38 protein-coding genes, 2 tRNA genes and 1 pseudogene are annotated in these 49,160 nt (G+C 62.3%); 27 read left to right on the plus strand and 14 right to left on the minus strand.

The window, feature by feature from the left end; all coding sequences use genetic code 11:
• Window positions 1-200 precede the first annotated feature (200 nt).
• Window positions 201-1,271 (minus strand): DUF6352 family protein, encoded by a 1,071-nt coding sequence (locus ACK543_RS08020; protein WP_409942321.1) that lies wholly within the window; start codon window positions 1,269-1,271, stop codon window positions 201-203.
• A 251-nt stretch (window positions 1,272-1,522) separates the two neighbouring features.
• Between ACK543_RS08020 and ACK543_RS08025 the strand changes: the two genes are divergently transcribed.
• The 11 genes from ACK543_RS08025 (at window position 1,523) to ACK543_RS08075 (ending at window position 16,131) form a co-directional block, all read left to right on the plus strand.
• On the plus strand, window positions 1,523-2,428 hold the full coding sequence (locus tag ACK543_RS08025; protein WP_409942322.1) for a hypothetical protein: 906 nt from the start codon (window positions 1,523-1,525) through the stop codon (window positions 2,426-2,428).
• A gap of 454 nt (window positions 2,429-2,882) precedes the next feature.
• Complete coding sequence (locus ACK543_RS08030; RefSeq protein WP_409942323.1) at window positions 2,883-3,851, plus strand: TRAP transporter substrate-binding protein; 969 nt, start codon at window positions 2,883-2,885, stop codon at window positions 3,849-3,851.
• Between the two features lie 27 nt (window positions 3,852-3,878).
• Window positions 3,879-4,412, plus strand: a complete 534-nt coding sequence (locus ACK543_RS08035) for a TRAP transporter small permease (RefSeq protein WP_409942324.1) — start codon at window positions 3,879-3,881, stop codon at window positions 4,410-4,412.
• A gap of 96 nt (window positions 4,413-4,508) precedes the next feature.
• Entirely contained in the window at window positions 4,509-5,795 is a 1,287-nt protein-coding gene (locus tag ACK543_RS08040) for a TRAP transporter large permease (RefSeq protein WP_409942325.1), read from the plus strand.
• A gap of 44 nt (window positions 5,796-5,839) precedes the next feature.
• On the plus strand, window positions 5,840-7,117 hold the full coding sequence (locus ACK543_RS08045) for a glycerate kinase (protein ID WP_409942326.1): 1,278 nt from the start codon (window positions 5,840-5,842) through the stop codon (window positions 7,115-7,117).
• A gap of 9 nt (window positions 7,118-7,126) precedes the next feature.
• The gene (gene pyk, locus ACK543_RS08050; protein ID WP_409942327.1) at window positions 7,127-8,674 is read left to right on the plus strand and encodes a pyruvate kinase; all 1,548 of its coding nucleotides are present in this window, start codon (window positions 7,127-7,129) and stop codon (window positions 8,672-8,674) included.
• A gap of 30 nt (window positions 8,675-8,704) precedes the next feature.
• Window positions 8,705-10,153, plus strand: coding sequence for a methyl-accepting chemotaxis protein (locus ACK543_RS08055; protein WP_409942328.1), 1,449 nt, complete (start codon window positions 8,705-8,707; stop codon window positions 10,151-10,153).
• 87 nt (window positions 10,154-10,240) lie between these two features.
• Window positions 10,241-11,410 carry an ABC transporter substrate-binding protein gene (locus ACK543_RS08060; protein ID WP_409942329.1) on the plus strand — a complete coding sequence of 390 codons (1,170 nt, stop codon included), beginning with the start codon at window positions 10,241-10,243 and terminating at the stop codon, window positions 11,408-11,410.
• Window positions 11,411-11,430: 20 nt separating this feature from the next.
• Window positions 11,431-12,312 carry a LysR family transcriptional regulator gene (locus ACK543_RS08065; protein ID WP_409942330.1) on the plus strand — a complete coding sequence of 294 codons (882 nt, stop codon included), beginning with the start codon at window positions 11,431-11,433 and terminating at the stop codon, window positions 12,310-12,312.
• Window positions 12,313-12,378: 66 nt separating this feature from the next.
• Window positions 12,379-13,989, plus strand: a complete 1,611-nt coding sequence (locus ACK543_RS08070) for a methyl-accepting chemotaxis protein (RefSeq protein WP_409942331.1) — start codon at window positions 12,379-12,381, stop codon at window positions 13,987-13,989.
• Between the two features lie 126 nt (window positions 13,990-14,115).
• Window positions 14,116-16,131, plus strand: a complete 2,016-nt coding sequence (locus tag ACK543_RS08075) for a peptidase U32 family protein (RefSeq protein WP_409942332.1) — start codon at window positions 14,116-14,118, stop codon at window positions 16,129-16,131.
• Between the two features lie 485 nt (window positions 16,132-16,616).
• Here the strand turns inward: ACK543_RS08075 and ACK543_RS08080 are convergent, their stop codons facing one another.
• Both ACK543_RS08080 and purL read right to left on the minus strand, forming a co-directional pair.
• The gene (locus tag ACK543_RS08080; protein ID WP_409942333.1) at window positions 16,617-17,606 is read right to left on the minus strand and encodes a DUF808 domain-containing protein; all 990 of its coding nucleotides are present in this window, start codon (window positions 17,604-17,606) and stop codon (window positions 16,617-16,619) included.
• A 298-nt stretch (window positions 17,607-17,904) separates the two neighbouring features.
• Window positions 17,905-21,912 (minus strand): phosphoribosylformylglycinamidine synthase, encoded by a 4,008-nt coding sequence (gene purL / locus ACK543_RS08085; RefSeq protein ID WP_409942334.1) that lies wholly within the window; start codon window positions 21,910-21,912, stop codon window positions 17,905-17,907.
• A gap of 162 nt (window positions 21,913-22,074) precedes the next feature.
• On the opposite strand from purL, the gene map reads away from it, so the two are divergent.
• Both map and ACK543_RS08095 read left to right on the plus strand, forming a co-directional pair.
• Window positions 22,075-22,890 carry a type I methionyl aminopeptidase gene (gene map, locus ACK543_RS08090; protein WP_409942335.1) on the plus strand — a complete coding sequence of 272 codons (816 nt, stop codon included), beginning with the start codon at window positions 22,075-22,077 and terminating at the stop codon, window positions 22,888-22,890.
• Window positions 22,891-22,995: 105 nt separating this feature from the next.
• Window positions 22,996-25,596, plus strand: coding sequence for a [protein-PII] uridylyltransferase (locus ACK543_RS08095; protein WP_409942356.1), 2,601 nt, complete (start codon window positions 22,996-22,998; stop codon window positions 25,594-25,596).
• An 82-nt stretch (window positions 25,597-25,678) separates the two neighbouring features.
• Here ACK543_RS08095 and def read toward each other — a convergent pair whose 3' ends face one another.
• A complete protein-coding gene (def, locus tag ACK543_RS08100) occupies window positions 25,679-26,218 on the minus strand; it encodes a peptide deformylase (protein ID WP_409942336.1) in 540 nt (179 codons plus the stop codon).
• A 367-nt stretch (window positions 26,219-26,585) separates the two neighbouring features.
• Here def and ACK543_RS08105 point away from each other — a divergent pair.
• From ACK543_RS08105 to ACK543_RS08125, 5 genes are all read left to right on the plus strand, one after another.
• Window positions 26,586-26,661: transfer RNA gene (locus ACK543_RS08105), tRNA-Asn, on the plus strand.
• Window positions 26,662-26,722: 61 nt separating this feature from the next.
• Window positions 26,723-26,798: transfer RNA gene (locus ACK543_RS08110), tRNA-Asn, on the plus strand.
• Window positions 26,799-26,922: 124 nt separating this feature from the next.
• Complete coding sequence (gene aat / locus ACK543_RS08115) at window positions 26,923-27,678, plus strand: leucyl/phenylalanyl-tRNA--protein transferase (RefSeq protein WP_409942337.1); 756 nt, start codon at window positions 26,923-26,925, stop codon at window positions 27,676-27,678.
• The gene (locus tag ACK543_RS08120; RefSeq protein WP_409942338.1) at window positions 27,675-28,442 is read left to right on the plus strand and encodes an arginyltransferase; all 768 of its coding nucleotides are present in this window, start codon (window positions 27,675-27,677) and stop codon (window positions 28,440-28,442) included. Before aat ends, ACK543_RS08120 begins: the two co-directional genes overlap by 4 nt.
• Window positions 28,443-28,497: 55 nt before the next feature.
• On the plus strand, window positions 28,498-29,343 hold the full coding sequence (locus ACK543_RS08125; protein ID WP_409942339.1) for an IclR family transcriptional regulator: 846 nt from the start codon (window positions 28,498-28,500) through the stop codon (window positions 29,341-29,343).
• 217 nt (window positions 29,344-29,560) lie between these two features.
• Here the strand turns inward: ACK543_RS08125 and ACK543_RS08130 are convergent, their stop codons facing one another.
• From ACK543_RS08130 to ACK543_RS08155, 6 genes are all read right to left on the minus strand, one after another.
• Window positions 29,561-30,634 carry a serine hydrolase gene (locus ACK543_RS08130; protein WP_409942357.1) on the minus strand — a complete coding sequence of 358 codons (1,074 nt, stop codon included), beginning with the start codon at window positions 30,632-30,634 and terminating at the stop codon, window positions 29,561-29,563.
• Window positions 30,635-30,748: 114 nt separating this feature from the next.
• Window positions 30,749-32,287 carry a 2-isopropylmalate synthase gene (locus ACK543_RS08135; protein ID WP_409942340.1) on the minus strand — a complete coding sequence of 513 codons (1,539 nt, stop codon included), beginning with the start codon at window positions 32,285-32,287 and terminating at the stop codon, window positions 30,749-30,751.
• A 210-nt stretch (window positions 32,288-32,497) separates the two neighbouring features.
• Complete coding sequence (pssA, locus tag ACK543_RS08140) at window positions 32,498-33,331, minus strand: CDP-diacylglycerol--serine O-phosphatidyltransferase (protein ID WP_409942358.1); 834 nt, start codon at window positions 33,329-33,331, stop codon at window positions 32,498-32,500.
• Window positions 33,332-33,541: 210 nt separating this feature from the next.
• Entirely contained in the window at window positions 33,542-34,558 is a 1,017-nt protein-coding gene (gene ilvC / locus ACK543_RS08145; RefSeq protein ID WP_409942341.1) for a ketol-acid reductoisomerase, read from the minus strand.
• Window positions 34,559-34,613: 55 nt separating this feature from the next.
• The gene (gene ilvN / locus ACK543_RS08150; RefSeq protein ID WP_409942342.1) at window positions 34,614-35,105 is read right to left on the minus strand and encodes an acetolactate synthase small subunit; all 492 of its coding nucleotides are present in this window, start codon (window positions 35,103-35,105) and stop codon (window positions 34,614-34,616) included.
• A 191-nt stretch (window positions 35,106-35,296) separates the two neighbouring features.
• Window positions 35,297-37,090, minus strand: a complete 1,794-nt coding sequence (locus tag ACK543_RS08155) for an acetolactate synthase 3 catalytic subunit (RefSeq protein ID WP_409942343.1) — start codon at window positions 37,088-37,090, stop codon at window positions 35,297-35,299.
• Between the two features lie 292 nt (window positions 37,091-37,382).
• Here ACK543_RS08155 and ACK543_RS08160 point away from each other — a divergent pair, with 292 nt between their 5' ends.
• The 5 genes from ACK543_RS08160 to ACK543_RS08180 all read left to right on the plus strand — a co-directional run bounded on the left by ACK543_RS08160 (window position 37,383) and on the right by ACK543_RS08180 (window position 40,357).
• The gene (locus ACK543_RS08160; RefSeq protein ID WP_409942344.1) at window positions 37,383-37,952 is read left to right on the plus strand and encodes an RNA polymerase sigma factor; all 570 of its coding nucleotides are present in this window, start codon (window positions 37,383-37,385) and stop codon (window positions 37,950-37,952) included.
• Window positions 37,949-38,398: a DUF3619 family protein gene (locus ACK543_RS08165; protein ID WP_409942345.1), complete on the plus strand. Its 450-nt coding sequence runs from the start codon at window positions 37,949-37,951 to the stop codon at window positions 38,396-38,398. Before ACK543_RS08160 ends, ACK543_RS08165 begins: the two co-directional genes overlap by 4 nt.
• Before the next feature lie 55 nt (window positions 38,399-38,453).
• Window positions 38,454-39,317 (plus strand): DUF3106 domain-containing protein, encoded by an 864-nt coding sequence (locus ACK543_RS08170; protein WP_409942346.1) that lies wholly within the window; start codon window positions 38,454-38,456, stop codon window positions 39,315-39,317.
• Between the two features lie 20 nt (window positions 39,318-39,337).
• Window positions 39,338-39,883 (plus strand): RDD family protein, encoded by a 546-nt coding sequence (locus ACK543_RS08175; protein WP_409942347.1) that lies wholly within the window; start codon window positions 39,338-39,340, stop codon window positions 39,881-39,883.
• A gap of 63 nt (window positions 39,884-39,946) precedes the next feature.
• Window positions 39,947-40,357, plus strand: a complete 411-nt coding sequence (locus ACK543_RS08180; RefSeq protein ID WP_409942348.1) for a diacylglycerol kinase — start codon at window positions 39,947-39,949, stop codon at window positions 40,355-40,357.
• Between the two features lie 116 nt (window positions 40,358-40,473).
• Here ACK543_RS08180 and ACK543_RS08185 read toward each other — a convergent pair whose 3' ends face one another.
• Window positions 40,474-41,403, minus strand: a complete 930-nt coding sequence (locus ACK543_RS08185; protein WP_409942349.1) for an alpha/beta hydrolase family esterase — start codon at window positions 41,401-41,403, stop codon at window positions 40,474-40,476.
• Between the two features lie 8 nt (window positions 41,404-41,411).
• On the opposite strand from ACK543_RS08185, the gene ACK543_RS08190 reads away from it, so the two are divergent.
• On the plus strand, window positions 41,412-41,588 hold the full coding sequence (locus ACK543_RS08190) for a hypothetical protein (RefSeq protein WP_409942350.1): 177 nt from the start codon (window positions 41,412-41,414) through the stop codon (window positions 41,586-41,588).
• A 647-nt stretch (window positions 41,589-42,235) separates the two neighbouring features.
• On the opposite strand, the gene ACK543_RS08195 is transcribed toward ACK543_RS08190, so the two are convergent.
• Both ACK543_RS08195 and ACK543_RS08200 read right to left on the minus strand, forming a co-directional pair.
• On the minus strand, window positions 42,236-42,574 hold the full coding sequence (locus tag ACK543_RS08195) for a P-II family nitrogen regulator (protein ID WP_409942351.1): 339 nt from the start codon (window positions 42,572-42,574) through the stop codon (window positions 42,236-42,238).
• Window positions 42,575-42,625: 51 nt separating this feature from the next.
• Window positions 42,626-44,284, minus strand: a complete 1,659-nt coding sequence (locus ACK543_RS08200; protein WP_409942352.1) for an NAD+ synthase — start codon at window positions 44,282-44,284, stop codon at window positions 42,626-42,628.
• Window positions 44,285-44,364: 80 nt separating this feature from the next.
• Between ACK543_RS08200 and ACK543_RS08205 the strand changes: the two genes are divergently transcribed.
• Together ACK543_RS08205 and ACK543_RS08210 are read left to right on the plus strand one after the other, a co-directional pair.
• The gene (locus ACK543_RS08205) at window positions 44,365-45,615 is read left to right on the plus strand and encodes a GNAT family N-acetyltransferase (RefSeq protein WP_409942353.1); all 1,251 of its coding nucleotides are present in this window, start codon (window positions 44,365-44,367) and stop codon (window positions 45,613-45,615) included.
• Between the two features lie 247 nt (window positions 45,616-45,862).
• A complete protein-coding gene (locus ACK543_RS08210; protein WP_409942354.1) occupies window positions 45,863-46,678 on the plus strand; it encodes an esterase/lipase family protein in 816 nt (271 codons plus the stop codon).
• A gap of 118 nt (window positions 46,679-46,796) precedes the next feature.
• Here the strand turns inward: ACK543_RS08210 and ACK543_RS08215 are convergent, their stop codons facing one another.
• Complete coding sequence (locus ACK543_RS08215) at window positions 46,797-48,638, minus strand: methyl-accepting chemotaxis protein (RefSeq protein ID WP_409942355.1); 1,842 nt, start codon at window positions 48,636-48,638, stop codon at window positions 46,797-46,799.
• Window positions 48,639-49,060: 422 nt separating this feature from the next.
• Here ACK543_RS08215 and ACK543_RS08220 point away from each other — a divergent pair.
• Window positions 49,061-49,160, plus strand: a pseudogene (locus ACK543_RS08220) (IS1595 family transposase); the annotation flags it as partial.

Below are 49,160 nucleotides of genomic sequence, written 5' to 3' on the forward strand. Positions count from 1 at the left end.
GAGGTCAATAATGCGGTTTACGCATTGAACCACAGGCCTAGAAAGTGCTTGGGATACCGCACCCCTCATGAGGTGTTTTACGGCCTGGAGATCACCCCCATTAAACTGCCATCTGATGCACTTTGTCTGTGAATCCGCGGGTTAAAAAAGGCGGTTACGCCCGGCGCGTATGCCTTGGTTGCTATTTTTTCAATAGCATTTCAGGCGGGTCGAGACAGTGGCAGGTTGAGCAGCAGGTTCTGCGGCTTGATGCGCAGCACGCCGTCGGCCGTGGTTGCCAGCCCAAGGTAGACCCGCTTGCCCGCCAGGTCGGCACGCATTTCGGCCGGGTTGGCAAACGTCAGGGTAAACAGGCTCACCAGGCGCTGAAGGCGGCTGGCATCCACCGGGCGGTCCCCATACAGGTCGTTGAGGATGGCGGTGGACTCCGCATCCAGCCCCACATGCCAGCGCCAGGCGCTGTCCGTGATCTGCGGCACCGGCTCGATCTGCACCTGCACGCCCAGCAGGTGGGCCACCCAGCGCTCCAGCACCCGGGCCAGGCCCTTGAGCCCCGACCGCGCGCGGGTCATCTTGAACGTCAAGCCGTGGCTCAGGTCCTGCGTCAGCTCATGCGTCAGGTCAAGCAGAAAACGGTGGCGTTCGCTGTCCTGCCAGTACTGGGCCGCGTTGTCACTGCCCAGCACCTGCAGCTCGATGCGCGGCTGCAGCGCGCCACTTTCCAGCAGCAGGCGGCCCACGTCGCCCAGCCCCGCCGTCTCGTTGAACAGGTCCAGCGTGGCCCGGTCGCCCGCCAGCATGCGCCCGGCCTCAAGCGTCACCCGCTGCGGTCGAAACAGCATCTCAGCCGCCCGGGCTTCGATGGCGTCATGGCAGTCGTCCAACAGCAGGCGCAGCATGGCCTGCACCATGGCATCCATGAACACAGCCGGAATGTTGACCGCCCCGCTGCGCATGATTTGCAGGTAATACGCCTGCAGCGTTCCTGCAGCGCAAAGCCCGTCACGAAAGCGCAGGAAGACGCCATAGTTCTCGCGGGCGTCGGCATCTGCCAGCAAAGCCAATGCCTCGCCCGAGATGGCCAGCGTCGGATCTGCCGCCAGCGACCCATGCAAAGCGATCTCGGCCGCGCACGATTCGGGCACCAAGGCCAGCTCGGGCCGTCGCAAAAACTGCCGCAGGTACGCTGGCGTCGGGACAAGCCAGCCTCGCGGGTCGATCTCCAGCAGGTTGAATCCGCAGTGGGGCCAAAAATCGTGAGGAGATGCCATGGAATAACCGATTGGAATGAACGTCAAGCACTTGCGCCCAGGGCAGGAGTCTCACACATCATGCCGAACGTCTTCGTTGGGCTTCTGATTCCGCCAAGGCATGTCGGGTCTCCGGGCATGGGTGGATTTGAACCGTTTTTCCGCCCCTCACCGGCAGATTGGCGACCTCACAGGCATCGCATCATGGCCCAAAGGTTTCACAACGCTGGGCAACTTCAGCCGCGCGAGGACCTGAACCCAGGAGTCACAACATGCTCGACATCACTCAGACCACCCACCTGCTGACCTCGATCGGAGTGTCCGGCACCCTCGCAGCCCGTGCGGCTGAGCGAACCGCACAGGCCCACCCCCAGGCGGATCCGCTGACCTTCCTCACAGAACTGAAAAAAACGCTGGAGCAGCTCACCGGCGATGCTGCGGCCGCCCCCCAAAACGCCCCTGCGGCAGCCCCGGTGCAGACCTCCGGGTTCAGCGCCACCGCCAACGCGTTCACCCAGGGCACGCAACGCGCCGCCAGCCCACCGGTGGCCCTCAACACCAAGCCTGCCAGCGCGCCACCCACGTTCAACAACCTTGAAGAATTCAAGGCCTGGGAAAAGGGCCTGGGCAAAACATTTGCAGCCGACTACGAGCCGCCGGACTACATCCGCATGTCCACCATGATCATGAACGGCGGGGAAGACACCGTCGTGGCTCGGTACCTGTTCTTCAAGAACCACCCCGAATTCGCAGCGGATTACGCCTCGATCCGCAATGGAAAGCTCTCTCAATTTCCCACAGACGGCTCCACACTGGTCAAGAGTGACCTGTCCAGCATGTCGCCGCAGGCGGCTGCCTACTACAAAGAGAACCCACAAGATCTGCTGGCCGCAGAGGGCTTCAACATGGACCCGACGTTGGCAAGAATGCGGATGACCGGGGACCTTGCCGCCCCCTATGGCGTCAACATCACGGAGTGGCTGACCGAAAACAAGTGGACCAAAGACGGCGTCGTCGCCCAGAACAACCGGCTGACCTATGCCAACGCCGACCACATCGGGCTGGACGGCAAAGGGGCCACCACCTACCGGCTTACCCGCCTGGACCTCGCCACGGGAAACATCATCAACTTTGATGGCCGCGTCTACGACCCGGTCACCGGCGTCGCCAAAGCCTGACGCGATCACCCCCCGCAGGGGCCACCTGGCAGCGGCGGCACCCGCGTGCCAAAGCCCTGTGCGCGCTACGGCCCACGTCGCTGGCCGAAAAGCGCTTGCACACCTTGGGCTTGATCCCGCTGATGGGTGCCTCCTTGCCATCGCCCGATTTCAGACCCGTCGACCCCACCGGCCAAACGCGCCGATCCATGCCGCAGGGCAAGCAGCCCCCAGCATCCAACGCGCACGCTGGCAAAGCCCCGTCACAGTCCATCCTCTCCATCGATCGGGTGGACCCATGGAGGGCGGCACGACTCGGGTTAACCCCAGCAACGCACACATGTGCAATGCAGCATTCCAACCCCGCATGACGGCATGAACATTGACCATTGGATCGATGTTCACCCCATCCCTACAGTCCCAACCTGTCGGCGTGTAAAGCGCCGAGGTGTTGATCAGACTTAAGGAGACTTTCATGCGTTTATCCCGGTTACTCACTGCCCTGGCCCTCGCGGCCACTGCCGCCAGCGCCCTGGCACAAACCACGCTCAAGCTGGGCCATCCCCAGTCCAGCACCTCGGCCTTCCAGACGGGGGCACAGGCCTTTGCGGACGAGTTTGCCAAGCTGACGAACAACCGCTACAAGATTTCGGTCTTCCCCTCGGGAGCGCTGGGCGGTGAGCGCGAAATGGTGGAAAGCGTACAGCTGGGCACCCTGGACCTGGTGGTCACCTCCACCGGCCCTGTGGGCAACTTCGTGCCCGAAACCCTGATCACCGACATTCCATTCCTGTTTCGCGACTACGACCACGCTCGCAAAACACTGGATGGCCCGATTGGTCAGGACCTTCTGGCAAAGTTTCCGTCCAAAGGCATCGTAGCCTTGGCCTGGGCCGAAAACGGTTTCCGTCACCTCACCAACAGCAAGCGTGCGGTGAACACCCCCGAGGACATGAAAGGCCTGAAGCTGCGCACCATGGAAAACCAGGTGCACATGACGGCCTTCCGCGCCCTGGGCGCATCGCCCGCGCCAATGGCGTTCACAGAGCTGTTCACCGCCTTGCAACAAGGCACGGTCGATGGCCAGGAGAACCCCATTCCGGTGATCACATCGTCCAAGTTCGGCCAGGTGCAAAAGAACCTTTCCCTCACTGGCCATGTGTATTCACCTGCTCTGATTCTGGCCTCTATGCAAATGGTCAACGGTCTTTCGGCAGCCGATAAAAAGGCCCTGCAAGACGCAGCGAAGTTCGGCGCCCAGGCGATGCGTAAGCGAGTTAACGAGGTGGAGTCGTCTGGCGTCGCCGAGCTCAAGGCCATGGGCGTGAATGTGGTCACTGATGTGGACAAGTCCAAGTTCCAGGCCGCCCTGGCCCCTGCCTACGCGGAGTACGCCAAACGTTTCGGCGAAGCGAATATCCAGCGTATTCGCGATGTGAAGTAAGACTTCGCTTTTGATTCGAGAGTCACCATGAGCTCCATTGCCGTAACCCCAAAACCCGCCCCAGAGGGCTGGGTAAGCGCCCTGATCGCTTTTGACCGGCGCACCACAGGCTTTGCCATCAACACCTCGGTCTTCATGCTGGTGGTGGCGGTGGCCTGCGGCCTGTTTCAGGTGTTTGCCCGCTTCATCATGAGCACGCCTTCAGACTGGACCGAAGTGCTCACGCGCTTTGCCCTGATCTGGATGGTCTACATGGGTGCGGGTGTGGCATTGCGTAATGGCGCCATGGTGTCTGTGGATTTGATGCACCGCAAGTTGCCGCCGGTGTGGCGCAAAAAGCTGGACTGGCTCATTGCCACAGTGACGTTGTCGCTGCTGGGAGTCATGATTTATTGGGGCTTTTTCATCGCCTGGCGCATCCGTTTCCAAAACGTGGCGGGCCTGGAAATCTCCATGGCCTGGGCTTACCTGGCGATTCCTGTCGGGGCTTTGTTTGCGGTAATCGCCGTGCTGGCCCACTTGTTTGATCCTCTGCGCAACGAACTCGACACCGCGCTTTGATCCACCGCCAGCGCACCCCACGCTGGCTCTCGAATTTCCGCGTGTTCTCCGTGCCCCGGCGGCGCGTTGGCAAAGCACGCTCTTTAAGGAACTGTCATGGGCTCACTCATGCTCACCGCGATGCTGGTGCTGTTTGCATTCAGCGTATCCGTCGCTGTTTCGATTGGACTGGCCAGTGTGGTGGCTGTCATTGGAACGCCCGATCTGTCGATGATCGTCATTCCGCAGCAGCTGTTCATCGCGATCGACAAATACCCGCTGGCTGCGATTCCCTTTTTCATCCTGGCGGGCAACCTGATGGAAACCGGCGGCATCTCGCGCCGCCTGGTGGACTTTGCCAAGTCCATTGTCGGCGGCGTGCAAGGCGGCTTGCCGATGACCTGCGTGCTCACCTGCATGATTTTTGCCGCCGTGTCGGGTTCGTCGGTGGCCACTACGTTTGCCATCGGCGCCATCTTGATTCCGGCCATGGTCAAGCACGGCTACCCCACCCCAGTGGCCGCGTCGATCCAGGCCACATCGGCAGAGCTGGGCGTGATCATTCCACCGTCGATCCCGATGATCTTGTACGGTGTGTCCGCCGAGGTGTCCATCGGCGAGCTGTTCATCGCTGGCTTTGGCCCCGGCATTTTGATCTCCATTGGCCTGCTGATTTTTGTTTATATCTACTGCAAGATCAAAGGCCTGGGCAAGAACGATGGCGACGGACGCCTGTCCTTTGTCGATGCCACGCAGAAAGCCACGCTTGCCTTGCTGATGCCCGTGATCATTCTGGGCGGCATTTACGGCGGTATTTTCACGCCCACCGAAGCTTCGGTGGTGGCCGTGGGCTATGCGCTGATCGTTGGTTTGTTCATCTACCGCGAGATGAACCTCGCCACCGTGTACGCCGCGTTCAAAAAGTCGGTGATTTCGTCTGCGGTGATCATGTTCATCATTGCATGCGCTGGCCTGTTCTCCTTCCTCATCAGCCGTGCGGGCATCCCGGATGCGCTGGGTGCATGGTTGGCCGAAGTGCTGCAAACCCCTGTGTGGTTCCTGCTCGGCGTGAACGTGGCGCTGTTCATCATCGGCATGTTCATTGAAACCTCGGCCTCCATCATCATTTTGGCCCCCATCCTCGTGCCGATTGCGATTCACTTCGGCATCGACCCGGTGCACTTCGGGATGATCATGGTGGTCAACCTGGCGCTCGGGATGATCACGCCACCGTTTGGTGTGAACCTGTTTGCTGCCTGCGCCGTGGCCAAGATTTCGCTGGACCGCATGATCACTTCGCTGCTGCCTTTTGTGGGCGTGATCATCTTCTGCCTGATGCTCATCACGTACTTCCCGCCCATCTCGCTCTTTCTGCGCGACCTGGTGTACGGAATGCCGAAGTGAGTCCGTTGGCACTGATCGATTCGAACCTGCGCGGAGATAGCCCCATGAGTGCCCTGCTCACAACGCCTCCGATTGAGATGGCGCCAAGGATCGTATTGCGCTCCTTGTTCGACACGGCACTGGCCGCGGTGGATCCGCTGCAGTGCGTGCCCGGCTTTTTGCCCCCGCGACCCAAGGGCCGCACCCTGGTGCTCGGCGCGGGCAAGGCCTCGGCCCGCATGGCCCGCGCGGTCGAAGCTGTCTGGAATGGCCCGCTGTCGGGGCTGGTGGTCACACGCTATGGCCATAGCGAACCTTGCAAGCACATCAAAATCGTCGAGTCCGGTCACCCGGTGCCCGACGACGCGGGTGCGGCCGCTGCGCAGCAAATGCTGGCCCTGTCCCGCCAGGCAGGGCCCGACGACTTGGTTCTGGCCCTCATGTCGGGCGGCGGCTCGTCGCTGATCACCTTGCCCGCAGAAGGTTTGTCGATGGCCGAACTGCGCGCTGTCAATGTGGCCTTGCTGCGCTGCGGTGCCAACATCAGCGAGATGAACACGGTGCGCCGCCACCTGTCCAGCATCAAAGGGGGCCGACTGGCCCAGGCCTGCGGCGCAGCGGCAGTGCACACGCTGGTGATTTCCGATGTTCCGGGCGATGACCCCGCGGTCGTTGCCTCGGGTCCCACCATCGCAGACCAAAGCAGCCCGCTGGACGCACTCGACATCCTGAAGCGCCACAAAATAGCCGTGTCGCCCGCTGTTTTGGACGTGTTGAACCGCCCTGCACTGGCAACCCATCGCGGTCATGGGCCTCGCCAGGTGCAGGTCATTGCCACCTCAGAAATGGCGCTGAACGCGGCTTCGGCCCACGCGCGGCAGCAAGGCTTTGCGGTCGTCAACTTGGGCGGTGCGGTGGAAGGTGAATCGCGCGAGGTCGCTGCGTCACAAGCCGCTCTGGCCAAGGGCCTGCGCGAAGCCGGCGATCCAAGCGGCCGCCCTCGGCTCGTGATTTCTGGCGGGGAGACCACCGTCACCGTAAAAGGCAACGGCCGTGGGGGACGCAATAGCGAGTTCTTGCTGTCGCTGGCTTTGGCGCTGCAAGGCCAAGAAGGCATTCACGCAATCGCGTGCGACACCGACGGCATTGACGGCGTGGAAGACAACGCAGGGGGCCTCATCGATCCTGACTCGCTTTGCCGCGCCGACAAGCTGGGGCTTGATCCCCAGGCCTTGCTAGATAACAACGACGCCTATGCCTTCCTGTCGGCCTTGGGCGATTTGATCACCACAGGCCCTACCCGCACCAATGTCAACGACTTCCGCGCCTTGCTCATCACCTGAGGTGTCCCCATGCTGAATGCTCACACCTTTGCACCCCCGACCAAAGACGTGGCCGTGCGCCACCCGCCACGGCCCTGGCGCGGCACCAAGATCGTTGCCACCTTGGGCCCGGCCAGTCACGGTTTGGCCGATGTGGTGGCGCTGGCAGACGCGGGGGTGGATGTGTTTCGCCTCAACTTCAGCCACGGCACGCACGCGGATCACCAGCAGCGTCTGGAATGGATACGGGATGCGGAAAAGGCGGTCGATCGCCCCCTTGGCGCCCTGCTCGACCTGCAAGGCCCCAAGCTGCGCGTGGGTCTTCTGGCAGCCCCGATCGAACTACAACAGGGCAGCCAACTCGACCTGGTTTTTGGACGCGAGCAAGCGCAGCCCCAAGACCCGGTGCCCGTGCCGCACGAGGAAGTGATTCGCTCGCTGGCGGTGGGCAACCAGCTGTTGGTGGACGACGGCAAGCTGCGGTTCACCGTGCTGGCAACCACCGGCGACCGGGTACTTGTGCGCAGCGAAGTCGCCGGGCGGCTTCAGTCACGCAAGGGATTGAACCTGCCCGATACCGTTTTGCCCATGGCGGCGCTCACGCCCAAAGACCTGCAAGACCTGGCCTTCGGGCTGGCCTTGGGGGTCGACTGGATTGCCCTCAGTTTCGTGCAGACAGCAGCTGATGTGATGAGCCTGCGCGACCTGGTGCAAGGGCGCGCCGGAATCATCTCCAAAATCGAGAAGCCGTCGGCGGTGGAGCACCTGGAGGCCATTCTCGAATCGTCCGACGCCGTGATGATCGCGCGGGGTGACCTGGGTGTGGAACTCCCGCCAGAGGATGTCCCTGGCGTGCAGCGCCGCATCGCCCAACTGGCCCGCGAGATGGGCAAGCCCGTCATCGTGGCCACCCAAATGCTCGAGTCCATGATCGAAAGCCCGTCGCCCACTCGGGCAGAGGCATCCGACGTCGCCACAGCGGTGTATGACGGGGTCGATGCAGTGATGTTGTCGGCCGAATCCGCGTCGGGCAAGTACCCCATGGAGGCCGTGAGCATGATGGCCCGCATCATCGAGCGGGTGGAAAGCGACCCCCGTCAACAGCGCCTGATGGCTTCGGTCACCGCGCGCACCCAGGCCAATGCCACCGATGCGATTGGTGCGGCAGTGCGTGTCGTTGCGCAAACCGTTCCCTTGTCGGCCACCGTCACCTACACATCGTCGGGCGCGAGTGCCTTGCGTGTGGCCCACGAACGGCCGCCAACGCCCTTGATCGGCCTCACCCCCAACCCCGACACGGCACGCCGTTTGGCTTTGGTCTGGGGAGTGCGGCCTGTGGTCTCGCGTGACGCGGTCGATGTGGACGACATGGTGGCCTTGGCCACAAGCGCCGTCAGCAAGCTCTGCGCCAACACACAGGAGCGCGCCATCGCCATCGTGGCGGGCATGCCCTTTGGTACTCCGGGCGCTACCAACATGCTGCGGTTGGTCACACCCCTGGTGCGTCAGGAGTCGGGCACCACAGCCTCCACGGCGGTTCATCAGGCTCACCTTGCAGCCACCATCGGTGACGACTGATCACCGACCCGGCTCCATCACCTCATTGATATGAAGCCAACGGTTCCATCCGCAGGAGTACACCGCAGCGGTGCCAGCATCTGGGCTGTCGTACTCCGTCGCCTCGGTTCAGGCAGCGCGCTCAAGCATGTGATTGGGTTGGTGCGCTCGGCGGTCATCTGGATGGCCGTCAAATGCGCGCTGCTGGTCAAGTCAATACGCGCCACGGCAGAATCAGCCAAGCAGCAATTGGCGCTTTCGCAGGCGGTGGCCGAACACCAGCGCCACGTGTCCTCGCTGATCGACGGCGTGCTTCAACAAAGCGATCTCATATCGCGCTTGAGCACCGAGCATCTGCAAACCAGCCAAGCCACGTCGGATCAGCTCACGGCCACGTCCCGCTCCATGCGCCAGATCCGGACACAGATCGACGGCGCAGCCTCTGAAATCAATAACCTGCAGCAGCAAACCCAAAAGATTGAAGATGTGATGCGTCTGATTTCTGATGTGGCGCGGCAAACCAGCCTGCTGGCAGTCAACGCTTCCATCGAAGCCGCCCGGGCGGGTTCGGCGGGCCGAGGGTTTGCCGTGGTGGCCAGCGAAATCAAGAAGCTGGCCGAGCAAGTCAACCAGTCTGTGCTGTCCATTGACGAAACCGTGAGTCAGGTCTTGAAGACCATGACGATCACCAACCAAAAAATGGTGAGCATGCTTGCAGGCGTGCACGAGGCTGACCATTCCGTGACGCAGGTGGCAGGCAACGTGGCGCAGCAGGTGGAGCACTTTCAGGCGATCCAGATCGCCGCCGCTGACATCAGTGAATCGGTACACGCAGTGGCGATGGCAGCGCAGGAGTCCAGCACCATCGTCAATCAGATCGGTTTGCTGAGCCAGCAAATCGATGCCGACAGCGAAGCAGCGGTGCAGGAGGTAGTACTGCTATCAGATCGGGCGGAGTCGGTGCAGTCCACCGCGGTCAGGGTGTCCATTGGCGACAAGTTCGACAAGGTCATCCAAAAAGCCGTGCGCTACCACCGACAGGCGCTGAAAAAGTTACACGACTTGCACGCGCGTGGCGTGGATATTTTTGACCTGCAATACCAGGACGTTCCGCGAACCAACCCGCCCAAGTACAAAACCCGATACGACACCGAGTTTGCTCGCGTCATGACGCCGTTTTACGACCAGATCGTGGCTGATATCGGAATTTTGTTTTACTGCAATGCCCTGGACGTGAACGGATACGTACCCGCCCACAACGCCATCTATTCGCAGCCGGTCACCGGCGACGATGAGCGAGACCTCAAGTACAGCCGCGACAAACGCAAGATGACGGACGCGGCCTCACAAAAAGCGGTGAACAACCGCACCGACCACTACCTGCTGGTGACCTACCTGCGCGACAACGGCGATGTGGTGTCAGATCTGTCGTTTCCCATCAAGGTGAACGGCAAACATTGGGGCGCGATGCGATTTGGGGTAGTTGCCAGCCGACTGTGACGTTGCTGACTGGAGGGGATGAATCACAAGCCCTCCTGCAGCAAAGCCGCATGGGTTCTCAATGACCACTCAAGGGGATAAATGACCATGACGACATCTCAAGCACACCTCAACCGCCGCCATTTGATCGGGGGCCTGTCCGGATTGGCGCTGGCTCCATGGTCTGCGACGGGCTTTGCTACGGGCAAAGAAATCGTGGTCGGCCAGGTCGCTTCTCTGTCGGGCAGCAATGGGGCTGATTTGGGGCAGGGCCTCAAGGCCGGTGTGGAGGCCTGTTTTTTGGCGGTGAATACCGCTGGTGGCATCCGCGGCCAGACCGTGAAGCTGGTCAGCAAGGATGACCGCTACCTGCCCGAAGAAACCGTCAATCTGACCCGTGAGCTGATTGTTCAAGAGCGGCCCGCGGCCTTGATCGCCTACCGGGGCACTGCTAACACCATGGCCTTGATCAAATCCGAGCTGCTGGTCAAACACGGCGTCACCCTGGTGGGCACTTTGACCGGGGCCAAAGAAGTGCAAGGCGCGGCAGGCTTGCTGAATTTGCGTACCTCGTATGAGCGCGAACTGGCCGAACTGGTGGGCCAGATACAGCGCATGATCCTGGACACCGTGGCGGTGCTGTACGCGGACGATGCTTTCGGTCGCACCGGTTTGGAGGCCATTGAACAGGCTGCTGTTGCCAACGGCAGCAAACTCTTGGCCAAAGTGCCCTACGACAAGGCCCCGGACAAGGTCGATGCCTCATTGAATGCGGCCGCCAAACAACTGGCCGCCGCCGGTGCGAAGGCCGTCATTTTAGTGGCGGTGGGCGACCCGGTCTATGCCTTCATCAAAGCGTTTCGGCCGCTGAACCAGGCCAGCAGGATCTTTTGCATGTCGGTGGTGGACCCTGCGGCGGTGGTCAAGCGCTGCGGGGTTAACGTGGCGGCAGGCATTGGGTTTTCGCAGGTCTACCCCTTTCCCTATTCGGATAAAACCAACCTGGTTCGGGAGTACCGCCGCGCGCTGGCCAGGCTGCCCAACGCGCCTGAGCCCAATTACTTCAGCCTGGAAGGCTATGTGTATGCGCGGGTGCTGGTCGAAGCCCTCAAACGAGCGCCCGATTCCCCGGCCGAGGTGCAAGTGAGCAACGCACTGATGAACCTGCCTGCCATAGACTTTGGCGGTTTACGCATGCAAATCGACCCCCAGACACGCAACGGCATGCGCTATACGGATTTAACCGTGCTCACGCGCCAGGGCAGGCTGGTCGGGTAACTTGATTGGCGTCTGACACTATGGAAATCTATCAACTGCGTACCTTTTTGGCTGTGGCCCGTGTGGGGCACCTCACGCGTGCCGCAGAGCAGTTGCACCTGACGCAGCCTGCCGTGTCCAAGCAGGTCAAAGCCCTGGAGCAGGAACTCGGCGTGCTGCTGTTTGAGCGCCAACCCACTGGCATGGTGCTCACCAAGGAAGGCCGCGCGTTGTTTCCCCTGGCGGAGCGCACCTTGTTCGATGCCATGGAGCTGGTCAACCACGCACGGGGGCTTCGCGGCGAGGTGGCAGGCGATGTGGTCATTGGCACGATCATCGACCCCGACACGCTCAGACTGGGCTCTTTCCTCGGGGCGCTTTTGGCCTACTTCCCCAAGGTGCAAGCGCGCCTGCAGCACGGCATTTCAGGCTGGGTGCTAGAGCGGGTGTGTTCCGGGGACCTGCACTGCGGTTTTTACCTGGGCCCTGTGCTCGACCCAGACGTGACCAGCCTGCCCATGCGCACGTTGCAGTATGTGGTGATTGGCCCGCCGCATTGGAAGGAACGTCTTGAGCAGGCAGATTGGGCCGCGATTGCCGCCATGCCCTGGATCGGCACACCCAGCCACAGCTCGCAACACCGCTTGGTGCACACCATGTTTGCAGAAAGGGGCCTGAGTGTGTCGCCGGTGGTGGAAGCCGATCAGGAAGCGTCGATGGTGAGCCTGGTGCGCAACGGCGTGGGGCTGGCCACGATGCGCGACGACCTGGCCCGCGAGGCACAACACCGGGGCGAAGTGAGCATTTGGCCCGGGACCGTGCAAGACTGTCCCTTGTCTTTTATCTTCAAGACAACACGCCGCGACGATGTACTGGTTGCAGCGTGTCGTAAGGCGTTGGCCGAGGTGTGGCCCAGCGATTGACATTCGTATGACCCGGCGCGTCATCAAATTTCGCACTCAACCCAAGGAAAGAGACACCAGGCCATGATGAAAAGCTCTACTTTGTATTCACGCAGTGCGCCCGTGAACCCATGGTGGTCTTTGCTGACTCGACTGAAAATGGCGCAGCGGCTGGGCATGGTTCTTGGCATCATCTTGCTGCTGTTCCTGCTGGTGGCGGCTGTGGGTTACTGGGGAACCTCGTCCACCCGCAACGAGGCGGTCAGTTTTGTGGACACCAAACTCAGCCTGTCGCAACAGGTGGCACAGGTGAGCCTGAGCCTGGCGCGCAGCCGTGCCTTTGAGAAAGACGTGATTCTTTTCCTGGGCGACAACGTCTCCGTGGGTAAAGCCAAAGCCAGCTGGCAGGCCGAACAAAAAGAACTTAATGAAGGCTTGCAAAACTTGGGCACCATGCTTGCGGGCCTGGACGCTGAGGTACAGCTCGATGACATCAAGCAAAGAATCAAGGGCTATCAAACGCGCTTTACCGGCATCTTGACCCAAGTGGAAATGGGGGCGCTGGACAACGCCATGGCAGCCAACCGGCTGATGCGTGCAGTGAATGCCGACGTGGAGGCAGCCAGCAATGCCATGAACCAGATTGGGCAGGCGGTTGCTCAGCAAGCCAACACCGCCAAGGTCCAACTCGAGACACGCTACCAACACTTGCTCAGAGCAGGCGCGGTGATCGTGCTGCTGGCGTTGGCGCTGGCCGCTGTGTTGGGATGGGCGACCACCTTGAGCGTGGTGACCCCGCTGCGGGAGGGGCAGCGTGCAGCGCAAAGTATTGCCGATGGTGTTTTGTATGAACAGATCGACGTGCGCGGCCGCGACGAAATGGCTGAGCTGCTTGGAGCCTTGCGCAACATGCAACACAGCTTGGAGGTGACGGTATCGGGGGTTCAAGACAGCATCTCGGAAATTTCGACGGCTTCCAATGAGATTGCCCAGGGAAACCATGACCTGAGTGTTCGCACCGAGCATCAGTCTGGCAATCTGCAGACGACCGCCACCAACTTGGTGCACCTGACCGAGACCGTGCAGCAAAACGCAAGCGCGGCCAACCAGGCCAAAAAGCTGGCGCAGGAGGCCACCCAGGTGGCGGAAGACGGGGGGCGCGTGATGGGCGAAGTGGTGAGCACCATGAGCGGCATCAAGCAGGCCTCAGACAAGATCACCGACATCATCGCCGTCATCAATAACCTGGCTTTTCAGACCAACATCCTGGCGCTCAATGCGGCCGTTGAAGCCGCACGCGCGGGGGAACAGGGCCGCGGATTCGCCGTGGTGGCGGGCGAGGTGCGCGTGCTCGCGCAGCGCTCGGCCAGCGCGGCCAAGGAAATTGCCGCATTGATCGGCACCTCGGTGGAGCAAGTAGGCCAGGGTGAACGGCGGGTTCAGGCCGCTGGCGACACCATGCAGCGCGTCGTGCTGGCCATTCGTCAGGTGGCGGACATCGTGGTGGGAATCGCTGCGGCCTCCTCGACGCAAAGCGCGTCCATTGCAGAGGTGAGCGGCGCAGTTGTGCAGTTGGACCAAATGACCCAACAAAACTCCGCCTTGGTGGAAGAAAGTGCCGCGGCAGCCGAAAGCCTGCGCGAGCAAACCGAGCGCTTGACGCAAGCCATGCAGGTCTTCAAGACGTCAGCGGCTTGATGCTGCACCTGTGCAGCAGGGCCGCCCACCTGGGCCGCCCTGCGCCGCATGCCGCGGTGGCCAGGCATGGAGGCTGTTGACGGTGGGGCCAGTGAAGGCGCGACGAACCTGAAATAATCGTGCCCCATGTCACTCCTGCCCCATCAGCTTGAATTGCTTTCGCCCGCGCGCGATGCAGACATTGGCATCGAAGCCATCAACCATGGCGCCGATGCCGTCTATATCGGTGGCCCCGCCTTCGGCGCGCGCGCAAGTGCGGGCAACGAGATCCGGGACATTGAGCGCCTGGTGCGCCACGCGCACCGCTTCAACAGCCGCATCTTCATCACGCTCAACACCATCCTGCGCGATGACGAACTGGAAGCCGCGCGCCAGATGGCATGGCAGGTGTATGAGGCCGGGGCAGACGCGCTGATCATCCAGGACATGGGCCTGTTTGAAATCGACCTGCCGCCCATCCAGTTGCACTCCAGCACCCAGACCGACATTCGCACGCCGGAGAAGGCGCGTTTTTTGCAGGACTGCGGCCTGTCGCAGATCGTGCTGGCACGCGAGCTGACGGTGCAGCAGATCGCCGCCGTGCACAAGGCCCTGGGCCCGGTCGATGCGCCCGGCCGGGCCAACATCGAGTTCTTCATCCATGGCGCTCTGTGCGTGGCCTACAGCGGTCAGTGCAACATCAGCCATGCGCAGACCGGCCGCAGTGCCAACCGTGGCGACTGCAGCCAGGCCTGTCGCCTGCCCTACCAGGTGACCGACGCCCAGGGCCGCATCATCGCGCACGACAAGCATGTGCTCTCGATGAAGGACAACAACCAGAGCGATAACCTGCGCGCCCTCATCGACGCAGGCGTGCGCAGCTTCAAGATCGAAGGCCGCTACAAGGACATGGGCTATGTGAAAAACATCACCGCCCATTACCGCACGCTGCTCGACAGCATCATTGAAGAGCGCGAGGCCTCGGGACGCCCGCTGGGCAGATCCTCCAGCGGACGCACGACCTTCACGTTCACGCCGGACCCGCTGCAAAACTTCAACCGCGAGTTCACAGACTATTTCGTGACAGGCCGCAAGGAGGACATTGGCGCGTTCGACACGCCCAAGAATCCCGGCCAGGCCATCGGCTGGGTCACCAAGGTGGGGCCCGATTTTGTGGAACTGGAAGTGAGCGACCCTGCCACCGTGCTGCACAACGGCGATGGCCTGTGCTACTACGACCTGCACAGGGAACTGGTGGGCATGGCCATCAACGTGGCTGAGCCGGTGTCCCACCGCAGCCTGACGCAATGGCGCGTGTACCCCAAAGACCCGATGGAGGGCTTCAAGGACCTGCGCCGGGGCACCGAAATCAACCGCAACCGCGACATGGACTGGGTGCGGACGCTGGAGAAAAAATCCAGCGACCGCCGTATCGGCCTCTGGGCGCACCTGAGCGAAACGTCCACCGGCTTTAGCCTGACCTTGACCGACGAGGACGGAAATACAGGCCGCGCCCAGGTGCAACACGCGCACCTGCCAGCCGACCACGCCGCCAAGGCCGAGGCCAGCCTGCGCGAGCAGCTGGGCCGCTTTGGCACGACCGTCTTTGCGGTGCATGACATAGCCGTGCAGTGGTCGCAGCCGTGGTTTGTGCCTGCCTCGGTGCTCAACGCGCTGCGCCGCGACGCCGTGGCTGACCTGCTGGCCTGCCGCGAGCGCAACTTTGCGCGCCTGCCGCGCGCTGTGCCGGTGCAGCCGCCGGTACCCTACCCCGAGGACTCCCTGTCGTTTCTGGGCAATGTGCTCAACCACAAGGCGCACGACTTTTATGTGCGCCATGGCGTGAAGGTGGTCGCAGCAGCCTACGAGGCGCACGAAGAAGAAGGCGAGGTCAGCCTCATGATCACCAAGCACTGCGTGCGCTTTTCCATGAGCCTGTGCCCCAAGCAGGCCAAGGGCGTGACGGGTGTTCAGGGGACCATCAAGGCCGAGCCGCTGATGCTCATCAACGGCAAAGAGAAGTTGACGCTGCGCTTTGACTGCAAGCCCTGCGAGATGCATGTGGTGGGCCGCATGAAAAAATCGGTGCTCCACCAGCAGGCACAAGCGGCGCAGGCAGCGCCGGTGCGCTTTTATCGCACACGTCCGCCCAAGGTGTCCTGACGGAGGGCTGCCGTGTGCGGGCGGTGACGGCGGCGCGGCTTTCGCTGCCGCGTCGCTAGTGTGGTGTTTGATGCTTGATGGAACAAATAAAACTGATGCGTTTTGGGCCCTGGCAAGGCGCAAACCACAGCGATACCCTGTGGTATCGCGCGGATTTGCAACGCAGCCAGGGCATAAAAGGCGCAGTTTTATGTTCCAGATAGCGTCGAACACCACACTAGCAAACGACCCGCTGGCGTCTGGCTGTACCGGCGGTGACGCCCGCGCGCAAACGCAGGAAAGGCTTTGCGGCGATTTCCAAAGCATTTCAGGCCGGTTACGCGCGATGCGCAATGCTTTGTAGCTATATTTTCTATAGCAAACCACCCGCACGATGGGCGGGCCAGATGCAAACCGTCAGTGCCGCCCTGAGCGCTGCGCCACCCGCGGGGCCTTGCGTCCGCACAAGGCATTGGCGGTTGCCGGCTGATATACCGGCTGCGGGCTCAGTGCGCGGCTGATTTGCCACGCATGCGCTGGACCAGCAGCACGCCTGCCAGAACCAAGCCACCCGCCACGATGCCCACCAATGCATTGAGCAGGTTGGGCACCAGCACATTCCACAGCCAGCCCACCGGCCAGGTGGAGGCAGCCTGCCCGGCAGCCTCTACCGCATGGTGCAGCGCAGACACGCCGTGGACCAGGATACCGCCGCCCACCAGGAACATGGCGGCAGTGCCTGCGACGGACAGACCTTTCATCAGCCACGGAGCCACGCGCAGAATTCCAAAACCCAAGGCCTGCAGGGCAGTGCTGGCCTTGCTGGTCAGCCAAAGGCCCAGGTCGTCGAGCTTGACGATGCCCGCCACCAGGCCGTAAACACCGATCGTCATGATGATGGCAATGCCCGACAGCACCATCACCTGCTGGGCAAACGGCGCTGCAGCCACGGTACCCAGCGTGATGGCGATGATCTCTGCCGAGAGGATGAAGTCGGTGCGTACCGCCCCCCGGATCTTGTCCTTCTCCATCGCAACCAGATCCACCGCCGGATTCGCGTTGGCGCGCATGCGGATGTCGTGCTCCGCCTCATCTTCCTTGGGCGTGTGCAACAGCTTGTGGCTCACCTTCTCAAAACCCTCGAAACATAGAAACGCGCCGCCGAACATCAGCAACGGCGTCACTGCCCACGGCGCAAAGGCGCTGATCAGCAAGGCGGCCGGCACCAGGATCACCTTGTTGATGGCCGAGCCCTTGGCAACGGTCCACACCACGGGAATCTCCCGCTCGGCCCGCACGCCGGTCACCTGCTGGGCATTGAGCGCCAGGTCGTCGCCCAGCACCCCCGCCGTCTTTTGCGCCGCCACCTTGGTCATGGCCGACACATCGTCTGCCATGGCTATGCCTTTTTTGGACGCCACCTTGGTCATCAGGGCGACGTCATCGAGAATGGTGGCGATATCGTCCAAGAGGGCAAGCAAGCTGCCAGCGGCCATGAGAAGTCCTTGAGTTGGGTGAGAGCGCCGACTATAGCAACGCGCCATACAACGCCGCACGAAAAACGGGGCCGAAGCCCCGTTGAAATCGGTCTGCAATGCGTGCCCTTCCGGCCTTCTCAGCACGCCTTCCGATGCGCGCAAGCGCCCTACCGCAGCCGTCGAAAGCGCGAGACCCCAAAGCCAGAGTAGCCAAACAAGGGCCACCCCGCAGCGAGGGCTGCGTCGCCCTTCCCGAATCGCGCCAGCGATTCGAGAGAAGGGGGAAGGCGCGCAGCGCCTCAGTGAGATGCCTTGCTCACCCCACCCACTTGCGCGCATTGCGCCAGATGCGCATCCACCCGCTGTACTGCGCCGTGTCCTCGCTGGTCCAGCTCATCTGCACGTTGCGGAACACGCGCTCGGGGTGCGGCATCATGGCCGTGAAGCGGCCGTCAGCCGTGGTCACCGCCGTGAGGCCGCCCGCGCTGCCGTTGGGGTTAAAGGGGTACTGCTCGGTAGCGCGGCCGTGGTTGTCCACGAAGCGCATGGCGGCAATGGCCTTGTCGGCGTTGCCCCGGTACTTGAAGTTGGCATAGCCTTCGCCGTGCGCCACCGCAATGGGCAGACGGCTGCCCGCCATGCCTTGCAGGAACAGGCTGGGGGATTCGAGCACTTCCACCAGCGACAGGCGCGCCTCGAAACGCTCGCTCTGGTTGGTGGTAAAGCGCGGCCAGTCCTGCGCGCCGGGAATGATGTCGGCCAGCTCGGCAAACATCTGGCAGCCGTTGCACACACCCAGGCCAAAGGTGTCGGTGCGGCCAAAAAACCCCTGAAACTGCGCGGCCAGCACGGGATTGAAAGTGATGGAACGCGCCCAGCCAATGCCCGCCCCCAGCGTATCGCCGTAGCTGAAGCCCCCGCAGGCGACCACGCCCTTGAAGTCTTCCAACCTGACGCGGCCGGTTTGCAGGTCGGTCATGTGCACGTCGAATGCCTCAAAGCCCGCTTCGGTAAAGGCGTAGGCCATCTCGATGTGCGAGTTCACGCCCTGCTCGCGCAGGATGGCAACCTTGGGGCGGGCCAGATGGAGGTACGGCGCGGCCACGTTGTCGGCCGCATCGAACGTGAGGTGCACGTGCAGGCCGGGGTCGGTGGATTCGCCCGCTGCAGCATGCTCGGCGTCGGCATCGGCGGGGTTATCGCGCTGCTGGCAGATCTTCCAGCTCACCGCATCCCACACCTGGTGCAGGTCGGCCAGCGGCGCGCTGAACACGGCCTTGGCATCGCGCCAGATCTGCAGCTCGCCCTTGCCCGCGTCGATGGGCGACGTTGCGGGCCGCGTCTTGCCAATGAAGTGGCTGAATCGGGACAGGCCATGCTCGCGCAGGGTCTGCATCACGTCGTTGCGCTCTGCCGTGCGTACCTGCAGCACCACGCCCAGCTCCTCGTTGAACAGGGCCTTGAGCGTGAGCTCTTCGCGGCGGGCGCTGACCTGGCCTGACCAGTTCTTGGCATCGCCCACCTCGGCGCGGCTGTCGCTGATGCCATCGCCTTCGGTCACCAGCAGATCGACGTTGAGCGACACACCCACATGGCCTGCAAACGCCATCTCGGCCACGGTGGCCAGCAAGCCGCCATCGCTGCGGTCGTGGTAGGCCAGGATGCGGCCCTGGGCGCGCAGCGCATTGACGGCATGGACCAGGTTGACCAGGTCTTGGGGGTCGTCCACATCCGGAACCAGATCGCCGCTTTGGTCCAGCGTCTGGCCCAGGATGCTGCCGCCCATGCGGTTTTGGCCCTTGCCCAGGTCAATCAGCACCAGCGTGGTGTCAGCCTCGGTGGCGTTGAGCTGGGGGGTCAGCGTGCCGCGCACATTGGCCAGCGATGCAAAGGCGCTCACGATCAGGCTGACGGGCGAGGTGACCTTCTTTTTGTCAGCACCATCATTCCACTGTGTGCGCATGGACAGGCTGTCCTTGCCCACCGGGATGGACACGCCCAATGCGGGGCACAGCTCCATGCCCACGGCTTTGACGGTTTCGTACAGCGCAGCGTCTTCGCCGGGCTCGCCACACGCAGCCATCCAGTTGGCCGATAGCTTCACGCGCGGCAACTCGATGGGTGCGGCCAGCAAATTGGTGATGGCCTCTGCCACGGCCATGCGGCCTGAGGCGGGGGCGTTGATGGCCGCCAGCGGCGTGCGCTCGCCCATGCTCATGGCCTCGCCTGCAAAGCCCCGGTAGTCGGCCAGCGTCACCGCGCAATCGGCCACAGGCACCTGCCAGGGGCCAACCATCTGGTCGCGGTGGCTCAGCCCCCCCACCGTGCGGTCACCAATGGTGATGAGAAAGCGCTTGGAGGCCACCGTGGGGTGGGCCAGCACGTCGATCACGGCTTTTTGCAGCGGCACGCCGGTGAGATCCATGGGTGCAAATGGGCGCACCACGGTCTTCACGTCACGGTGCATTTTGGGCGGCTTGCCCAGCAGTACGTTCATGGGCATGTCCACGGGCAGCTTCTGGTCGTCGGCTGTGGCGGCGCTGTCGTGCAGCACCAGCTGGCGCGCTTCGGTGGCCGTGCCAATCACGGCGAACGGGCAGCGCTCGCGCTCACAAAACGCCTGGAACAGCGGCAGCGAATCGGGCGCAATCGCCAGCACGTAGCGCTCCTGGCTTTCGTTGCTCCAGATTTCCTTGGGGCTCATGCCGGACTCTTCAAGCTGCACGGCACGCAGATCGAAGCGTGCGCCCCGGCCTGCGTCATTGGTCAGCTCGGGGAAGGCGTTGGAGAGGCCGCCCGCGCCCACATCGTGAATGGCCAGGATGGGGTTGTGGCTGCCCTGCGCCCAGCAGTGGTTGATGACCTCCTGCGCACGGCGCTCGATCTCGGGGTTGCCGCGCTGTACCGAGTCAAAGTCCAGCTCGGCCGCGTTGGTGCCGGTGGCCATGGAGCTGGCGGCACTGCCGCCCATGCCGATGCGCATGCCGGGGCCGCCGAGCTGAATCAGCAGCGAGCCCACCGGGAATTCGATCTTCTTGGTGAGTTCGGCATCGATCACCCCGACACCGCCCGCGATCATGATGGGCTTGTGGTAGCCGCGCTGCACGCCGCCGACTTCCTGCTCATACTCGCGAAAGTAGCCCGCCAGGTTGGGGCGGCCGAATTCGTTGTTGAACGCCGCGCCACCCAGAGGGCCCTCGACCATGATCTGCAACGGGCTGGCTATGTGCTCAGGCTTGCCCAGGGCACTGCCCCAAAGTTTGGACACCGTAAAGCCTGTCAGGCCCGCCTTGGGCTTGGAGCCGCGGCCCGTAGCGCCCTCATCGCGAATTTCACCGCCCGCGCCGGTCGATGCACCGGGAAACGGCGAGATGGCCGTGGGGTGGTTGTGCGTCTCCACCTTCATCAGGACATGCTGGACAACGCTACTTTTTTGATAGCTGCAAGGCTTTACATCACTTGCGCGACTGGGCATTTTTGCTACAAACCGCTCCACCGGATGGCCTTCCATCACCGAGGCGTTGTCCGAATACGCCACTACCGTATGCTGGGGCGCCAGCTGGTGGGTGTTGCGGATCATGCCAAACAGGCTCTTGTCCTGCGCCACACCGTCAATGGTGAACTGGGCGTTGAAGATCTTGTGGCGGCAATGCTCGCTGTTGGCCTGCGCGAACATCATCAGCTCCACATCGGTGGGGTTGCGCTGGAGGCCCGTGAACGCAGTGACCAGGTAGTCGATTTCGTCGTCGGCCAACGCCAGGCCAAAGCGGGTGTTTGCGGCTTGCAGCGCCGCACGTCCGCCCGCCAGCACGTCCACATGCTCCATGGGCGCAGGCTGCAGTTCGGTGAACAGCGCCGCGGCGGCGCTGCGGTCGGCCACCACGGACTCGGTCATCCGGTCGTGCAGCAGGGCCGATACCTCGGCCAGTTGCTCGGCGTTGAGCTCAGACGCCCTGCCCAGCAGACCCGATTTGAGGCTGATGCGGTATTCGGTAATGCGCTCGACCCGGCGGATGGCGATGCCGCAGTTGCGGGCGATGTCGGTGGCCTTGGAGGCCCAGGGCGAGAGCGTGCCCAGACGGGGCGTGACCAGCAGGGCAACGCCGTCGTGAGGACCTGTGTACGGGTCGCCATAGGTCAGCAGCGCGGCCAGGCGGCTGCGCTCGTCGGCCGAAGGCGCTGCGTCGGTGGCCACCAGGTGCACAAAGCGCGCTGCGATGCCCGTGATCTTGGGGTGAATCGCCTCGAGGGCAGGCTGCAGTTGTTGGGCGCGGAAAGAGCTGAGAGCGTTGCCGCCCTCCAGCGTGGTCATGTGCAAGGTCACGGTAGCGGCCTGGTGGGGAGTAAGGGGTACAGGAGGCTGCCCGCCTCCATCGCCGAGCCAAGGCCCGCGCGCCAGAGATGGGAGCCCGGCATTTTACCGGGAGGGCACAGGCCCACAGCCGCTACGCCACGCCGATCAAAACCCGATGGGATAATTGGGGGCATGAGCATCACCATCAAAAGCGCCGCAGATATCGAGGACATGCGCCTTGCCTGCCGCCTTGCCTCCGAAGTACTGGACTACATCGCGCCGCACATCAAGCCCGGCATCACCACCAGGGAAATCGACCGCCTGGGCGCCGAGTGCATGGCCCAGCAGGGCACTATTTCGGCCACCGTGGGCTACCAGCCGCCCGGCTATCCGCCCTACCCGGCCTCGCTGTGCACATCGGTCAATCATGTGGTTTGCCACGGCATTCCCAACGACAAGCCCCTGAAAAAGGGCGACATCGTGAACGTGGACGTCACCGTGATCACCAAGGACGGCTGGTACGGCGACAACAGCCGCATGTACCTGATCGGCGAATGCTCCATTGCCGCCAAGCGGCTATCGGCCATCACGTTTGAGGCCATGTGGCACGGCATCGTGCAGGTCAAACCCGGCGCTCGGCTGGGTGACATCGGCCACGCCATCCAGACATTTGCCGAAGGCCACCGTTTTTCCGTGGTGCGTGAGTACTGCGGCCACGGCATCGGCAAGAAGTTCCACGAAGAACCTCAGGTGCTGCACTATGGCCGCCCGGGCACGCTGCAAGAGCTGGTACCCGGCATGGTCTTCACGATCGAGCCCATGATCAACGCCGGTCGGCGCGAGGTGAAAGAATTCGGCAACGACGGCTGGACCATCGTGACCAAGGATCACAGCCTGTCGGCCCAGTGGGAGCACACCGTGCTGGTCACCGAGACCGGCTACGAGGTGATGACCTTGTCGGCAGGCTCGCCCCCGCCGCCATCGTTTGTCACTGCCACCACAACCTGAGCGCTGAGGGCGCAGGCAGGCGCATTGGCATCACTCTTGCTGCCATCGGCCGGGCCTGTGCGATGCACCGCCAGCCCTTTTGATGCAACCGAGCGCCCCATGACCATGACCGACCTGCACGCGCTGCGTGACGCCTATCGCCGCGACAAGGCCGCCCTGCTCGCCGACATGCAGGCCAGTGGCGCATCGACCCGCGGCATCCGCACGGTGCTGCGTCAGTTGTCGGGCCTGGCTGGCGGACTGCTGTGCACGTTGTGGCGCAGAGCGCAGCTGCCAAGCGATCTGGCACTGGTGGCAGTGGGCGGGTTTGGGCGCGACCAGCTCTTTCCGCATTCAGACGTCGATGTGCTGCTGCTGCTGCCCGATGCGCGCTGTGCGGACGATTGCGCCGAGCTGCGCGCCCGGCTTGAAAAGTTTATCGGCAGCTGCTGGGACGCGGGGCTGGAGATCGGCTCCAGCGTGCGCACGGTGACCGAGTGCATGGCCGAGGCCGCCGCCGACGTGACCGTGCAGACCTCCATGCTGGAGGCACGCCTGGTCTGCGGCGATGCAGCACTGTTTGCCCAGTTTCAGGAGCGCTACCGCGCCCAGCTCGATCCACAGGCATTTCTGGTAGCCAAGACCCTGGAGATGCGCCAGCGCCACAACAAGTACGAAAACACCCCATATTCGCTGGAGCCCAACTGCAAGGAATCGCCCGGCGGGCTGCGCGACCTGCAGATGATTCTGTGGGTGGCACGCGCTGCGGGGCTGGGCAGCAACTGGCGAGAGCTTGCTGCCAGCGGCATGGCCACGGCCTTCGAGGTCAAGCAAATCGAGCGCAACGAAGCCCTGCTGTGCCTGATCCGCGCGCGTTTGCATGCCGCAGCAGGCCGACACGAAGACCGGCTGGTCTTTGACCTGCAAACGGCCGTCGCCGAATCGTTCGGCTACCGCTCGGTCGCGCCGGACGGTGCGCGCCTGCCCATGCGCGCCAGCGAAAGCCTGATGCGCCGGTACTACTGGGCGGCCAAGGCGGTCTCGCAGCTCAGCCAGATCCTGCTGCTCAACATCGAGGAGCACCTGAATCCGTCCACCCACGAACCGCGGCCCATTAACGAGCGTTTTTTTGAGAAGGCCGGGCTCATCGAGGTGGCCAGCGATGACCTGTACGAGCGCGACCCGCACGCCATCCTGGAAACGTTTTTGCTCTACCAGACCACGGTGGGCCTCAAAGACCTGTCTGCCCGCACGCTGCGCGCGCTGTACAACGCCCGGGGCTTGATGGATGCCAATTTCCGGCGCGATCCGGCCAACCGGGCAACATTCATGCGCATCCTGCAGGAACCAGCGGGCATCACACACGCCATGCGGCTGATGAACCAGACCTCGGTGCTGGGCCGCTATCTGTGGCCGTTTCGCCGCATCGTGGGGCAGATGCAGCACGACCTGTTCCATGTGTACACGGTGGACCAGCACATCCTGATGGTGCTGCGCAACGCGCGTCGGTTCTTCATGGCCGAGCATGCGCATGAATATCCGTTTTGTTCACAACTGGCGGGCGGCTGGGACAAGCCGTGGATCCTGTACGTCGCCGCGCTGTTCCACGACATCGGCAAGGGCCGTGGCGGGGACCATTCGCAAATCGGCGCGGCGGAAGTCCGCCAGTTCTGCCGTCAGCACGGCGTGGACCGCGAGGACGCCAGGCTCATCGAGTTCCTGGTGACCGAACACCTGACGATGAGCCGCATCGCCCAAAAGGAAGACCTGAGCGATCCGGACGTCATCAGCGCCTTCGCCTTGCGTGTGGGCAACGAGCGCTATCTCACAGCGCTGTACCTGCTCACGGTGGCGGACATCCGCGGCACCAGCCCCAAGGTCTGGAACGCCTGGAAGGGCAAGCTGCTGGAAGACCTGTACCGCGCCACGCTGCGCACGCTGGGCGGACGCGCGCCGGACGCTGCAGCCGAGATCGAAGGCCGCAAACGTGAAGCCCTGGTGCTGCTCGCACTCAGCGCTTTGCCTTTTGACGCCCACCAGGCGCTGTGGGCCACGCTGGACGTCAGTTACTTCATGCGCCATGAGGCAGCAGACATTTCCTGGCATACGCGGCATCTCTCGCGCCATGTGGGCACCGCCAAGCCCGTGGTGCGGGCCCGCCAGTCGCTGGCTGGTGAGGGGCTCCAGGTGATGGTCTACGCCGCCGACCAGCCTGACCTGTTCGCGCGCATCTGCGGCTATTTCGACAAGGCGGGTTTCAGCATCCTGGATGCGCGGGTGCATACCGCCAACAACGGCTATGCGCTCGACACCTTCCAGATCGTGGCGTCATCGGCCTCGGAGCAGCCGGGCCATTACCGAGAACTGACGCACATGGTCGAAAGCGATCTTGTGCGCGCCATCGTCGAGGGCGGCGCCCTCCCGGAGCCGGCGCGCAAGCGTGTCTCGCGGCGCGTCAAAAGCTTCCCGGTAGCACCCCGCGTGACTCTCAGCCCCGATGAAAAAGCGCAACGCTGGCTGCTGGGCATTTCTGCCAGCGACCGCGCTGGCCTGCTCTATCTGGTGGCACGCATCCTGGCGCAGCACCACCTGAGCGTGCAGCTTGCCAAGGTCAGCACACTGGGCGAGCGTGTGGAAGACACCTTCCTGATCCAGGGGCCAGAGCTACAGAACAACGCGCGCCAGATCCAGATCGAAACCGAGTTGCTACGCGCGCTGACCGATTGAGCAGAGCGCGGCACAACGCGGCCGAACAGGGCTCGCGATGTCGATGGCGTGGGGCGGCGCAGCCAACTCCCTGGTGATTCGCTCAGTCGTCTTCAGCCGCATCGATCGCAGGAAAGAGAACCTCAGTGAATCCGAACTGGGTGAAGTCCCGCACCCGCATCGGATACAGCTTGCCGATCAGGTGATCGCATTCGTGCTGCACCACCCTCGCATGAAAACCATCGACGGTCCGGTCGATGGGTGCGCCGTCCACATCCACACCCACATAGCGAATACGCGACCAGCGCGGCACCTTGGCGCGCAGTCCGGGCACGGACAGGCAGCCCTCCCAGTCTTCCTCTTGTTGATCTCCGATGGGCGTGATGACCGGGTTGAGCAGCACGGTAGGCGGCACCAAAGGCCTGTCGGGATACCGCGGGTTGCGAAACTCCGAGCCGAAAATCACCAACTGCAGATCGACGCCTATCTGAGGCGCGGCCAGCCCTGCACCGTTGACGGCACGCACGGTGTCGAACATGTCCTGCACCAACGCACGCAAGGCAGGGGTGCCAAATGCGTCAACGGGCTTGGCAACACGCAGCAGGCGGGGGTCGCCCATTTTGAGAATGGAATGAATGGTCATCTGAGCCTGTCACTGCGCGAAACATCGCAACGCATGGTTGCAGAGGATACCGCCGCTGGGCAGCCAACGCCGGCCCGGGCAGCCCTTTGCCTTGCTGCACTTTGCCCGAATCCGGTGTAACCGCGCGGGGCCTGCCCACCACCATGGTCGTGCTGATGCCTGCTTGCGCTGCCGCGCCGGAAGGAGCGCTACGCCGGTGATGTCGATGCGCAGCCTGATGCTGGCTACCGCTACGCAGCATTGGTGGCGCAAGGTAGCCCGCGGATCCATGGCCCGCTTGCTCGAATGGCGCTGACCCAGACCCGATCCCCCAGGGGCGCAGGCCATCGATTTCGGGTGGATTTTGTGTATATAATTGAAGTCTTGTTCCTCGATAGCTCAGTCGGTAGAGCGCCGGACTGTTAATCCGTAGGTCCCTGGTTCGAGCCCAGGTCGAGGAGCCAAAAAATCGCAGGCCCCGCATGTGTAAGCGGGGCCTTTTAGTTAGTCACAGATACACATTGTTCCTCGATAGCTCAGTCGGTAGAGCGCCGGACTGTTAATCCGTAGGTCCCTGGTTCGAGCCCAGGTCGAGGAGCCACGATACAAGCCCTGCACTGTTTTCAGTGCGGGGCTTTTTTGATGCCTTGGCGCACCCGTGCTTGCCGGTCTGCACGACAATCCCTCAAGCTTGCCATCAACCCAGACGCAGAACCCACCGCGCCATGTCTGCATCCCTACCCTGGCTGGAACCGGACGATCCCTTTCCCGCACCGGAATGCGCCTGGGACGAAGCCACCACCGCGCCAGGACTGCTGGCTGCCGGTGGATCGCTGCGGGTGCAGAACCTGTGCGCGGCTTATGCGCAGGGCACTTTTCCCTGGTACAGCACGGGTCAACCCGTCCTCTGGTGGGCGCCAGACCCAAGGATGGTGCTGCCCGTCGCCGAGTTCCGGCTGCACCGCTCGCTCAAGAAAACGCTGCAAGTCTTTCGGCGAAACCCCGAATGCGAGATTCGGATCGACCATGCGTTTGGCAGTGTGATCGCCGCATGCGCGAACCAGCCGCGTGGTGGGCAAAACGGCACCTGGATCGTGCCGGAAATGGTGGCAGCGTACACGGCCCTGCATGCTGCCGGGCACGCGCACAGCGTGGAAACCTGGGTGCGCGGCGAACTGGTGGGCGGGCTGTACTGCGTGGCGCTGGGGCGGGCCGTTTTCGGTGAATCGATGTTTGCGCACGCCACCGATGCCTCCAAGATTGCGCTGGCAGCGCTTGTCTGCATCTGCAGGCGCCAGGGGGTCACGCTGGTGGACTGCCAGCAAAACACCCGACATCTCGCCTCGCTCGGTGCACGTGAAATCAGCCGCTCGGAGTTTCTGACCCACGTTGCACGGGCTTCACAGGTTGCGCCGGTGCAGTGGAGGTTTGAGCCCGTATACTGGAGCGAGATGCTTCCCGCCACCGCGACTACGGCATGACGCAACTGAACGACCTCCCGCTGCAGACCCTGCAGTTCTACGCCACGGCGCCCTACCCCTGCAGCTACCTGCCGGACCGGATGGCGCGATCGCAGGTCGCCACGCCCAGCCATCTGATCCAGAGCGATGTGTACTCAGACCTCGTGGCCAAGGGATTCCGGCGCAGCGGCATGTTTACCTACCGACCCTACTGCGACGGATGCGACGCGTGCACTCCGTTGCGGGTGCTGGTGGGCGAATTCGCGCCCGACCGCAGCCAGAAACGCTCCGTGTCACGCCATGGCAACCTTCAGGCTCGCGTGCTACGCCTGTGTTTCATGCCGGAGCACTACCAGCTTTACCTGCGCTACCAGAACGGACGCCATGCCGGAGGCGGCATGGACCACGACAGCATCGATCAATACACCCAATTCCTGCTACAAAGCCGGGTCAACTCCCGACTGGTCGAGTTTCGGGAGCCGGAGTCGGCCAGTGGCGAACCCGGCGCTCTCAAGATGGTGTCCATCCTGGACGTTTTGGACGACGGGCTTTCGGCGGTATACACCTTCTACGAGCCGGAGCCAAAGCACAGCTATGGCACTTACAACGTGATGTGGCAAATTGCCCAGGCGCAGTTGCTGGGACTTCCTTACGTGTACCTCGGCTACTGGATCGAAGCCAGTCCAAAAATGAACTACAAGGCGCGGTTCGTCCCGCACGAATTGCGGGTCAACGGACTCTGGCAGCGCAGAGCCATCCGCCCGCAAGGGACTACTCCGACGTGACTGCGGTACCGCATTTCACAAGGTAAAATGACTAGGCTATGTTTCTTGGCCGCCCATGAAAAAATCCGATCCCGGCATACCCGCCAAGCCAAGCGTGCAGGTGCTGGAACGCATGTTCACACTGATCGACGTGCTGGCTTCCCGCGAGGACACCATCTCGCTCAAGGAAATCAGCGAAAAGACGGGGCTGCACCCGTCCACCACCCACCGCATTCTCAATGACCTGACCATAGGCCGCTTTGTTGACCGGCCCGAGTCAGGAAGCTATCGCTTGGGCATGCGTCTCCTTGAACTGGGTAATCTGGTCAAGGCTCGCCTGAGCGTGCGTGATGCAGCGCTTACCCCCATGCGAAACCTGCACAAGTTGATCCAGCAACCGGTAAATCTGAGCATGCGTCAGGGCGACGAAATCGTTTACATCGAGCGTGCCTACAGCGAGCGCTCAGGGATGCAGGTGGTGCGCGCCATCGGTGGTCGCGCTCCGCTGCACCTCACCTCTACTGGCAAACTGTTTTTGGCGCTGGACGACCCTCAGCGCATCCGTGCCTATGCAACGCGCACGGGGCTGGCAGGCCACACTCGCAACAGCATCACCCAGTTGGCGCTGCTGGAGCGTGAACTCGCCCGCGCTCGCCAGTACGGCATTGCCCGCGACAACGAAGAGCTGGAATTGGGCGTACGGTGCATGGCTGCAGGCGTGTATGACGATCAGGGCAAGCTGGTCGCAGGCCTGTCGATCTCCGCGCCCGCAGACCGGTTGGATGAAAGCTGGCTACCCAAGTTGCAGGCCACTGCCAACGAAATATCGGCTGCGCTCGGCCATAACATATCCTCAGGTATGCCGCGCGATGCGCTGCTGGGTGCCAACGAGGTCGGCCTGCGCGGCCCAACCATGGGTTGAACGCCTCGATGGAGCCGTCCCCCGACTCCAAAAAGAACTATTCACGCCGGTCATCCTGTGCGGCACCAGTTGCACCATGGGCGGGTGCCTGTTCGTGAGAACGCAAGGCAAACAGCACTGCAATGCCCGCCAAAGTAACCCAAACGACCGCCCGATGGTCGGGGCAACCGTTGACGTCACATGACTGAAACGCCGAACCAGCGACTCAGCGCTGAAGTCAGCCGTTACCACCCACCCGCACGGCCTGCAGCGGGGGCGCCAGGGGCGAAGGCATGCTTTCTACCCAGCGACGCACGCGTTCGGCATCGCCAAGACGGCTGAACTTGCCAGCCGAATCGAGAAACACCATGATCAGCTTGCGCCCCGCCACCTTGGTCTGCATGACCAGGCAACGGCCTGCTTCCGAGATATAGCCGGTTTTTTGCAGGCCAATGTCCCAGGTGGGATTCTTCACCAAACCATTCGTATTGTTGTACTGAAGCGTGCGCCGACCAACAGCCACTTCGTAGCCCGGCGACGTGGACAGTTCGCGCAGCAACGGATCGCCATGCGCCACATTGACCAAAGTAGCAAGGTCCCGCGCGCTGGACTGGTTACGGCTGGACAGTCCAGTCGGTTCAACATATTTGGTGTCCGTCATACCCAGCAACATTGCCTTCGCATTCATCTGCGCCACGAAGACGTCCGGCCCGCCAGGGAACGTACGTCCCAGGGCGTGGGCAGCCCGGTTTTCGCTTGACATGAGCGCCAGATGCAACATTTCCCCGCGCGTCAGCGTGGAGCCGACTAAAAGGCGGGAGCTGCTACCCTTTTCAGTGTCCACGTCTTCCTGGGTGATGGTGATCGGCTCATCCATAGGCAAGTTGGCCTGCGAGATGATCATCCCCGTCATCAGCTTGGTCAGCGACGCAATAGGCAGCACCGCCTGATCGTTCTTGCTCAGAAGAACCTCATGAGTATCCTGATCAATCACATACGCAACGCTGGACTTGAGATCGAGCGGATCGCTGACCTCATGCAGACCCGCAATCTGGGCAAAAGACGCTCGCGCGGGTGTGAAAGCAACACGGGCAGAGGCTTTGGACGACTTGGCCGACACACGAACGGACTTTGGCGGCGCCGCCGCTCTAGCGGGGGCTGCCTTGTTGACCGCAGCGCGCGGCTGTTTTTTGACCGAAGCCTCCTTGGAGGACGCGGCAACAACCACAGGAGACATCAGGCCCGCGACAAGCACGGCAAAGCCCAGGAGACGAACGACGGAAGTCACTGCGAAGCTGCGGCCGTTGTGCATCAATGCGCTCCCAATGCGAAAGAAGGTGATCAGTGTACCGAATCGGAAAAAGTCACGCAAGATCAACGCCTTGCGCGATTTTTCAAGAAAGCGGCTCAAATACAGGCGAAGCCATCAGCCCTGCGCAGCCACGCGATCAGATTTACTTTGCAGCTTGTTCAGAGCGCTCAGGTAAGCCTTGGCAGAGGCGACCACGATATCCGGATCCGCCCCAACGCCATTGACCACGCGGCCGCTGTTCTGCAGTCGCACCGTGACCTCGCCCTGGCTCTCGGTCGAACCGCTGATCGCGTTCACTGAATACAGCACCATCTCGGCGCCGCTGTTGACGTGCGACTCTATCGCCTTCAGGGATGCGTCCACTGGCCCATTCCCGTGCGATTCACCACGCACTTCCTCACCATCCACCGTGAACACGATGCGGGCGAGCGGTTGTTCGCCTGTCTCGCTTTGCTGGTACAAGGAGACAAATCCGTACTGCTCCTTTTCGCTGGTCACGCTCTCATCACTCACCAACGCAAGAATATCCTCGTCAAAGATTTCGCTCTTGCGGTCTGCCAGTTCCTTGAACCGGGCGAAGGCTGTATTGATCTCGGTTTCGCTTTCAAGGCTCACGCCAAGTTCCTGGAGCCGCTGCTTGAATGCATTGCGCCCACTCAACTTGCCAAGCACGATCTTGTTGGCACTCCAGCCTACATCTTCTGCGCGCATGATCTCGTAGGTGTCGCGCGCCTTGAGCACACCATCCTGGTGGATGCCACTGGCGTGGGCAAATGCATTCGCGCCCACCACAGCCTTGTTGGGCTGCACCACGAATCCGGTCGTTTGACTCACCATGCGGCTCGCAGCCACGATGTGCCGGGTGTCGATACCCAGATCAAGGTTGAAATAATCGTGGCGCGTCTTCACGGCCATGACGATTTCTTCGAGCGAGCAGTTGCCGGCACGCTCGCCCAGGCCGTTGATCGTGCATTCCACCTGCCGTGCGCCGCCAATCTTGACACCCGCCAGCGAATTCGCCACCGCCATACCCAGATCGTTGTGGCAGTGAACCGACCAGATGGCCTTGTCGCTGTTGGGAATGCGCTCGCGCAGCGTCTTGATGAAGTTGCCGTAGAGCTCGGGAATGGCATAGCCCACGGTGTCGGGTACGTTGATGGTCGTAGCCCCCTCAGCGATGACGGCCTCAAGTACCCGGCACAGAAAATCAGGATCGCTTCGATAGCCGTCTTCAGGGCTGAACTCGATGTCGGACACCAGATTGCGGGCAAAGCGCACAGACTGCTTGGCTTGCTCAAGCACCTGATCGGGGGTCATGCGCAACTTCTTCTCCATATGGAGGGCGCTGGTGGCGATGAATGTGTGAATACGGGCGCTATTGGCCCCCTTGAGCGCTTCTGCTGCACGGGAAATGTCTCGGTCGTTGGCGCGTGAGAGCGAGCAGATCGTGGAGTCCTTGATGGAATTGGCAATCGCCTGCACTGCTTCGAAGTCTCCGTTGGAGCTTGCGGCGAAACCGGCCTCAATCACGTCCACCTTCAGGCGCTCAAGCTGGCGGGCAATACGCAGTTTTTCGTCTTTGGTCATGGACGCGCCAGGCGACTGCTCGCCGTCACGCAATGTGGTGTCAAAAATGATGAGCTTGTCAGCCATATCGTCTCTCCTGGAATGGGTGGGAAATCAACCCGCAACGCTGAAAAACCGGCGCCCAAAGCAAAAGGCCCGCTGCGGGTGCATACGGGCCTTTGTGGAAAAAGTGAGCGCGTGCGCCTACTGTCTCCGCCCGTTGGGAGGTAGCAGTAGGACAAGTGCAAAAAACTTCATGCACTGGAATGTAGCACACATCGATGGATTCATTGCGCATCACTTGTGAAGGCCGCGCTCGTCAGGCTCCTCGGTGGAGATACTGATCACACTGCTGTGCTGACCCCTGGCCCTACGCCAAGCATACACAACATAGCCGCTGAGCCCATAGGCCACGAAGACACCAAACAGCACAATGGGCGGATGGATGTTGACGACTGCGATCCCCAGGGCAATGAGTACGATCGCGGCGAAGGGAACGCTCTTTCGCATCTGCACATCCTTGAAGCTGTAGAAGGGAACATTCGTGACCATGGTGAGCCCTGAATACAGCGTGAACGCAAACATGAGCCACGTGGTCTGCGACCATGTCAGCCAACCATCTTCGCCCCGGTTGATGCCCAGTTCAGTCATCAGCCAGATGAAGCCCGCCACCATTGCCGCAGCCGCCGGAGAAGGCAGGCCCTGGAAGTAGCGTTTGTCCACGATGCCGGTGTTTACATTGAAACGCGCAAGTCGAAGCGCAGCGCAGGCGCAATAAACAAATGCCGCGATCCACCCCCAACGACCCAAGCCCTTGAGCGCCCACTCATACGCAATCAACGCGGGCGCAGCACCGAACGACACCATGTCTGACAGCGAATCCATCTGCTCACCAAACGCACTTTGCGTATTTGTCATCCGTGCCACACGGCCATCCAGACTGTCTAAAACCATTGCACAAAAGACACCAACAGCAGCAAGATCGAATCTGCTGTTCATCGCCATCACAATGGAATAAAACCCCCCAAACAGAGCCGCAAGCGTGAAAAGATTGGGAAGAATGTAGATACCCTTGCGCCGCTTGCGCTCAAACAGAACTGCGGAGTCTGGGGAATCATTGCCATCGTGCATGAAGAACACCTCCAGCCCTTTGCCCACAATGCGCAAAAAGCCAACCATTTTTTGTCATGAGATTGCAGCCACCGACCACGAATGTGGCGGCGCACTTGCGAGACGTGGGTCTCAGTGTAGCGCGTCGAAACTGGCGGTATCACCGCCCGATGCCCACAAAAAAGGCCACCGAAGTGGCCTTTTCGAAGTCGGGCCCACGCGGGCCGGACATCAATTGCGGGTCTGATCGACCAACTTGTTCTTGGCGATCCAGGGCATCATGGCGCGCAGCTGGCTGCCCACCTTTTCGATGGAGTGATCGGCTGTGTTGCGGCGACGGGCTGTCATCGATGGGTAGTTCAGACGACCCTCCTGGATGAACATCTTGGCGTAGTCGCCGTTTTGGATGCGCTTGAGTGCATGGCGCATGGCAGCACGCGACTGCTCGTTGATCACTTCGGGGCCAGTCACATACTCGCCGAACTCGGCGTTGTTCGAGATCGAGTAGTTCATGTTGGCAATGCCGCCTTCATAGATCAGGTCGACGATGAGCTTGAGTTCGTGCAGGCACTCGAAGTATGCCATTTCAGGGGCATAACCGGCCTCGACCAGGGTTTCATAACCCATCTTGATCAACTCAACCGCGCCACCGCACAGCACGGCTTGCTCGCCGAACAGATCCGTCTCGGTTTCCTCCTTGAAGTTGGTCTCGATGATGCCGGCCTTGCCGCCGCCGTTGGCAGCGGCGTAGGAGAGGGCCAGGTCGCGGGCCTTGCCAGATTTATCTTGATGCACGGCAACCAGGTGGGGCACCCCGCCACCCTGTGTGTAGGTGTTGCGCACGGTGTGGCCGGGGGCCTTCGGCGCAACCATCCAGACGTCCAGGTCAGCACGGGGCACGACCTGGTTGTAGTGCACGTTAAAGCCGTGAGCAAAGGCCAGCGATGCGCCCTGCTTGATGTTGGGTTCGACGTTGTTCTTGTACACCGCCGCAATGTCTTCATCGGGCAGCAGGATCATGACCACATCGGCTGCCTTCACCGCATCGTTCACTTCCATCACCGTCAGGCCTGCCTTGCCGACCTTGTCCCACGAGGCACCGCCCTTGCGCAGGCCGACCACGACCTTCACGCCGCTGTCATTCAGATTTTGTGCGTGGGCGTGGCCTTGGCTGCCATAGCCAATGATGGCCACGGTCTTGCCTTTGATCAGGCTGAGGTCGGTGTCTTTATCGTAGAAAACTTTCATGGGTTGCTCCGGTTGAAATACGTTGTTTGGGTGGGAGAGGGATCTCAGAATTGTCTTACACGCGAAGGATGCGCTCGCCACGGCCGATGCCGCTGGCACCCGTGCGAACGGTTTCAAGAATGGCCGTGCGGTCGATGGCCTGAAGGAACGCGTCGTTCTTGAACTGGTCGCCCGTCAGTTCGATCGTGTAACTCTTTTCGGTCACGTCGATGATGCGACCGCGGAAGATATCCGCCATGCGCTTCATCTCCTCGCGCTCCTTGCCCACGGCGCGCACCTTCACCATCATGAGTTCGCGTTCGGTGTAGGCCCCTTCGGTCAGGTCGACCACCTTCACGACTTCAATGAGCCGGTTGAGGTGTTTGGTGATCTGCTCGATCACGTCATCGGAACCCGTGGTTTGGATGGTCATGCGCGAAAGCGATGGATCCTCGGTGGGCGCTACGGTGAGCGACTCGATGTTGTACCCACGGGCCGAAAACAGGCCCACGACGCGAGAAAGAGCACCAGGCTCGTTCTCCAGCAGGACGGCAATGATATGTTTCATAGTTGCAGATTCCTCTTTTTGCGACGACAGAACGATCAAAGCGTGACCGCAAAAACTGCCGTTTTTCGCTGCCCTCCCCCGCGCACGGTAATGCGCAGGCTCGGCAGGCAATAGATTCGTCGAAAGTTGAGAATGCTATCGTTTTGATAGCTTTTAGAGGCCTATTTACAAGCGCTCGACGCGGATTTTGCTCAAAGGTCTTCCGATCCCAAAAGCATTTCCGTAATGCCCTTGCCGGCCTGCACCATCGGGAACACGTTCTCGGTGGGGTCAGTGCGGAAGTCCATGAACACCGTTCTGTCCTTGAGCTTGCGGGCTTCACGCAGGGCGGGTTCCACATCCTTGGGGTGCTCGATCAGCATGCCCACATGACCATAGGCCTCGGCGAGCTTCACGAAATCGGGCAACGCGTCCATGTAGCTGTGGCTGTAGCGACCGGAATACTCGATCTCCTGCCACTGACGGACCATGCCCAGGTACCGATTGTTCAACGAGCAGATCTTGATCGGCGTGTTGTACTGCAGGCAGGTGGACAACTCCTGGATATTCATCTGCACCGAGCCTTCGCCGGTGATGCAGAACACTTCGGACTGTGGCTTGGCCAGCTTGATGCCCATCGCATAAGGAATGCCCACCCCCATGGTACCCAGGCCACCCGAGTTGATCCAGCGGCGGGGCTCGTCAAAGCGGTAATACTGGGCTGCCCACATCTGGTGCTGCCCCACGTCCGACGTCACATAGGTGTCGGCGTCCTTGGTCATGTTCCAGAGCGTCTCAACCACATACTGCGGCTTGATGACCTCCTGGTTGCCACGGTCGTAACGCAGGCAGTCGCGCTTGCGCCAGCCCTCAATGGTGTCCCACCAGGCGGCCAGTGCGCTCCCATCGGCCCGGGTGCTGCTTTCACGGATCATCGCAATCAGCTCGGTGAGAACGTCCTTGACGTCACCGACGATGGGTATGTCCACCTTCACGCGCTTGGAGATGCTCGATGGATCGATGTCGATGTGAATGATCTTGCGATCGTTCTGGGCAAAATGCTTGGGGTTACCAATCACACGGTCATCAAAGCGCGCGCCAACGGCGAGGAGGACGTCGCAGTTTTGCATGGCGTTGTTGGCCTCGATCGTGCCGTGCATGCCCAGCATGCCCAGGAACTTTCGATCCGATGCAGGGTACGCGCCCAGCCCCATCAGGGTGTTGGTCACCGGATAGCCGAGCATGTCGACCAGGGTGCGCAGCTCCTCAGTGGCATTGCCCAGGAGAACGCCACCGCCGGTGTAAATGTAGGGGCGCTTGGCTGTCAGCAAAAGCTGCAGCGCCTTGCGGATCTGGCCGCCATGCCCCTTGCGCACGGGGTTGTACGAGCGCATTTCCACCGTCTGGGGATAGCCCGTGTAGGGAACCTTCTTGAAAGATACGTCCTTGGGCACATCCACCACCACGGGGCCCGGGCGACCAGTGCGGGCAATGTGGAAAGCCTTTTTCATCGTCATCGCGAGATCGCGAGGGTCCTTCACGAGGAAGTTGTGTTTGACGATGGGGCGGGTGATACCGACGGTGTCGCACTCCTGGAAGGCATCCAGCCCGATCGCAGGCGTAGGCACCTGCCCGGAGATGATGACCATGGGAATGCTGTCCATGTACGCCGTGGCGATACCAGTCACTGCGTTGGTGAGGCCCGGACCAGACGTGACCAGCGCAACGCCTACCTCACCCGTGGCACGGGCGTAGCCGTCGGCCGCGTGCACTGCAGCCTGTTCGTGTCGCACCAGCACATGCTGAATGGTGTCCTGCTTGTACAGGGCGTCGTAGATGTAGAGCACCGCACCGCCGGGGTAGCCCCAGATGTACTGGACATTCTCCGTTTGGAGAGCCTTGATCAGAATCTCAGCACCCATGAGGTCCTGAGAGGCCGGAGCGGGAGTTGGATTGGTCTGCGAAGCAGCAGCCGCCGAACTGAGTTCAGCCTTGGAGATTTCCATGATGATGAACCTTTGTGAATTTCTCTGACGAAAAACCTTGGGTGCTCCTCGCACGCGCTCTTGTGAAGCCAGCTCGGAACTTGAGGCCAAGGACATGGGCGGGATGATTGCCGCGCCGGACCAGGACCCGTTTGCCTTTTGAATTGCAGCATGGATTATCGCACTGCAACACGTTCGAAGCGTCGCCCCTGAAAAAAAACACCGCTCAGTGCGATAATTCTCGCTTCAATCGTGCCGAGTCCGCCACAGCTTTCGCGGGCTGGATCGCACCGCCCTTCGGGTCCGACCTGTCTTGGCTACTGAACAAGAACTTTCAGATTTCCTCAAAAGTGTAGAAAAGCGCGCCTTCAAGCGCTCGCTCTACCATGTACGCAATGAGGAGGCGGCACTGGACATCGTTCAGGACAGCATGCTCAAGTTGGCTGAACATTACGGGGACAAGCCTGCGGCAGAACTCCCTATGATCTATCAGCGAATTCTGTCCAACTGCACACTGGACTGGTTTCGCCGCCAGAAAACACGTAATGCACTGTTTTCGAGCATGAGCGACTTCGAAGGGCCTGGCGAAGATGGCATGGATTTTGATCTAATGGAAGCGTACTCAGGGCCGGATGATGGAGAACGGGCTGAGAGTGCAGAGGACATGACTCGAAGGGCTCAGATTTTTCGCAGCATTGAAGCTGAAATCGCGGAACTACCGCCACGTCAACGGGAAGCCTTCCTTATGCGTTATTGGGAAGAAATGGATGTAGCAGAAACGGCAGCCGCTATGGGCTGCTCCGAGGGGAGCGTCAAAACCCACTGTTTTCGCGCCATACAAACCCTGGGAAAGGCTCTAAAAGCCAAAGGAATCGAACCATGAACACTGTTCAAACGCCTTCCATGGAGGCACAGGCCTCAGCAGAGCGTTTTGCTCGCAGGGTGTCTTCACGCCTTTCCGCGGGGACCAGTGAACTTCCGTACGACATCTCCGAGCGTTTGCGGGCTGCGCGGATGCAGGCTATTGCCAAACGCAAGATATCCGTTCCGTTGCTGCGTACGGCACCCTCTATCGTCAGTTCGGGTGGAGTGGCTGCGCTGGGTCGCGGCGGTGAAGGTGGCGGCTGGTTCAACGCCTTGCTGTCATCGATTCCACTTTTGGCTCTGGTGGCTGGCCTTGTGGCGATCAACATTGCCCAGGATGAGCAAAACACGGCTGACGTGGCTGAGGTCGACGCGGCCCTGCTGGCGGACGATCTGCCTCCTTCTGCCTACGCCGACCCCGGTTTCGTGCAGTTCCTGAAGACGTCTGCCTCGCAGGGGCGGTAAGCCTCCCCACCGCCGCGGACGCATGCCCGTTAATCCATCTGACGCATCGCCCTCCATGCCAGCCTTCGTGCTGGCATCCGTGCTTCTGACCGCCATGACGGCGGGTGGCTGGATAGCCTTGGAACGGATTCGCATGGCTCCCGGGACGGCGCTGGTGGCAGGTGCTGCGGCGGCGGTTGCCAGCCCCAATTACGCACGCAGCGCTGGCTTGACGCGTCCAACCATGGCGCCCGAAGCCGAGGCCGGTCCAAGTTGGGAGTCGCTGAGCACTGCCCAGCAACTGGCGCTCTACCCGCTTTCTGAACGCTGGGTGCTGATCAGCAAGGCCCAAAAACGGCGCTGGCTCGCTCTTGCAGTCAACTTCGCAACCTTGCCAGACGCGGAACAAGCAAAAGTTCACGAGCGCATGACTGAATGGGCAAACCTGAGTGCCCAGCAGCGCAACCAGGCGCGCCTTAACTATGCAGTAACAAGCCGGTTGGCTCTGGATGACAAACGCGCGCAATGGGAGGCCTACCAAGCCTTGTCAGAGCAAGAACGTGCGGCGCTGGCCGCGACCGCGCAGCCCAAGCCCAAGGGCGCTGCGACGGCGCTCAGCCCTGTGCCGAAGCGAAAGTTGGCCCAGGTACCTGCAGCAGTCCAGGCCAATCCGAATCGTCCCAACGCGCCGAAGATTCCCCCTGTCATTGACTCGGCGCCGCGCGTTGCTGCACCCGTTTCGCCCGCCACCCCGCAAATGCCCGGCTCGCCCGCGCCCTCTGTCACGTCCAACGTCGTCGAAACCGCCCCGATTCCCACGCCTGTTGCCGTCCCCGCATCACTCCCCGCCTTGCCAGAGGGTGGCGAACAGGCGCCAACCGCAGTAGGTTCCCCTGCACCGGTGATGCCTGATACCTCCGGGCTGCCCCCCAGTAACTAGATCGCCTGCACCCACTCTGAATGTCTGCCACCTCCCAATCGAGTACTGGAACTTCGACGCATGAGTCGCCCCAGAGCCTCGCGCATGCACCGGCGCCGGGTCTCTGGCGCCGCATGGCCTGCTGGCTCTATGAAGGGATGCTGATGTTCGGCGTGGTTTTCATCGCCGGTTACCTTTTCGGCACGCTCAGCCAGACGCGCAATGCCATGGACAACCGGCACGCGCTCCAGGCATTTCTCTTCGTGATCTTTGCAATCTACTTTGCGTGGTTCTGGGCAAAGGGCCAAACCCTCGCACAAAAAACCTGGCACATCCGCGTCGTGGACACGAATGGCATGCCCATCAGCCAGGCCCGGGCACTGTTGCGCTACACCCTGAGCTGGGTGTGGTTTCTGCCTCCTTTGGCGGCCTATTCGCTAGGAGTCCGCGCCGTCGAAGTACTGGTGCTGACACTGGGCTGGGTGGCGATTTGGGCCATCCTCAGTCGGCTTCACCCCCGTCAACAGTTCTGGCACGATGCCTGGGCGGGTACGCGGCTAGTGCATTGGGAACCTCTTCGCAAGTGAAGCACGGGCGCGTGTTTGCTGCCCCGCATGGCGAGTGCCAGACCACCCCACAAAAACGTACGCATGACCAGTGCACCCCCCCCAGATCCGGCGACACACAACGTGCAGAAAACCCGCACAGGGCTTTCACGCATCTGGCACGCGGGAGCTTACTCAGTGCAGGGCCTGCGCGCGGGATGGGATGAGACGGCCTTCCGGCAGGAAGTCCTGGCGTCACTTGTGCTGCTGCCCTTGGCTTTCTGGCTGGGGAGCAATTGGGTCGAGATCGCGCTGCTGGCTGGGTCGGTCTGGCTGGTCATGGTGGTGGAACTGCTGAATACGGGTATCGAGGCAGCCATCGACCGGATTGGGCCGGAATGGCACCCGCTTTCCAAGCGGGCCAAGGACATGGGCAGCGCGGCAGTCCTCATGGCGCTGCTGTTGTGCGCCGCCATCTGGGGCACGGCTGTTTTTCAAAAAGCATTCCAGAGCTAACTTCGCATTTTCGGTCTCTGTCTGCGGCAGCGCCAAGCTTGGAATCACCTCAAGTCAACGTAGCCAACGGCACCGAATCGGGCGCGGGCGTCGGCCGGATCGCTGGGGCCATGGACCTAACGCAAGGGCGACGAGACGCTCGCGCCGGTGCCCGGCAGGCGCGCCTTGAAGAAGGCCCAGGCCATCTCTGCAAACTCGATATCGCGGTTCTGGGTGCCGGTGGCTGGATTGGGGCTCACCAACACTGTCTGGCTAGAAACCGTGTGGCCGGCGCCATCCAGCCGCCACCACTGCAGCGGGATCGTTCCGGGGTAGTCGAAACGGTTGGCTGGACCAGCGTCTGTCCTGTTGTCGTCGAGTACCGTCTGCGAAGGGCTCATGCTGGTCAGGCCATTGATCTGCAGCCAGCGGTCGCGCGTGGCCTCTGCCGAGATGACCCGACCACGGTTACACAAACCACCCAAATCGGCAACACAGCCGCCATTCCAGGGCATTTGCGTATCGCCGGTGCCGTGCACGATCAGGATCGGCAGCGGGCGGCTGGGCCCCGTGGTGCAGGGGCCGGCTTTGGGGTTCTGCGGCAGGCTGCCTGAGCTGGTGGCCACCGCGGCGACCAGATCGGCGCGGTTGAACGCGAACGCATGCGTCATCTGCGCGCCGTTAGAGCCGCCCGCCATGAACATGCGCGAGGTGGGCAGCCCGTACTCGGTGCGCATGCGTTCGACCAGCGCAGCGAGGAAGCCGACGTCATCGGCACCGCTCGATACGGTGTTGTCTGCGCGGCAATCATTCCAGCTGCGGTTGCCTGCTGCACCGGTATCCGCGAGTCCGCCGGGGTAGACCGCGACAAAGCCCTCACGGTCAGCGACGCTGCGAAACACGGAAAGGGGATGCTGTCCGGTATTGGCCACATCCATGCCCTCGCCGCCCCCGCCATGCAAGACCAGCACCACGGCTTTGGGCTCGCCGCTGAGCGTGGCCGGTACGTGTACGCGGTACTGCCGGGTCACGCCGTTGACGACCATGGTCTGGTCCGTCAGCCCCACCGGGTACGGTGTCGGTGTCGGTGTCGGTGTCGGTGTCGGTGTCGGTGTCGGTGTCGGTGTCGGTGTCGGTGTCGGTGTCGGTGTCGGTGTCGGTGTCGGTGTCGGTGTCGGTGTCGGTGTCGGTGTCGGTTGTGTCGGGGTGTCACTACCTCCACCGCCACCCCCGCACGCGGTCAGAATCGTGACCAGACCCGCTAAGAGACAACGCAGCACTATTGCAGATGTTTTTCGCATGACAAGCTCCGTGGGAATGGGCCGCACCTTCCTGTGCAGACGGGAGGGCATGCACAGGCCCTCATGCGGACCGAAGTGTGGTCACGCCGTGTGTAGGGCGCACTTCGCCGAAGTAAGGTTTTGTGAAGTTGTATGGGTGCGGCAGCGTTTTGATGGCTGCATGACTATGGCCGACTATGGCTTGGCGGCAGCCCGCGCCCGGGCCACCCCGCGAATCACCCGTGGGTGGCATGCGGGTTTCAAGAAAAGGTGGCTGCGGTGCCAGGGTTTGGGTGGCCCGTAACGGCGGATGGTTTGCAGGCGGGGCCGGATGCGCGGTGCGATACGCCCTGTAGGCCCCCCGCACAAAAACCCGGCGCCCGCGGTTGCCGCGCCTGGCAGTCAAATGCCTGCCCGCCACGCACGCGTTGGGTTCAAAGCGCCATCATCTCCAAGCAGACCAAGACTGTGGCATCGCCGGACGCTTGGTGAGCGCACATCGGGCGCGGTACGCTCTTTTGGCAGCCGCAACGCGACCCGTTCGCGCACACCCTGACCGCGCCCCGCTGGCCCCTTGCGGGCCGAAAGCTCGGGGCTGCCACGCAGCCCGCGCCACCCGTCAGACGGCTGCGTCGTCCACCTCACCCGTGCGGATGCGCACCACGCGCTCGACAGAGGTCACGAAGATCTTGCCATCGCCGATTTTGCCGGTGCGCGCCACGTTCACGATGGCATCCACGCAGCGGTCCACATCCTCGGTTTTGACGACGACTTCGACCTTGACCTTGGGCAGAAAATCCACCACGTATTCGGCACCGCGGTACAGCTCGGTGTGGCCCTTTTGGCGGCCAAAGCCTTTGACTTCGGTGACGGTCAGGCCGGTCACGCCGCAATCGGCCAGCGCCTCGCGAACCTCTTCGAGCTTGAACGGCTTGATGACAGCGGTGATCATTTTCATGGTGGGTCTCCTCTAGGACGTAAAAAAAGGGCTGACGAACGGCCGGGCGGGTCAGGCCCTGAATTTGCTGGTGATCGGGTAACGCCAGTCCTTGCCAAAACTGCGCGCCGTGACTCGCAGGCCGACCGGGGCCTGGCGTCGCTTGTACTCGTTGAGCTTGATCAGGCGCGTCACCCGTTCGACGTCCGCCCGCGCAAAGCCACTGGCGATGATGGACTCCATGGGCTCATCATTTTCCATGTACCGCGCAATGATCGCATCCAGCACGTCATACGGCGGCAGGCTGTCCTGATCTTTCTGGTCGGGTCGCAACTCTGCGCTGGGCGGGCGGGTGATGATGCGCTCGGGGATCGGGTTCGCGCCGGTACCGTAGGGGTCGTTGGCGTTTCGCCACCGGGCCAGATCGAACACCCGCGTCTTGGCCACGTCCTTGATCACGGCAAACCCGCCTGCCATGTCGCCATAAAGCGTGCAATACCCGGTGGCCATTTCGCTTTTGTTGCCGGTCGTGAGCACGATCGAGCCGAACTTGTTGGAAAGCGCCATGAGCAGGGTCCCACGGATGCGGGCCTGCAGGTTTTCTTCCGTGGTGTCCTCGGGCAGGCCCGCAAACTCACCCGCCAGGGCGGCCTTGAAAGCCTCGAACTGTGCACGGATGGAAATCTCGTCGTAGCGCACGCCCAGCCGGGCAGCCATGTCGCGTGCATCGATCCAGCTGATGTCGGCCGTGTAGGGCGATGGCATCATCACCGCGCGGACCTTGCCCGCGCCCAGCGCATCCACCGCGACGGCAAGCACCACAGCAGAATCAATGCCGCCCGACAGACCCAGCAGCGCCCCGGGAAAGTTGTTCTTGCCGATGTAATCGCGCACGCTCAACACCAGCGCATCCCACAGGTCTGCCTCGGGGGAGGGCACGGGAGCCACATCAGCTACTATTTTAATAGCGCCAGGCTCTCTGGATACGTGCGCGTAAGCCAGTTTTTCTGTAAAGCCGGGTGCCCGGGCGGCCACTGCGCCATCTGCACCGAGCGCAAATGAGCGCCCCTCGAACACCACCTCGTCCTGCCCGCCCACCAGATGCGCGTACACCAGCGGCAGACCCGTCTCGTGCACCCGCTCGCGCATCTTGTGCTCGCGCACCTGGCTTTTGCCGACGTGAAAGGGCGACGCATTGATGACGACCAGCAGTTCGGCTCCAGCCGCCGCCGTCTCGCGCGCGGGGCCCGGAAACCAGGCATCCTCGCAGATGAGCAGGCCTATGCGCACACCATCCACATCGAATACGCACGGGCGTGTGCCCGGCACAAAGTAGCGGCGCTCGTCAAACACCAGGTAATTGGGCAGCTCGCGCTTGACATAGGTCTGCTCGATGCGACCGTCGCGCACCACGCTCGCGGCGTTGAAGCAGGCACTGAAGGCGGGCGCATCCGGCCCGATCGCCTGCGGGTGTCCAAGCACGATGACCAGGCCTTTCAACCCTGCCGTCTCCCGTGCCACGGTTTTCACGGCATCATCGCAAGCGGCCATGAAGGCGGGGCGCAAAAACAGGTCCTCCGCCGCATAGCCGCAGATGGCCAGTTCGGGCGTCAGCAGCAGCCGAGCTCCCTGCGCGTAGGCGTCGCGGGCTGCGGAAACGATCTTCTGTGCATTCCCGGGCATGTCACCCACAACAAAGTTGAGCTGCGCAGTGCAAATGGAGAGCGTCATGGAACTGAAATGGACGACCGCGTCCCGGTTGGAGCCCGCCAGCGCAGGCCGCAGCCACAAGGATCAGGGCGCAGACACGCATGGCTGAAGAAGACCGCATTATCGCCCGCGTGCTGACATCCCCGCTGGATGTGGATGCGGCCGCCTGGAATGCGCTGCTGGCGCAGCAGCGCCACCCGACGCCTTTCATGCGCCACGAATATCTGGCCGCACTGCATGACAGCGGCAGCGCCACGCCGCGTACGGGGTGGGTGCCCCGTTTCATGACCCTCTGGCAGGGCCCGGAGTTGGTCGCCGCCTGCCCGCTGTATCTCAAGCATCACTCGTATGGCGAATATGTGTTTGACTGGGCCTGGGCGAGCGCCTACCAGCAGCACGGCGTGCCCTACTACCCCAAGGCAGTGATTGCAGTGCCCTTCACGCCCGTGCCCGGCGCACGGCTGCTGGCGCGCGATTCGGCAGCGCGCGCCCTGCTGATTCAGGCAGTGACCCAATGGTGTGAGGACGAAGGCATCTCGTCCCTCCACATCCTGTTTGCCAGCCACGACGATGTGCAGTCCTGCACGGAGCAGGGCCTGATGCTGCGTCACACGGTGCAGTTTCACTGGAAGAATGAGGTTCCCACGCAAGCCTGCGCACCGGAGGCCATGGGGCACCTGCAAAACCCATCGACGGCCCGGTCGTTTGCCAGCTTTGACGACTTTCTGGCCAGCCTGTCACAGGACAAGCGCAAGAAAATCCGCCAGGAACGGCGGCGGGTGGCCGAGGCGGGGGTGCGCTTTCGCTGGGCGCGCGGCACCGACATCCGCGCGGCCGACTGGGATTTTTTCTATCGGTGCTACGAGCGCACCTACCTGGAGCATGGCAACCCGCCCTACCTCACCCGCGCCTTTTTCGCGGCGATGGCCGCGCACATGCCAGAGGCATGGCTGCTGTTCGTGGCAGAGCGAGGCGGTCAGCCGACTGCTACCAGTTTGATAGCTTTGAGCACCCATCCGTCGTGCGTAACTGGCGAAAATCATTCAGAACTAATCGCCTACGGTCGCTACTGGGGTGCGCTCGAGCGGGTGGATTGTCTGCACTTTGAGGCGTGCTACTACCAGCCGCTGGCGTGGTGCATTGAACATGGCGCGGTGCGCTTTGAAGGCGGCGCTCAGGGCGAGCACAAAATGGCGCGCGCCCTGCTTCCGGTGCAAACCACCAGCGCCCACTGGCTGGCGCACCCCTCATTCGCCGAGGCGGTAGAGCGGTTTCTGGAACGCGAGGGCGCGGGGGTGAACGCTTATCTGGAATCGCTTGAACAACGCAATCCGTTCCGACAGCCGACCTGACGGAACTCCATTGCACAGATCGGCGGGACGCTGGCCCTGGCGACGGTTCACGGCGCTGCGGCGGATGCAGAGCGTGCGCCGCAGCGCCAGGACGTCCAGGCACCAGGAGCGGGCACCCCGCTTGCCGCATCGAAAGCATGGCTGCGATTGGAGAGGCTGCTCCAGATCGGTGCATTGCATTGCCCCTGAAAGCTGCTACTGTGACCCCTGTGCCCAGCCAGTACCTGACCACACTGGGTGCTTTTTCATGCCAATGCCTCAAGCCCGCCCCTCCCGCCACGATCCCCTGCCGCCGCCCGGGCTGTCGCTGCTGGCGCTGGAGCTGCGCGCGCCGTGGGAGTTCGGGGCCGTGCTACCCGCCTGGCCCGTGCTGCAGCGAGCGCCCATGGGGGATGCCCATCCGGTCATCGTGTTCCCGGGCCTGACGGCGGGCGACGCCACCACCTTGCCCCTGCGCCGCTACCTGGACTCACGCAATTACCGGACCTCAGGCTGGGGCCAGGGCCTGAACCTCGGCCCGCGCGAGGGCGTGCTCGAAGCCGCCAAGCGGCAACTGCAGGAAACCGCCCAGTCCAGCGGCGCGCAAGTCAGCCTGGTGGGCTGGAGCCTTGGCGGAATCTATGCACGCGAACTCGCCAAGGAAATGCCAGACCTCGTGCGCTGCGTGGTCACACTGGGCACACCGTTTGCCGGGCCGCACACCTCGACCAACGCATGGCGCATCTACCAGTTTGCAAGCGGCCGCAGTATTGAGCGCGAGACCGAGCGCTACAACCTGCCCGAAGCGCCGCCGGTGCCCACCACCAGCATCTTCTCGCGCAGCGATGGTGTGGTGGCCTGGCGTGGCAGCATCCAGGCGCCTGCCAATCACAATCCCCACACCGAGAACATCGAGGTGATCGCCAGCCACTTTGGCATGGGGCTGAACCCGAGCGCCTGGTGGGCCGTGGCAGACCGGCTGCACCAACGCCATGGCCCTGACAAGCCGTGGCAGCCCTTCAAGAGGCCGACGCTACCGGGCCTGAAGCTGATCTTCCCGGACCCGCACCGCGCACACCCCTGAAGCGACGTGAATTTCCCGCTCGCGGAATGCGCGCGCCGGATGCTCCACACCCAAAGCACGCCCGCCAGCGCCTGAGGGTGGCCCGTCAGGCACCTTCAGGGTCACACGCCACCGTCGCTCAGAAGCTCTCCCACTCGTTTTCATCACCCGAACCCGATTTGGACGCTGCCGCTGGGGCTGGCGCCGCTGCCTTCGGTTGCGCGCCCCCCGCCTTGGGTGCAGCGCCTGCGGCAGGCGATGCGCTGCCGCGGGGCGAAGGAGCTTTGGCCGCCAGGCGCGCCTGAGGCGCTGAGACGGGGGACCGAGCGAGTGGTTTCGGGGCCGGAGCCGCCGGCGCAGCCCGGTAGCTACTGGCGCTGGAGACAGGTGCCTGGGTGGCGCCGGCGCTCAACTTGAACACGGCAACCGCGTTCACCAGTTCGCCAGCTTGCGCATTGAGCGCGTTGGCCGCAGCCGCCATTTCTTCCACCAACGCTGCGTTTTGCTGTGTGGCCTGGTCCATCTGCGTGACCGCCTCGCCTACCTGAGCCACGCCTGAACTTTGCTCACTGCTGGCGGCGCTGATCTCGCCCATGATGTCGGTCACGCGCTGGATGGAGGCGACGACTTCGGTCATGGTGGCCCCAGCCTTGTCCACCAACTGACTGCCCTGCTCCACCCGCTCCACACTGGCCATGATGAGGGTCTTGATCTCCTTGGCGGCCTCGGCGCTGCGCCCGGCCAGGCTGCGCACCTCGCTGGCCACCACGGCGAAACCACGGCCCTGCTCGCCGGCACGGGCAGCCTCCACGGCGGCGTTCAGCGCCAGGATGTTGGTCTGAAACGCAATGCCGTCGATCACGCTGATGATGTCGGCGATCTTGTTGCTGCTGGCGTTGATGCCTTTCATGGTCTCGACCACCTCGGCCACTACCTGACCGCCCTGGGTGGCCACGGTTGATGCCTTCATGGCCAGTTGGTTGGCGGCGCGCGCGTTGTCGGCGTTTTGGCGCACCGTGGAGCCCAGTTCTTCCATAGATGCGGCGGTCTCTTCCAGCGCGCTGGCCTGCTGTTCGGTGCGGGCCGACAGGTCGTTGTTGCCCGACGCAATCTCCGAGCTGGACGAGGCCACGCCTTCGGCGTTTTGGCGCACGGCACTTACCGTGCTGGACAGGCTGTTGCGCATATCGGCCAGCGCATTGAGCAGCTGGCCCATTTCATCCTTGCCACCGGGGGGTACGTCCGCAGCAAGGTCGCCTTGCGCGATCGCCTGAGCGGCCCGCAACGCGTGGCCGGCAGGGCGTGTCACGGCACGCGTGATGACCACGCTCAGCAGGGCTGCCAGGACGCCGCAGACCGCAAGAGTGACCAACAACGAAACGCGCGCCGTACTGAAATCGCTGCGGATTGCTTCGACAGTCGACGCGGATTGATCGAGATTGAGCTTTTGAAGCTCATTGAGCGATTGAGCCACCGCAGTAAACGCGGCTTCCGACTCACCGGAATAAACCTTGCGAAGAGCCTCGCCAATCAGCTCCAACGACTCGCTCGTGGGAAAGTCATCTACCCCTTTGGCAATGTCCACCAGCTTTACCTGAACGGCACTGTACGCCTCCTTGCGCGTCTTATACGCAGCGAAGATATCGCGCTCCTTGTCGGTGTCCAACAAAGGCTCAAAGCCAGTCTCCAACTGGGCAATCTCTTTGGACCGCAGGGCTATCTGATCGACAAAGCCCTTGACCTCGGACGCATTGCGCGCGGTCACCAAGCCCGCCTCAGCAAGGCGCATGCGGTTGTACAGAACGCTCAGTTCCCCAGATTTCGCCACGCTGGGCAACACCTTGCCGGAAATCTCCTCGGCGTCGCTGAAGATGCGGGTCATTTGCGTCAGCGCAGTGACGCCAAGTACTGCGGTCAGCAGCATGGTGGCCAAAAAGCCAGCGCCCAGCTTGGTGCCAACGCGCAAATCGGAAATTTTCATCATGGTTCTCCGGAAGGCAGCGGTTTTGACATCCCGACGGCGGCGTTGCGCAGATTGAGCCAGCCGACATCTTGATGCGCTCCAGTCTACCAGTCAGACCACGCCTTGAGATGCCCTAAAACCCCAAGTCAACCCAGCTGCTTCAGCCTAAAAACGGCAGTTGGATGCATTTGACAGCGCTGCTGTTGGGGTGCCAGGCAAGGCGCGACGACGCGGCAGGCTCGCGCCTGCAAGGAGGAGCAACACCGCATGGCGCTCCAAAAGCGGTGCTGGCAAGTGCATAGCGCTGTCACCCCCAAGGTGAGGCTGCAAAAACAACCCAAGGCCCGAGTCCACGCGGTGTGCGCCAAGATGACAAGCGGTCAACTGCTGTATTTGGGTAAGGGGTGTCTATTTAGCTCCAGCAGCGCCACAATAGCTGGATGGAAACCCAGATGCTAACGCCAACTCCCGGGCAGGACTACCCTCGCACCTGGAATGAATTTCTTGACTGGTTTGCCACCGAAGAAGCCTGCCAGGCGT

Source organism: Acidovorax sp., from assembly GCF_046341535.1.
In the GTDB taxonomy this organism is placed as follows: domain Bacteria; phylum Pseudomonadota; class Gammaproteobacteria; order Burkholderiales; family Burkholderiaceae_C; genus Acidovorax.

What these genes read in the sequence shown, in the direction of transcription:
- ACK543_RS08020 (WP_409942321.1), bottom strand. Translation starts at nt 1,271, where the DNA reads ATGGCATCTCCTCACGATTTTTGGCCCCACTGCGGATTCAACCTGCTG.
- ACK543_RS08025 (WP_409942322.1), top strand. Translation starts at nt 1,523, where the DNA reads ATGCTCGACATCACTCAGACCACCCACCTGCTGACCTCGATCGGAGTG.
- ACK543_RS08030 (WP_409942323.1), top strand. Translation starts at nt 2,883, where the DNA reads ATGCGTTTATCCCGGTTACTCACTGCCCTGGCCCTCGCGGCCACTGCC.
- ACK543_RS08035 (WP_409942324.1), top strand. Translation starts at nt 3,879, where the DNA reads ATGAGCTCCATTGCCGTAACCCCAAAACCCGCCCCAGAGGGCTGGGTA.
- ACK543_RS08040 (WP_409942325.1), top strand. Translation starts at nt 4,509, where the DNA reads ATGGGCTCACTCATGCTCACCGCGATGCTGGTGCTGTTTGCATTCAGC.
- ACK543_RS08045 (WP_409942326.1), top strand. Translation starts at nt 5,840, where the DNA reads ATGAGTGCCCTGCTCACAACGCCTCCGATTGAGATGGCGCCAAGGATC.
- pyk (WP_409942327.1), top strand. Translation starts at nt 7,127, where the DNA reads ATGCTGAATGCTCACACCTTTGCACCCCCGACCAAAGACGTGGCCGTG.
- ACK543_RS08055 (WP_409942328.1), top strand. Translation starts at nt 8,705, where the DNA reads ATGAAGCCAACGGTTCCATCCGCAGGAGTACACCGCAGCGGTGCCAGC.
- ACK543_RS08060 (WP_409942329.1), top strand. Translation starts at nt 10,241, where the DNA reads ATGACGACATCTCAAGCACACCTCAACCGCCGCCATTTGATCGGGGGC.
- ACK543_RS08065 (WP_409942330.1), top strand. Translation starts at nt 11,431, where the DNA reads ATGGAAATCTATCAACTGCGTACCTTTTTGGCTGTGGCCCGTGTGGGG.
- ACK543_RS08070 (WP_409942331.1), top strand. Translation starts at nt 12,379, where the DNA reads ATGAAAAGCTCTACTTTGTATTCACGCAGTGCGCCCGTGAACCCATGG.
- ACK543_RS08075 (WP_409942332.1), top strand. Translation starts at nt 14,116, where the DNA reads ATGTCACTCCTGCCCCATCAGCTTGAATTGCTTTCGCCCGCGCGCGAT.
- ACK543_RS08080 (WP_409942333.1), bottom strand. Translation starts at nt 17,606, where the DNA reads ATGGCCGCTGGCAGCTTGCTTGCCCTCTTGGACGATATCGCCACCATT.
- map (WP_409942335.1), top strand. Translation starts at nt 22,075, where the DNA reads ATGAGCATCACCATCAAAAGCGCCGCAGATATCGAGGACATGCGCCTT.
- ACK543_RS08095 (WP_409942356.1), top strand. Translation starts at nt 22,996, where the DNA reads ATGACCGACCTGCACGCGCTGCGTGACGCCTATCGCCGCGACAAGGCC.
- def (WP_409942336.1), bottom strand. Translation starts at nt 26,218, where the DNA reads ATGACCATTCATTCCATTCTCAAAATGGGCGACCCCCGCCTGCTGCGT.
- aat (WP_409942337.1), top strand. Translation starts at nt 26,923, where the DNA reads ATGTCTGCATCCCTACCCTGGCTGGAACCGGACGATCCCTTTCCCGCA.
- ACK543_RS08120 (WP_409942338.1), top strand. Translation starts at nt 27,675, where the DNA reads ATGACGCAACTGAACGACCTCCCGCTGCAGACCCTGCAGTTCTACGCC.
- ACK543_RS08125 (WP_409942339.1), top strand. Translation starts at nt 28,498, where the DNA reads ATGAAAAAATCCGATCCCGGCATACCCGCCAAGCCAAGCGTGCAGGTG.
- ACK543_RS08130 (WP_409942357.1), bottom strand. Translation starts at nt 30,634, where the DNA reads ATGCACAACGGCCGCAGCTTCGCAGTGACTTCCGTCGTTCGTCTCCTG.
- ACK543_RS08135 (WP_409942340.1), bottom strand. Translation starts at nt 32,287, where the DNA reads ATGGCTGACAAGCTCATCATTTTTGACACCACATTGCGTGACGGCGAG.
- pssA (WP_409942358.1), bottom strand. Translation starts at nt 33,331, where the DNA reads ATGCACGATGGCAATGATTCCCCAGACTCCGCAGTTCTGTTTGAGCGC.
- ilvC (WP_409942341.1), bottom strand. Translation starts at nt 34,558, where the DNA reads ATGAAAGTTTTCTACGATAAAGACACCGACCTCAGCCTGATCAAAGGC.
- ilvN (WP_409942342.1), bottom strand. Translation starts at nt 35,105, where the DNA reads ATGAAACATATCATTGCCGTCCTGCTGGAGAACGAGCCTGGTGCTCTT.
- ACK543_RS08155 (WP_409942343.1), bottom strand. Translation starts at nt 37,090, where the DNA reads ATGGAAATCTCCAAGGCTGAACTCAGTTCGGCGGCTGCTGCTTCGCAG.
- ACK543_RS08165 (WP_409942345.1), top strand. Translation starts at nt 37,949, where the DNA reads ATGAACACTGTTCAAACGCCTTCCATGGAGGCACAGGCCTCAGCAGAG.
- ACK543_RS08170 (WP_409942346.1), top strand. Translation starts at nt 38,454, where the DNA reads ATGCCAGCCTTCGTGCTGGCATCCGTGCTTCTGACCGCCATGACGGCG.
- ACK543_RS08175 (WP_409942347.1), top strand. Translation starts at nt 39,338, where the DNA reads ATGTCTGCCACCTCCCAATCGAGTACTGGAACTTCGACGCATGAGTCG.
- ACK543_RS08180 (WP_409942348.1), top strand. Translation starts at nt 39,947, where the DNA reads ATGACCAGTGCACCCCCCCCAGATCCGGCGACACACAACGTGCAGAAA.
- ACK543_RS08195 (WP_409942351.1), bottom strand. Translation starts at nt 42,574, where the DNA reads ATGAAAATGATCACCGCTGTCATCAAGCCGTTCAAGCTCGAAGAGGTT.
- ACK543_RS08200 (WP_409942352.1), bottom strand. Translation starts at nt 44,284, where the DNA reads ATGACGCTCTCCATTTGCACTGCGCAGCTCAACTTTGTTGTGGGTGAC.
- ACK543_RS08205 (WP_409942353.1), top strand. Translation starts at nt 44,365, where the DNA reads ATGGCTGAAGAAGACCGCATTATCGCCCGCGTGCTGACATCCCCGCTG.
- ACK543_RS08210 (WP_409942354.1), top strand. Translation starts at nt 45,863, where the DNA reads ATGCCAATGCCTCAAGCCCGCCCCTCCCGCCACGATCCCCTGCCGCCG.
- ACK543_RS08215 (WP_409942355.1), bottom strand. Translation starts at nt 48,638, where the DNA reads ATGAAAATTTCCGATTTGCGCGTTGGCACCAAGCTGGGCGCTGGCTTT.